Here is a 57671-nt window from a genome sequence, read left to right on the forward strand (position 1 = left end):
TGAATGATTTTCATTATTACTAGCGTAAGCAAGATTTTCATTATATACACCTTTTAAAAATTTATCAACCTCTTTTTTAATATGTACAACTGGTAGTTCTTTTACCATCATGTCAATAACCAATTCATGAGGCTTTGGATAATTTAATAAATTGTCAATTGACTCCAAATAATAGCTTAAATCATTTTTTATTTCCACTTGAGGCTGGGCAGACTCTTTGGTTACTTCAATAATAACGACAGAGTTTAGAGCTTTTTCTTCATTTTGAGTTGGTGTAGTTTCTTGAAAATTTTCCTTTTTTTCAATAACCGATTCTTCTACTTTTTTGTCTTTTGAATTGAGATTTCCAAATTCAGAAATAGTATAACTGTAAAGTTTTTTTATTGTTTTTGTGTTCTTTGTGCTTTTGGTTTTTAATTCCGTTTTTCTTAAATAACCATTATCTTCTAGATTATCTATAGCACTAAAAAAAGTGGGCTTAGTAATACCTAATCTATTGCAATAAAGAGTTTGTGATAAATTGAATTCAGTATCAGAATCAGACAGTATCATGGTCAATAGTCTAAAAGCGGTTGCTGATAGTCTTGTATCCAATAGTATTGAATGGTGTATGGTGGTAAATTTACCACCTTCATTATTTTTACGAATAACTGTTTTGTTTGTCATTATAATTTTATTTCCTCATTGTTATTTTCTCCTCTTGTGTTTGGTGAGGAAAGCTGATGAACATGACCCCATCAGCAACCAAAATAATCAATCGTTTAGATTTTAATATATGCTACAAACTAATATCTTTAATCTTACAATAATATTAAACAATTATAATCAATTTTAAAAAAAAGTCAATCTTATTTAAAACCATTCATATTATTTTTACATTTATTTCATTGAGAGTAGCTCACAAATCTTGATTTTAGTTGAAATATATTTTTATTCACAAAAGTTGGTATGATTTCTTTACCAATTGTTGGTAATATTTTTATACCATATACTATATTAGTAATATAACTCACTCCGTGAGGTGAGAGTGTGTATATTAAATTATTATGTGTTCTAGTGAGTATCTTCGTTTATACTCCGATACATCACTAACACATAAAGATAAAGGTTAAGAAAAAACATTTCAACTAAACTTATTTATAAACCTAATAACTTTAGTAGTTAAGAAAAACCTATCTCAACTCAAAAAAAAGTTTTTCGGAAACTAACATCTCAACTTCCAAAGGAAAAGGTGAGCGATTACAGCATCCAATCTCAACTTCAAGAAATATAGCCAGCCCATTGTACCTTTTGCTTCTTAATGGGGTAAAAAACACTCCTCTAGTTCCCCCGCATGCTCCTGTAAACGTTCTATCACAATATATTCCCAATCATTGATTTCAACCCTTCTAAAGCCCTTTTCAGTCAATAGTCAGTTCATAAATATGATAGAGTGTTTACACTTCCTAATTTTTTTGAATTTTAAATCATTGTAGCCAAAAATCACTCAGATAATTAGTTTATTCGAATCAAACTTCCCATCAATTCACCTCGTTTATAATAGACCCTATTACCGATGCCAAAGGCAATTATTTTACCTTTTTTAGTCCAATTCCATAAGGTAGTCATATTGATTTTTAACAAAGTGCAAGCCTCAGCTCTGGTAAGTAATTCATCTGGATTTTCAGTAGGTATATTTTTTACAAATTCTTGTAATTGTTCTTTTACCACTCTTGTGATTAACTCTTCTAAATCCCTCGGAGTTAAATTTTGTAATAGGATTGCGTTTTCCATTATATAGATTTATGAATTAATAACAAATTAAAAATTAGTTCAAATATCACCTAAACTGGGTATTGCATCCAGCGTAAAAGAATGGTTTCTTTGGCAAGCAAGAAACAAAGCATTAGATAAAAAACCTATGTAAATACATTACAAGATTTATAAATTGCTTATATTAGGCATTACATTATTGTCTATAAATATGATTGTTAATGCATTAAATAAGATGCCTCGTAATTGCCAAATTTAAATGCTGTCTACTAACTAAAAAAAATTAATTTTACATCAAGTACAGTTTTGCTTTATAGTAAATTGTACTAAAATCTAAAATACTATAATTTCATTATATCAAAATTATTTGATGGTGAAAAAAGAATACAAAATACACTATGGCAATTAAAAAATCAGAATTATACAGCTCTCTTTGGGCTAGTTGTGATGAATTACGTGGAGGAATGGATGCCTCTCAATACAAAGATTATGTACTTACAATGCTTTTTGTGAAGTATGTTTCAGATAAGTATGCTGGCAACCCGATGAGTTTAATTGAGATACCCAAAGGAGCTTCATTTGAAGACATGGTGGCCTTGAAAGGACAAACCGATATTGGTGACCGAATCAATAAAGAAATATTGAGACCTTTATTTGCGGCCAATGGACTTGAAGGTTCAATGGAACTAGTAGATTTCAACGATGATGACAAACTAGGAAGCGGAAAAGATAAAGTAGAAACGCTGTCTAAGCTTATTGCTATTTTTGAAAATCCTGGACTTAACTTTAAAAATAATAGAGCTGAAGATGATGATGTATTGGGTGATGCGTATGAATTTTTGATGCGTCACTTTGCTACAGAATCTGGAAAAAGCAAAGGACAATTTTACACACCAGCCGAGGTATCTAGAATCTTATCGAAGGTCATTGGTGTTGAGAAAGCAGACAAACCATCTTATACAGCTTACGACCCAACCTGTGGTTCGGGTTCGCTTTTATTGAAAGTGTCAGATGAATCACCAAATGGACTTACACTTTACGGTCAAGAAAAAGATATAGCCACAAAAGGATTAGCCATCATGAACATGTGGTTGCATGGCTATCCCGAAGCATCTATTGCGGGTGGAAACACCATATCAATACCTAGTTTTAAAGAAAATGATGGAAGTTTAAAGCGATTCGATTTTGTAGTTGCCAATCCTCCTTTTTCTGTTAAGAATTGGTTGACTGGAATCAACCCAATGGATGATGCCTTCAAGCGTTTTAGAGGGTATGGAGTGCCACCAGAGAAAAATGGCGATTATGCCTTTTTACTACACATTTTAGCTTCATTAAAAAGCACGGGAAAAGGAGCAGTTATTCTTCCTCATGGTGTTTTGTTTAGAGGAAATGCCGAAGCCGAAATTCGTAAAAACATCTTGGAACGCAAATGGATAAAAGGAATTATTGGGTTGCCAGCCAACTTGTTCTACGGTACAGGTATTCCCGCTTGTATTATTGTGATTGACAAAGAAAATGCTGAAGAGCGTGAAGGCGTTTTTATGATGGACGCCAGCAAAGGATTTACTAAAGATGGTAACAAGAACCGATTAAGAGAACAGGACATTCACAAAATTGTAGATGCCTTCAACCGCCAGTGGGAAATTGACAAATACTGTCGTTTAGTACCGTATAGCGAGATTGAAAAAAACGAATACAACTTAAACATTCCTCGTTATATTGACACTCAAGAGGATGAAGACATTCAAGATTTGAATGCACACTTAAATGGTGGAATTCCTCAAAAGGACATTGACGCCTTGAAGAAATACTGGGAGATATACCCTAATCTAAGAAAAGATTTGTTTACCCCTATTCGTGAAGGGTACGCCAAATTGAATGTGGAAAAAAACACCATCAAAAGCACCATTTTTGAGCATGACGATTTTACAAAATACAATACCAAGCTAGACAGTTTGTTTACGGAATACAAAGCAACCAATCATGCCCGAATGAATGCTATTGGCGCCGATACCAAGCCCAAAGATTTCATTAAAACCATTGCCGAAGACTTACTAGAGCGATATGCAAATAAACCTCTAATTGGCCAATATGATGTGTACCAACATTTGCTAGACTACTGGAACGAAACCATGAAAGATGATGTCTATCTATTGGTTGAAGACGGTTGGAAAGCTACTGTAAAACGTATTATTGAAAAAAACAAAAAAACAGGCAAAGAAACCGATAAGGGCTGGACTTGCGACCTTATCCCTAAAACATTAGTCATTAACCGATTTTTAGCCACTGAACAACAAGCCGTTTGGGATGTTGAAACCGCTTTAGAAAGCCTACAAGCCGAAATAATAACTATTGAAGAAGAACATGCTGGCGAAGAAGGCCTATTGAGTGAAGCTACCAACGATAAAGGTAGTTTGACTAAAGCTACCATAACCGCATTTGTAAAAGACAACAAGACCAACCCAACAGAAAAAGAAGCGGTGGCACTGGCCAATAGCTTATTGAAACTATTTAACCGTGATACGGAACTTAAAAAAGAACTAAAAGAGAAAACCACCACTTTAGATGATTTGACCCTTGCTAAGTTCAAAGCCTTAACCGAAGCTGAAGTAAGAACACTAGTAGTCGATGATAAATGGCTTACCAGCTTACAAACCGTGATACAAACCGAAATTGATGCTATCTCACAACGGTTAACCACTAGAGTAAAAGAATTATCAGACCGCTACGAAAATTCTTTAGGAGAATTGGATTGTGAAACAAAATCTTTAGAGGATAAAGTTAATATTCATCTTGAAAAAATGGGATTAAGATGGAATTAACACAACAGAAGTACAAAGAAACGGAAGCTGGATTAATTCCAGAAGATTGGACTCTGGAAAAGATTGAAGATTTTGCTTCAATTACTACTGGAGGAAGTGATACCCAAGACCGTGTTAAAGATGGAGAATATCCTTTTTATGTAAGGTCAAACACAATTGAAAGAATCAACAAATATTCTTTTGATGGCGAGGCAATATTAACCTCTGGTGATGGTGTAGGTGTTGGTAAAATATTTCATTATGTTACTGGTAAGTTTGACTATCATCAAAGAGTTTATAACTTATTCAACTATAGACAAGATGTATACGGTAAGTACCTCTTCTTTCAGTTTTCGACTAACTTTTATAAAAAGGTTATGTCAATGACTGCTAAATCATCCGTTGATTCTGTTAGAAGAGAAATGATAGCCGACATGAAAATCCCGCTCCCACCAACCCTAGAAGAACAAAAAGCCATAGCCGCCGCCTTGAGTGATGTAGATGAATTGATTAGTAATTTAAACCAACTCATCACCAAAAAGAAAGCGATTAAACAAGGTGCCATGCAACAGCTTTTAACGCCACCGAACAAAGGTGGTAAACGGTTGGCAGGGTTTACTGAGGATTGGGATTTTAGAACCATTGGTGAGCTCTGTAAAACATTTACTAAGCAAACAGGGTTCGACTATTCAAATCACATAAAACCAACACTAATTAATAAAAAACAAACGGATTATCTACCGTTTATCCAAAACAAAGATTTTAATGGTCATAAAGTAAACTTTGATACTGATTACTATATTCCTCAAGATGTAGCTGTACGCTTCCCAATGATTTTATTGAATGAAAGATGTTTGATGATTTCCATTTCAGGCAGTATAGGAAAAGTTGGAATTTTTAACAATAAAGAAATTGCTTTTATTGGTGGAGCGGTATCAGTAGGAAAGTTTATCAACCCACTCTATTTGGATTGGGTCATGAATTATCTACATTCAGAAGCTGGACAAAACATGATGTTGAAGGACGTTAAGGCAGGGTCGCATCAAAACCTAATTCTCGATGACATTAGAAAAATGAAAATTCCCATGCCAAAAATTGAAGAACAAAATGCTGTGTGTCAAATTCTATCAGATATAAATGAAGATATAGATAAATTAGAAACAAAAAAAGCAAAATACCAAGTTATAAAACAAGGCATGATGCAAGAATTATTAACGGGTAAAATTAGGTTGGTGTGAGTGAAGTAATAGAAGTTCAAATGGATATTGCGGAGCATAAAGTTTCGCCAAAGGATTTAAAACCCAGTATCATTACGGTTGCTGATTTGCTCGTAGAGTCTAGGATAACATTTCCTAATTATCAAAGGCCCTACAAGTGGGAAACTAAGCATGTAAACCAGCTTATCAATGATATTATTACTTTCAATCACAAACCAGCCTATCGCCTCGGTACAGTTGTTATTCATCATGATGAAAACGACCTATTAAATATTGTTGATGGGCAGCAACGCACCATTACTTTATTACTTATTACAAAAGCAATTTTAGCAAGGATTGATGCCAAACAAATAGAATTAAAAAATGAGGAACTAAAAAGGCTACTTAAGGACGTAAAGTCTAAAATGCCACAACCTCAATTTATTAATGAAATCACCATACAAAACATTCAAAGAAATTATGCTGAAATTGAACGTCATGTAGCTAATTTTGATGAAGAAATACTGTTTTTTCTTTTCAACAAATGTGAATTTGTTAAATGTATTCTAACCGATATTTCAGAAGCTTTTCAGTTTTTTGACGCACAAAATGCTAGAGGTAAAGACCTTGACCCACATGATTTACTCAAGGCATTCCACTTAAGAGAGTTTAGTCAAAAAGAAAAAGAAGTACTTACTAAAACAGTTGCAACATGGGAAGACTTGGAAACAAGGACTTTGGTTACTTTATTTGGTAAATACCTTTTCCGTATTAAAGGATGGGTGAAAGGACGTTCTTCTCGATATTTTACAAAAAATGAAGTAGATTTATTTAAAGGGATTACCTTAGATAAAATAGAAAATTACCCATTTACCAGAGGCATGCGTATTACGCACTTTTATGTAGATAAATACAACCAATCAGCCGATAGAGATATAGACCTTCAACACATGCATTTCCCTTTTCAGTTGGATGGACCCATCATAAATGGAAAGCGTTTTTTTGAAATGATACATTTCTATGAACAAATTATATCTAATTATACAGGGGATTTTCTAAAACAATTAGATTTAAGTGCAGAAGCAGACGAAATCATATATGCAATTAATCATTATGACAAAAGACACCGAGATGGCGACCAGTTTGTGAGAACTTTATTTGATTGTGCTTTAATTTATTATCACGATAAATTTGGCGAGGTAGAACTTTCTAGATTTATTGAGAAGGCTTTTATATGGGCTTATAAAGTCCGTTTACAGCAACAATCGGTTTACTTATCAACTGCCGACAACTATGTTTTAGAAAATAATATTTTTAAAGAAATTTATGAAGCTGTAAACCCTAGCCAAGTGCTCAATTATTACATACCAGCACTTCATGAAATTCGTATAAAAAACCCAAAAACCTTAAATTATTATAGAAAGGGGCCAAACCCAAATAATTTAATTGCTATTTTCAAAACTTTAAGATACTACAATGGGGACTACTAATACAGAACAAGTACAGGAGTTTTCGGTAAAAACACTCTTGAGTACAACGGGCGAATATACAATACCAGTTTACCAAAGAAATTATGCTTGGGAAGAAACTCAAATTCGTCAATTAATAAAAGACATAATAGATTCGCTTAAGAAGAGTAGTACCAAAAAATATTACATAGGGACGCTAATAGTTGATAAAACCGAAATAAACAACAAGAGCCTCTTTGAAACAATTGATGGGCAACAACGTTTAACGACATTAAATATTCTTTTAATTGCGATTAAAAACTATCCTCAATTTAAACATATAAATACGGAATGGTTTGAACGATTAAATTTAAGTTTTTCAAATCGTCAAAAATCAGAAGAAGCCTTACTTGACCTATTTGGTAATTCTAAAATTGAAAGTAAAAAATATAATCCGTCTATCCTAGATGCTTACGATTTGGTAATTTCCATTTTAAATGAAGAGATAAAAGAAAGTGGTGATGTTACTATCGAGACCTTTACCGATTATTTATTCCATTATGTAACTATTTTACGAGTTGAGGTTCCACCACAGACCGACTTGAATCATTATTTTGAAATAATGAATAACAGAGGTGAACAATTAGAAAAACATGAAGTTTTAAAAGCTCGTTTATTAGAATCCTTTGATTTTATTAAGGATTTAGACGTTAAAGAAAAAAACAGCCATGTTTTCCATACAATTTGGGAAGCTTGCGCTAATATGGAAAAATACGTGCAATATGGTTTTCCAGTAGATGTTCGACACAACTTATTCGATTCTAACAACTGGGATAATTTCAAAGCTGAAAATTTTGATGAAGTTTTAAATCAATTTGGTGAAATCAAGAATCAAAAGCACCAAGAAGCACAATCTATTGACCAAATAATTAAAAAGCCTGTAAATGATTCGAGTAGAGAAAATGCTAGTGATGAAAATCCAGAACGATTTTATTCAGTAATCAATTTTTCAAACTTTTTATTACATGTAATTAGAGTTACAACAAAACAAGACATCTTATTAGATGACAAAAAATTACTAGATAGTTTTGAAGAAATAGTAAATGAGAAAACAGACGAAGAGAAAATGATTTTTTCTCAAAATTTTGCTTTTAGTTTACTGAAGACAAAATATCTGTTTGATAAATTTATCATTAAACGAGATACATCGAAACAAAAAGAAGAATGGAGTTTATCCAAAATGAAGAATTCAAAACAACAAAGAGGAAATAGTATTGCCTATACAGCTAGCTATCCTAATAGTTTCGAAGATATTCATTTAAATAGACAGTTAGTTCAACTACTTTCTATGTTCCATGTTTCTATTCCAACACTATCTTATAAACATTGGTTAAATGCAGCATTACATTACGTGTATGAAAACCCTAAAACTTCAGCTGAGGACTATATTAATTTCTTGGAAAGAACTGCCGAAACTTTTATTTATAATCGAATAGTTGCTCACGAACCTCAAGAATATTATAAGATGATTTATCATCCACAATCAATGAAGTTGAATAACCCAATTGACATAACAAAATTTAGTTTTGGGTCAATCACCAATAATTTGCTATTCAATTATGTTGATTATTTACTTTGGAAAAGAGAAGTTAATAAAGAGAGTAAAGACTCAAAAATTATGGATTTTAAATTTACTTCTAGAAGTTCGGTTGAGCATTATTATCCTCAAAATCCAAAAGAAGGATTCCCCAAAATGAAAGATTTAAATGCGCTGAACTGCTTTGGAAATTTATGTTTGATTAGTCACAGTAAAAATTCATCGTTGAGCAACTTTTCACCATTAAGTAAAGCTGAGTTTTATCTTAAAGGAGATATTGACAGTATCAAACAGTATATTATGCTGAGAAATGCTGATAATTGGGATGTTGAAGCAATACAAGACCATCAAAAAGAAATTTTTCAACTTTTAAAAATTGAAAATGAATAACATAGGTAAATCAGAAAGGATTTCTCAAAATAGAATCGTTCAATTATTTCAAGATAAATTAAAGTACCAATATCTTGGTGATTGGCATGAAGAAACACGTATCCAGCCAATAGAAGAAGCTATTTTAAAAAAACATCTTCTATCAAAAGGATATTCAGCAGTTTTAGCTCAAAAAGCAGTTGATGAGTTAGTTAAAACATCCAAAAACTTATCCAATGGTTTGTATGATGCAAATAAAGAAGTCTATCGTTTATTGCGTTATGGTGTCACGGTTAGAGAAGAATTAGGCCAACCCAAAGAAACGGTTTGGTTAATTGACTGGAAAAATCCAGAACAAAATGACTTTGCAATTGCTGAAGAAGTGACCGTACAAGGCAAGCATGTAAAAAGACCCGACATAGTCATTTATGTGAATGGTATTGCACTTGGAGTCATTGAATTAAAGAAAAGTAAAATTGGTTTTGAAGAAGGTATTAGACAAAATCTTGACAATCAAAAACCAGAGTTTATTCAAAACTTTTTTACCACTATGCAATTAGTAGTTGCTGGTAATGATACACAAGGTTTGCGTTACGGAACCATTGAAACCACTGAAAAATATTATTTGAAATGGAAAGAAGATTCAGCAGAATCTTATGATTACATTCTAGACAAACATATTAGCCAGTTATTTGATAAATCAAGACTTTTAGAACTTATTTACGACTTCGTAATTTATGATAAGGGAATTAAAAAACTATGCAGACCCAATCAGTTTTTTGGTATCAAAGCGGCCCATGACCATGTGAGAACAAAAACTGGTGGAATCATTTGGCACACTCAAGGTAGTGGAAAGAGTTTGACCATGGTTTGGCTCACCAAATGGATTCGTGAAAATGTTAGAGACAGTCGAGTTTTAATCATCACTGACCGTGAAGAACTGGATGACCAAATTCAGAAGCTGTTCACAGGGGTTGACGAAACAATTTACAGGACCAAAAGCGGAAGAGACTTAATCCGAGTGCTAAACGAAAAAACTGAAATGCTAGTTTGTAGTTTGGTTCATAAGTTTGGCAGAAAAACAGATGAAGGAGATTATGAATCTTACATTGAAGAGTTAAAATCTAGCTTAGGCTCTGATTTCGAGGCGAAAGGTGATATTTACGTTTTTGTTGATGAATGTCATCGCACCCAATCTGGAAAGCTACACGATGCGATGAAGTTAATTCTTCCAAATGCCTTATTCATTGGTTTTACTGGAACTCCGTTGTTAAAAAAGGACAAACAAAAGTCTATTGAAATATTCGGACCATACATTGGTAATCCCTACAAATTCGATGAAGCGGTTGAGGATGGGGTTGTTCTGGATTTATTATATGAAGCCAGAGATGTGGAGCAATTTGTAACCAACCAAGTTAAAATTGATGATTGGTTTGATGCCAAAACAAAAGGTTTAACTGATGTGGCCAAAGTGGAATTAAAAAGACGTTGGGGAACCATGCAAAAAGTATTGGGCTCCAAATCAAGATTGGAAGAAATTGTGGCTGATATCATTTTTGACTTTGAAACCAAACCAAGGTTAAAAACTGGTGAAGGAAATGCCATGTTAGTGTCTAGTTCCGTTCATCAAGCATGTAGATATTACGAGCTATTTCAAAATGTAGGATTTAAAGAATGTGCTATTATTACCTCTTATCAACCACATCACTCTGATATTAAGGGAGAGGAAACAGGTGAAGGACTTACAGATAAACTGCTGAAATATGAAGTTTATACTAAAATGCTGAATGGAAAATCTACGGAGGACTTTGAATCTGAAGCTAAAGCAAAGTTTATCAAAGAACCGAGTAAAATGAAATTGTTAATAGTTGTAGATAAGCTTTTAACGGGTTTTGACGCACCTTCAGCAACCTATCTGTATATTGACAAGAACATGCAAGACCATGGCTTATTTCAAGCTATTTGCCGTGTTAACCGAGTAGACACAGATGATAAGGAATATGGATATATTGTAGACTATAAAGATTTATTTAAATCACTTCAAAAATCTATTACAGATTACACATCGGAAGTTTTTGATGACTATGATGCAAATGATGTCGATGGTTTATTGAAAAACAGATTAACAGAGAGTAAAGAACGACTAGAAACGGCTTTAGAAACGGTGAGAGCCATGTGTGAACCTGTTCATCCAAAAGATGAGCCAAATTACATTCGTTTTTTCTGTGGAAATCCAGAATTTAAGGATGATTTAAAGAAAACAGAAGAAAAACGAGTGGCTTTGTACAAAGCTGTAGTCACGCTGATTCGAGCATACGCAAATGTGGCTAATGAAATGCCAAAATTAGGGTTTTCTGACAAGGAATCATTGGATATCAAAGTTGAAGTACAGCACTTTTCAGACCTTAGAGATACCATCAAACAAGCAAGCGGGGAATATTTAGATTTTAAACCTTTTGAGCCAGGAATGCGTCAATTAATGGATATGTATCTGAATGCTAATTCCAGTAAAAAGATATCCGATTTTGAGAATAAAACGCTTGTTGAATTAATTGTCCACCTAAGTGAGCCAGCACCAGAGTATAACAAAAGTAAATCGCATCAGTCGGTAGCTGAAACCATTGAAAACAATGTTAGAAAGGTAATTAACGAGGAGTCACAGACCAATCCAAAATACTTTGAAAAGATGTCAAAGCTTTTGGATGAGTTAATTAAACAAAGAACGGAAGAAGCTATCGAATATGAAGCATACTTAGCTAAAATCAAAGAATTATCAGAGAAAATCACAACTCCTTCTGGAGGTGTAAATTATCCCGATTCAATTAATTCAAGAGCTAAGCAAGCACTTTATGATAACTTAGAGAATAATGAAGCTGTCGCAAATCTATTGCATAAAACAATTTTAGATAATAAGCTTGACGGATGGCGTGACGGTGGTATCAAAGAAAAAAAATTGATGTTGGCCGTTAACCAAATCATTCAAGATGCCGATACTACGCTTTCAATTATGGACATCATAAAAGCACAAAATGAGTATTAGTCCAACGTTATTGCATATTGCTAATATCGAAATTGATGTGATTAGAAAAGACATCAAGAATATGCATTTAGCGGTGTATCCACCACATGGTAGGATAAGGCTGGCAGTACCTCAAAACACAGATGAAGATGTTGTACGCCTATTTGCTATTAGTAAATTGGGGTGGATAAAAAAACATGTCAAAAATTTTCAAGAACAAGCTAGAGAAACCAAACGAGATTATGTGTCTGGTGAAAGTTTATTTTTTCAAGGGATTCGTTACCTATTAGAAGTTGAAGAACATAACGGCTATAGCTCCGTAAAGATTGAAGGAACTAAAAAAATAAAACTAAAAGTAAAACAAGGTGCAACAACTGAAGATAAGTCTTTAGTCATGCGTGAATGGTACCGCAAGCAATTAAAAATCCAATTAGAACCTTTGGTTGAAAAGTGGGAAAAAGTTATTGGAGTAACTGCAAATGATTGGGGTGTAAAACACATGAAAACCAAATGGGGTGCTTGCAATACCGATTCAAAAAGAATTTGGTTAAATTTAGAACTGGCAAAGAAACCACCTATTTGTTTGGAATATATTCTAGTTCATGAACTGGTCCATCTTCATGAAAGAAATCATAGTGAACGCTTTATTCAACTCATGGATAAATTTATGCCTAAATGGCGCTTGCATCGTGAAGAATTAAATAATCTACCAATCGTGCATAATGATTGGGGGTATTAAGAATAGGTGTGGCAAAAAAAATATAATTAAAAATTGAGTAGAGCGTTAATTAGAAGTCAGACTTTTTGATTACACTATAATGTAAAGAAAAAATAATCAAGTAAAATTTAAAATTATGAACGAAATTATTTGCCCAAATTGTAAAAAAGCTTTTAAAGTTGATGAAGCTGGCTTTGCAGATATTTTGAAACAAGTTCGTGACCACCAGTTTGAGGAAGAATTAGAAAAGCGGCTTATTTTAGCTGAAAAAGATAAAGAAAGTGCTGTAAATCTGGCATTAGCGACTCTTAAAAATACACTCCAAGAAGATTTATCAAAAAAAGATAGAGAAATCATGGAATTAAAAGCCAAAAGCGATAGAGAACTTTCAGAAAAGTTAGCTAATAAAGAAACTGAGATTAATCAAATCAAAGCAAAATTAGATAATGCTGAATTGGAGAAAAAATTATCCGTTACTGAAGCTGTCCAAAAGATAGAAAAAGAGCGTGATGATTTAGCAAATAATTTAAAACATAAAGAAACAGAAACGCAATTACTTGAAAAATCTTTAAACGAAAAATTCATTGCCGAACTCAGAACCAAAGACGAAATCATTAAGTTGAAGGATGAAGAAATTGCTTTGAGAAAAGATATGAAGTTAAAACTTTCAACCAAAATGGTGGGTGAAACACTAGAGCAACATTGTGAAACCGAATTCAATAAATTAAGAGCCACAGCATTTCAAAATGCTTATTTTGAAAAAGACAATAATTCAAGTTCGGGTAGCAAAGGAGATTTTATATACAGAGAAAATGATGAACAAGGAAATGAAATCATTTCCATAATGTTTGAAATGAAAAATGAATCAGACCAAACAGCAACAAAAAAAAGAAATGAAGATTTTTTTAAAGAACTCGACAAAGACCGAACGGAGAAAAAATGTGAATTTGCAGTTCTAGTAACATTATTAGAATCTGAAAGTGAATATTACAATACAGGTATTGTTGATGTATCTCATAAATACAGCAAAATGTATGTCGTTCGTCCACAGTTTTTTATTCCAATTATTACGCTTCTTCGAAACGCATCTATGAACTCCATGCAATACAAAGCAGAACTTAGTTTGATTCGAAATCAAAATATTGACATCACAAATTTCGAGGATAATATCAATAAGTTTAAAGAAGGTTTTGCCAAAAATTATGATTTAGCAAGTCGTAAATTTAAAACAGCTATAGATGAAATTGACAAAACAATTGACCATCTGTATAAAACGAAAGAGGCATTACTGTCCTCTGAAAACAATCTTCGTTTAGCCAATAACAAAGCTGAAGATTTGACAATTAAAAAATTGACTAATGGTAATCCTACCATGAGAGCAAAGTTTGATGAGTTGTAAGACAACTCAAGACAAATTCTTATTTTAAATCAGATAAAACTATTAAAAACAGTAATCTTGGTACTGTTGATGATATTTAAAGCAATGGAATTTTCCAAGATAATAACAAACTATTACAAATTTTAAATCAATGATTTGTTAAAGATGAGTAATTAATTAAAAACTAAAAAAATGGCAGAAAAAGTAATTGTATTAAGAAATGGGGAATATTTATTAGATGAAAAAACCGACGATTATTCCCCTAAAGATATTATGTTAAGATTTCCAGGTTTTAATTCAAGTACAGGATTGATTTTAAACAATGAAGTCGAGATTGAATATATAATATTTGGGAAATTGGCAAGTCGTAAACCTCTTGTTATCGTTACTTATAGAAAAATTGAAATTTATAGAATAAGCGGGAGAATGGAACAGGTTCTTTCTTGTATTTTAGCGTTTAAAGATTGTTCACAAAGTCTTCTTGAAGATAAAATAAACAAAATCATAGAGGAAGAAAACAATCAGTCAATTTCAACTCTTGAAATGAGGATTCAAGAATTAGAAACAGAAAAATGCCATCTTGAAAACGAAGTGAAAAATTTAATAGAAATTAAAGATTCAGCAATTAAAATAATCGAATATGCGGAAAAATTTAAAAATGCTATAGAAACAACAAACAAAGTTGAATCTTAATTCTATCAATTAATTACCCTAAAATCAGTTTTACAATACATCTCTTAAAATCTTCCGTCAAACTGATGTTAGTCAGTATTGAAAAAAAAAAATGAAAACTATTGAAAAAACTAAAAGAAGGATAATGAAAATCAGAAAATTTGAATTTAATATTGGCAGTTATTTTGGGCCAACTTACTCATTGCTATATAAAAGTGGATTGTTTTTATATAGAGCTCAAACAGGGGATGAAAGTTCTATATCTAGTATAAACCCAATATTTAAAAACGATTATCAATTTGAACATATTGCCATTTTTCAATCCGATTCTTTTGATGCAGATTTAGTAATTTCAGAGGAAAGAAAACTTAATTTTTTCAAGTATATTATCCGCTACTGCAAATCTTGGGAAAAAGAATATTCGAACAATATAGTTTGTGATGGAACATCATGGGAATGTGATATCTGGATAGATGATTTTAGATTAAAATCAAATGGCCTAGAAGAATACCCATCTAATTTCAAATCATTCCTTAATAAACTTTCAGTATTAACCAGTGGTAAAATTTTTGAATAGAAAACATTGTTATCACAGACACAACTGTGTACTTTAATTTATTTAAAAGTTAAAATTTTCTGCGAGTTTGTCATATTTGAAACCTGCTAATCCTTCAGTGATAATTGCTGAAATTGACTTCTCAATTTGTTCATCACCAAACCAACTTACAACTAGTCTGCTACCATCATATTGATTTTCGATATCATCAATTGAGTCCGATTCTAAAAATGCAGAATAAATGACTGGTTTTAGTGTGTCATTTGAAAGATAGTCATTACTAGTAAGATGAAAAATAGATTTACGATGTCCTTTTGTTAATGAATTTATGTAATCAGACAAGATTTTGGTGTTAATAGCTTCATTTGGCGACCCTATTATTAGGCCACTATAGGTATATTCAAATTGAAATTTTTCTATTGTTATTTCTCTTTTACCAATTTTAATATTTTCCATAAAGTGCTTTAATTATAAATATCTGATAATTTTCAATAATTAAATATTTCCACTTAAAATACCAAGTCCTTTTGTAATTAATGCTTTGGCTTCATCTACTTCCAACTGAGTTATAGACGTTCCTCTGGTTGGAATAAATAATTCTCTTACATCAACTTCAAGAACTTCTGCTATTTTTAGTAAGAGCTGAATTGTGGGTAAATTCTTTTCACTAGAGATGTTTGATATAGTAGTAGTTGACACATCAACTCTTGAAGCTAGTTCATCTCTTGACATTCCCTTTAATGCCATTATTTCTTTTAATCTGAGTATAGCCATTTAATTATATTTTTTACAAATATAACAAATTAATCAAGTGTAGGTTAATTTTTTTTTATAAAATATAAAACAATACTTGCTTTTTAAGCAAGTTTTACTTAACTTTGTAAGGCATTAATCAAGTATCACTTTATAACTCTATTATTATGGAAATAGCTAAAACAATCATTGAACAAATTAAATATGCCGACAAATGGGCTTTAATGGCTTACGGTTCTAAAAACTTTTTGGCATTACCTGAATCAAAAGATTTTCAGGGTGGGTTGCAATTCCAAGTAAATGGATTGAAACATAAAGGAACTGTTAGAATACAATTAAAATGGATTGACACTTACACGATTTTGTTCATTAGTAAAAAAGGTGATACAATAAAAGAAGTTAAAGATGTGTATTGTGATATGTTAGTTGATATTCTAGATTGGATTGAAGGTAAATAACCTTCAATCCTGCGCAAAATTAGGTTATAGTCATACGCTTCACATTTTAAAATTTTATTACTCACCTACATCAACTAAATAAATTGTGCAAAATACACTACCCTAAAAATGCACACTTTTTGGAAATTTCACCTAAATTAATCTAGTTATGAAAAAAGCGAGATACATTCGTCAAAGTACGGCTCAACAATCTAACCTGCGCCAACTGGCAAAATCCCATCCAGATGAAATATTATTTATTGATACAATCAGCGGTTCAATTCCTTTTGCCGAAAGACTAGCTGGAAAAAAGCTTGTTGAAGCCGTTGAAGCTGGAGAAGTGAATTTCGTTTCATTTCATGCAATCGATAGGGCTGGAAGGTCTACTATCGATGTATTGCAGACCCTTAAATTTTTCTTTGATAAAGGAGTGATTGTTAAGATTGATAATTTAGGACTTGAGTCAATGATAAATGGAAAAGCCAATCCAGTATTTAATCTCATAACAACGATACTAAGTGAGCTGAGTTCACTCGAAAAAGCCTCTTTGCTAGAAAGACAAGCTGAAGGCATAATTCAAGCTCGCTTACGTGGAGCTTACAAAGGTCGAATGAAAGAAACAAAAGACACTCCTGAAGAAACACTGGCAAAACACAATAGAGCTGTTAAGGTGATAAAATCAAATCCTACAATGTCACTCAGAGACATGGCAAAACTAGCAAGTGATAAAAGCAAAGGGTATGATGTTTCCCCAAATACCGTAAAAAAGGTCAAAGATTTGATGTTGACCCTTTCTATGATTTGAATTTAATCCCCCCCTCCCTCCAGTTACCTGCCCCCAGGGAGGGCTGGGTGTATTGGATATAGTGGGGTTCGATGCTGTTCTCAAAATTTTTTTTTAGAATTTTTCTGGGTAATATTTTTGAAATGTGATTCTTAAAAAAAAATGTGTTTTTTCTTTTATCTAAAATCTTTCTAACTTGTCTAAGACAGATAGTAACTAGGAGATTGTTCTAAATTACTTGATGTTTTGCTAGGACTAGTTACAAAGGTTTAGAAGATAAGTTATTTAAAAAAAATGCTCCGATTATAAAATCGGAGCATTAACTTTTTAATTTACACAATTTTCGGGATATTGTTTTTATTAGTTATTTTTAATTATTGAAAGTTTGATTTTAGAATTAACATTACCTTCGCTTTCATCGTTCAATTTATCTCTTTCTTTTTCCTGTTTAATTAAATTAGAAATATCAATATTAGCTTGAATATTGCAATTATTGCAAATTTGTTCACTTTTGTCATTTTCTCTAAACAATTTTCCTTCTATATATAATACTTCAGGCTTTATTTGAATTACTTTGTCTATAGTTCCAAAGTTTCCTATACAAAAAAGAGCATATCTTCTTGGCATTTCATAACCGTTATCAAAAACTAAATATGTTTTGCGATAAGCACCAAAATCTGTTGCACCACCTGAGCCTAATACAATAATTTTAACTTTGTATTCTTTAACTTTAAAATCATAAACTTTATCAATGTCAACAGAGTTAATAAGTAAATTGTTTTCATTTTGTATATTTAATACCATATCACTGTATTCCGAATCGACTATTAAACCGTCGTCTTGTTTCACCATATTATAATCTGGTGAAGCTAAACAATATTGCTGCATACCCTCATCTTTAAAATAAGAAAAATGATACTCAGAACCATCTTGATATGTTAAAATCACTGTTTCCTCTTTAAGTTTATATTTCCCTCTATATGTTATTTTATTATCTTTATTGTCAACAGTATTAAAGGTAAATTGACCATTTTTATCAAATGTAATATTCATATTTTCTGCATTATGGCGTTCAATCCATTTACCAATAATGTCATTTACATTTAACTGTTTTCCTTTGTCTGAAATTTTTTCAACATCTGTATTGACAGTTTTTTTCTGTTTTTCAATTTCATTTTTACAGCCAATTAATACGGTTAGACTTGCAACTAAAATAAAGATTTTGTTTTTCATATTTTTTACAAATTAATGTTTTAATTCGATTCTAGTTATCTTAAATAATTAATAATAATTGATTTTGCCTTTCTAAATACTTTTAAAATTCTCTTTTATGAAATTTTCTTTCAATTTTACAATAGTAGCTTCAGTAGCATTACCCTCTTCTTTTTTACCTGTTTTAATATCTTCAAGATAATATTCCAAGCTAGCTTTCCAATCCATTCCGCCATACTCGAATATGAAACAAGGAACTAATGAATTATTTACATTTTTCCAATAATATTCTTGTCGAGTTCCAGCCCCTTCATAATGAGTAACCCAAAAAACATTTTTTTCAATTTTTTTAAATTCAATTTCATGCGTTCCCGATGTATTTGGGTCTTCATATTTTTTAAGATAAATAATATGTTTACTATCTATATTCTTGTCCTCAGAACTATTAGAAATCGAATTATCCTCTTTTTTTGCGTTTAAATTTTTGCTACTTTTTTGAATAATACTTTTCTTTAATTCTTGCAATCCTAAATCTGAAATAATTTCATCAATATCTTTGTAATATTTTAAATTAGGAAGTTCATATTTTTCATTGGAAGTTATTTTCCCATTCTCATCTTTAGTCTCGAAGCTTTCAGAAATTTTATTAAAGTTATTATCAGACAATACTATGTAAGTTGTTTTGAAATGTGATGGGTCGGACAAGTTGTTTTCAAAATTTTCTATAGCAAACCTTTTGTCCTTTTTGAAGTAATATTTTTTTGAATTACTTATATCACTACCACTATAAAAAACCTGAATACATTTGATGTTTTTATCTTTACAATAAATAAAATATTCTTGTTCAATAGAACCATCAGACTCCATGTCATAATCATACTGGAATGTACTATTAAATACTTGTAATTCTTTTTCATTAATTAACTTTACGTAATGAAAAACTTGTAGCTTTTCATTATCTATTAATTTGTCAATTATTATTTTTTCTTTTTTTGCATCAAAATTTTCAATTTTAACTTTAGACACGTCTTTACAACTTATCATAATCAATGCGAATAAGACAAAGTATATTGGTAATTTTAGAATATTTTTTTTCATGTTTTTATTTTTTATAGTTATATTTTTACTGAAATTTTTCATATTTTTTTTCGCATATATATCAAAAGCACAATAGTTTGCATCTTGATGTTTTTCGCATAAATCATAAATTATACTCCAGTTTAAATGGGGTAGTAACCATTACATTTTTTTGTTTTACTTAAATGATGATACCTTTCCGTTTTTGTCAACAATGAAACCAATTAAACATTCTTAAAGACTGACTACGAATAGAAATATAAATTAGGCCTTCAAATATTAATGGAATTGCAACATGAATAAAAATTATTTTTTTCATAATAGCGTTCGCCAAATTTTTTTTCCAGGTTTTTTTCAAATCGAAAAGAATTAATAGGTGAGCTTTCCAGAACCTTTACAAACTGTACACAATCGTTTTCCATTATAAAGACTAACAAATCCAGTTCCTCTGCAGGCTTCACAATTTGGTCGTTTCGATTGTACTTCATTTAATCTTTCTCTACTTACTGCTCTACATTGACTACATGCGCCTTTAACATAACGACCTATCTTACAATTTAAGCATTTTGAACCATCCGAGAAATAAGATTTATCATTATTAGGAGAAGAAACTTTGATTTTATAATAGTCTTTATTTTTATTCAATGCCTCTTCCTTTGTAACTCCATTTTTAAATGAATGTGAAATATTATTATATTTAGTTTTAATGTCTAAAGCAACGACTAAACCAGAATAATTATAGGTATATTTATGGGTTGTTTCTCCAGAATTTTCTTTTTCAATACGAAGATATAACAATCCTTTAGTATCGAAAATATAGACATTTTCATTTCCTTCTATTCTATATCCAATACGCAGATTCTGGTATAATACTTCCTCTACTTCATATCCATTAGATTTGCATATTGAATTTAGCTTAGTCTTAATATCATGAGCTTTTGTCATAAATGCATCTGCCGTTACTTTGGAAGGTTTTGTATCGGACTGATTCAATTCAAAACAATCTAATTTAAATTCTTTATTTTTGGATTCAATTTCATTAACACCAGTATTGTTTTTATAAATTGAATTTCTTTTAGAATCTTTAGATGTTGTAATTACATCTAATTTTGAAGTGATTTGATTTTGCGAATTTGAAGAATCGTTATGTAAATAGGTACTTATTTTACCATTTTGTAATAAGTAATCAACTTTTATATTCTTTCCATTTTTCCAAACCCCTTTTCTTACATCTCCATTAGAGTAATAATATGCTCCATTTCCATCCATTTGGCTATTAGCCCAGCTTCCTTTATATGTATCACCAGTTGCAAAATAATATGCACCTTCACCATCGTTACAATTTCCAGAAATACATCCAATATTTGAAAAATTAAAGTCTTTAATATTAGATGAATTAGTCATACTTATTCTTCCATCTAATACAATATAATTTGAGTTAATATAAAAGTTTTCTATTCCACAAAATGAACGCGAAGGAGAAGTCGTTTCACATAATTTAGAGATATCAATATTAGAATTTCCTAGTGAATCTTTATAACATAATATTTTACCATTTTCTAATATTTTTCGGCTACTCTCATCCACTTTGTAATTAGTAAGAACAAATAAATAATTGTCTTTAATAAAAACGCTTTTTACGTTTTCAAGTTTTGTTTCGGTTTTACGTATTAAATCATAAACGTAAGTATCATAATTAGCATAATAATCAATGTAAAGTTTATTGTCGAATGCTTTAATTTTATTGATGCCTCCCAAACTCCTCATCGTTTCAACATCTCGTTTAAAAACTATACTATCAATTTTAGACCATGAAATTCCATTATCTACAGATTTATAAATATTCTTTAAAGTAGCTATATACATTTCATTGTTGGAAGATGTAAATTTAGTCACTTGAACACCTTTCGGGGTATTTATTTTTTTCCAACTATTGCAATCTTTTGATATATAGAGTCCTTCATGTGAAAGCCCTATATAGTTATCATTGAACATGTAACCCTTATAGAAACTCGTTTTTTCTTCAGAATCTTTATTTTTACTAATTCTTTTAAAACTTCTTCCAAAATCCTTTGAAATCAAAAATCCTGAATTAAAAATAATCAAATCATTTCCTCTAATAAATAAGCTTTCATCAATGTCTTCATGAAAGATATTGTTATAAGGTAATATTGTTTGATTATATTCAAAAGATTGCCAGTCGTTTCCTTGATTTAAAGAAATCGAATAATAATCACTATTAAATCCAATTATTGAATCCCCTTTACAAATCAATTTCTCAAACTTTAAATTTTCATTATAATCAATTTTAGGTTTTTTTCCTATGAATCCAACAACCTGGGCATGTAGGGTAAAGCACGAAAACAGTAATAAAAAGACATTAAATAATTTTTCTTTCATTTTATTTTTTAAAATTATTGCAGTAAAATACAATTGACTAACCACCAGATGAAACAGGAAAAACCCCATTATTCATTCTTTTTATAGTTTCTCCATATTTATTAATCAAAACGTATTCCCAACTTTGGATTTCATCATCGGGTTTACTTGTTAATTTTCTAAATTCAATTAATCCATTTTCAAATTTTACCGATGACCCCCAAATTGGTTCATAACTTTTGTCTAATTCCTTAACAATTTCAAATTTATCATTGATTATAGAATAACCGTCATTGACCATTTTATAACCAGCCATTACTTTTTTGCTAATTATTGCAAATCCATTATCAAATTCACTTGCAAACGAATATACTTTTTCAGTAAGAATTTCTCCTTTACTATTTTTATAACCGTAGCCATCTCTTCCATCAGTACCAAAACTAACTATATTAGGCAATGGTTTGGTAGCTATATCGCAGTATGCTATATAATAAGTTTGATAATTACGTAGATAATCTTGGTTTTCAGCAATAGACATAACGCCATCCTTATTTATTTTATAATAATCATGTTTACCTTCATTATGGTAGCCACCATCTTTGTCAAAAATCTTTTTTTCATCTATGCCGTAAGTGATACCATTTACAATCTTAACATTATCGAACCATTTATTAGAAATATACTTTCCTTGAATATTTATAAAACAATATTTCTCATTCAATTCAACCCAAGCTATCCCATTACAAAATTGTTCTGTGGAATCAAATTTATGTGGAATAATAAGTACCCCTTTTTCTGAATAATAACCAAATTTTCCATTCACATTAACAGAAATAAGTCCTTCATTAAATCCAAGATTAGAAAAAGCAAACTCATTCTCAAACTTAGGTTGAAAAACAATCATTCCTTTTTCATTTATCAATCCCCATTTACCATTTTGTCTAAATCTACTTAATCCATATTCAAACTTAGTCATTTCATTAAATGATGGTTTCAAAATATTTTTACCAGTATTATCAATAATTCCATAAAGTCTAGTGCTATTGTCATAATAAACAGTTTGTGCTGTTAATAGATGAAGACTCAATATTTGAATTAATATTGATATTATGGAATGTTTAGATTTCATGTTTTTATTGAGCTTTAGTTATATTGAAAATTTAAAATTTTGAGTACGTGTGGTTATATCTCCCCTTTGATTTTTTCCACAAGTAAGGTATATTAGGAGTTCTTAATTGACTTTCATTACAAAACCTATTGAAAATTAATTATAAATTTGTTCTAACTTTTAGGTTCAGTATATTTTGTTTTTTTTATCAGTACAAAAAAAGCTACGGAACAGCCGTAAATGTGCCATTTGTAATATTAAATATTTTCTCTACTATTTTAGTGCCGTTACAGTAGCCCAATGGATATCCACCGTTATTGGTTAGATTACTGATGCTGAATTCGCCTTTTAATATCGTTCCATCAAAACTTGTTATCTTTACTTTACCTGATGTTTTGCTATTACCCCATAAGGTAACCTCCTTATAACAAACGCCTGCTTCATTTATAGGTATAAAGGCAAAGTAACCATCTGTATATAAATCGTAAGTTTTATTTACAACTAATACATTATCAGTTGTTCTAATTTCCAAATTCATTATTTCCAAAAAATCATTGGGAACCCCTTTTATTTTGGGTGATGTGACTATCACAAATTCGTTAATACTCGAAGTTGTAGTAGTACTTTTTTCCCAGTACATTTCAGAAATGGCTGAGTTATTTTCGTATTGTACGTTATTTAAACTAAAGCTTAGTAATGATTTTTTAGAAATATCTGAACTATCATCTGAATTTTCATTGCTACAATTAGTGAAGGATGCGATTAATAAAATCAAAAGAAAAAAGCTCCTAAATAATCTAAAGTTTTTCATTTATTAGTATTTTTAATTATTGTTAATCAAAAATATGGTAAATAAATTCTTTAAAAATAATGAATTAGTTTCCGTAAAGATTTAATAATTAATCGTGGAGAATTAATTAATTGGAAGCTTGACAACCACAGTGGTTCCCTCATTTGGATTTGAAGAAATAGTAATTGGATTGGCATTATCTCCTTGAAATAATGCGATTCGTTCTTTGGCTAAATCGATTCCTTTTGAGGCATGAAGCTTATTTAGGTTTTGGGAATGCATCCCTTTACCATTATCAATAATTTTAATTATAAGATAATTGTCTTTGTGTTCAATGAATAGAGTTAATTTAGGTTTTATGAAATGAGAATCAAACGCATGAACGAATACATTTTCAATAAAAGGCTGAATAAGCATTGGAGGAATTTCAGTTTCAAACAAATCAAGTTCTTCCACAATAATTAACTCAAATTCAACTTGATTTTTAAAACGCATATTTTCTAACGTAATGTATGATTTTAAATATTCAATTTCTTCTGATAATGCAATTCGTTGGACGGATGAGTTATTAAGTGTTTTACGAATTATTTTTGAAAACTCTCCCATATACATCAAGGCGTCATCTGTATTATTATCGATTATATAATTCTGAATAGAATTCATAGCGTTGAAGATAAAGTGAGGATTCATTTGACTTTGAAGCGCTTCCATTTTAGTTTCAGCTAAACGTTTTTGAATCAAAGATTTTGTTTGTTCTTGTTTTTTAATAAATTGAATTCTTTTTTTATAAATTACAAAACCAGTAATTGAAAATAAAAGGAAGATTGCTAAAATGAACCACCAAGTTTCCCAAAAAGGTGGAGTTATTACAATATTCAGAACATCACTAGAAGACACTATACCCGAATGCAAATCTTTGGTAACTAATCTAATTTTATAATTTCCATTTGGTAAATACGTAAGATTTATATTTTTGTCTTTTGTCCACTTGCTCCAATTGGAATTCCTCAGACCTATTACTTTATAGCGATATTCTAACTTGTTTGGATATTGACAATTTTGAGGTTCAAATTCAATTGAAATTGTATTTTTATTGTAATGCAACTCAATTTCATTAAAATTATAATTTAACCATTTAAAATTAGTGTTATTTATGGGTTCGAAATTAACCTCGATAGCCGCAATTTTTATTTCTTGAGGACTATTTTTTGTTGAAAGATATTTTTGCAAATCAAATTCAAAATAACCATCTTGTGTTCCAAGTGTCAAAACAGTTCCTTTGATATTTGATGAAGTAAAAGCTTTCGCACTTAATCCTTGTTCTTTATCAAGTAAGCGAACGACACCATTTCTATAAATATTCAATCCTTTTTCTGTCCCGATAATAAGATAGTCATTATAGCACTCTAAAAATGAAATAGAATTACCATTTAATCTTTTTCGGTCAATTTTTTCGATAATTTTAAAACCATTCGTAACATCAATAAAAAATATATCCCCAAAAGAGTTTGCTACAATTAGTTGTTTTTTGTGATTAATTTTTGCTTGAACTAATTCTTTTTCCTTCCAAATATTATTAAAATATAATGAATACAGTCGTCCGTTTTCATAAGTATAAAGCCCATTTGAAGATGAAGCTATGTAACGCTTATCTTTTATGGTAAGTATCGAAATAGCATCCTTGGGTATATTTAAATCATTTATGTCATACTTTTTAAATCCTCTATTGAATCTAAAATCCTCAACTTCACAAAATTTACCATAAGCAACTTGAAATATTAATTTGTTCCTATCAATAACTTCAAAAGCACTTGCAGAATAGGGATAGTATTCAGCAATTTCGCCTTTTTCATTTAGAGCAAATAATCCAATGGTAGAATTAACCCATATTTTAGAATTATATACTTTAATGCCTCTTAACTCAAATCTGTCTAAATTTGTTTGCGAGAACGAAACAAAATACTCGTACTTTGATAATTCAGGTTTTGTTTTAAAGTTATAACTCGCAAAATCAAAAAATATATCGTTTGATATTTCAGTTTCGATTTTATTTTTCTTCAAAAAAATTAAACCTCCTTTGTGTAAAATTAAATTTTGATTTTGGAAGTTCGTAATTGCAACAACATCTAGTTTGGCCATATCATAAAAAGATGCAGGATAATATTTAATCTCTTGCTTTAAATCAATTTTAAAAAAACCCTTGTTTATTGTACCAACGTAAAGTGTATCTGTCTGTGAATCGTAGTACAAAGTCCAAACTTCGGTACTGTCCACTCCAAATTCATCATTAAGCTTTATAATTTTGTTGTTGATTATCTTACTTATTCCACCTGTAGCAAAGTTAACTCCGTTACTTGCTACGTAGATGTCACCTTTATTATCTGAAATAAAATTCCAATAAGTACTACTTCCAAATTTTATAATGGAACCCTTATTTAGCAGGTAATCTTTTATGCTAATTTTACTAATTGATTTATTCAAATAATCACGATGGCAGATGTAAAGACTATCCTTAACTTTATGAATTGAAAATATATCAGGTTCAAAATGATTTATCAACTTTATTTCTTTTATTGCTAAATCTATTCTCCAAAAACCATCATTAAATGTCCCAAAATAGATTTTAGAATCTATCTCAACAAAATCCATAACTTGAAACAGGCTCCTAAAACCCGTAATTTTCTTATTCAAGATAATTTTGTGTGTTCTAATATCCAGAACGGAAATTCCGAACTCAGTTCCTATGTAGAGTAGGTTTTTGTAGATAAATAATTTTCGTATTTTATCATTAATTAAGCCATTTTTAGTGCTGATAATTGTGAATTTTTTCCCATCATAAAATGTTAATCCACCCCCATGACTACCAAACCACAAATTATGATTAGCGTCTTCTATAATAGCCCAACAGCTATTGTGTGCTAATCCATCTGAAGTAAAGTAATTTTTTGCAACTCCGTTTCGGATTGCTGATAATCCATTAGCTGTGCCCACCCAAAGAATACCTCGACTGTCTTTGTAAATAGAATAAACACTATTATTTGGTAATCCATCAATTGTAGAGAAATTGGTTGATGGAAAATTTTGTGAAAATACTATTTCAATAAAAAATAGTAGTATCAACAAAAACTTATTTCTTGTGAATGATAGCATTGATAAAGTTTTCTTTTTGTCTTACTGATACAGGAAGTGTTTCTCCATTTGCCAATTCTACCAATAATTCATTGGCCTTACTAAAACGATTCACATAGTTTAAATTTACTAAATAAGACTTATGTATCCGCTGAAAAAGTGAACTTGGAAGTAGTTCTTCAACATGTTTTAGAGTTTTTGATAGAATAATATTTCTACCGTCTAAACAAACTATTTTACAGTAGTTACTATCTGCTTCACAATAAAGAATTGAGTTGGTTTTAAGCAATTCAAATCCGTTTTCAGTAGGTAGTGCAATTCGGTTAAATTCAGAGCCACCAGTATCAAGATTTTCTAAAAGTAACTTTAATTTTTCTTCTTGTGAGGCTTTATTTTGTTTGTCATCATACTTTTTGATAGTGTCCAACAAATCAATATAATTAATCGGTTTAAGTAAATAATCTAATGCACTACATTTGATAGCATCGATTGCAAATTCTGAATGGGCTGTAGTAAAAATGACTTCAAAATGAACTTTATTCAGTTCTTTAAAAAGTTGAAAACCATTTTTATTAGGCATCTGAATATCAAGAAAAACTAATTCTGGATTAAATTTTTCTATAGATACAATTGCTTCATCAACACTTTCACATTTGTCAAGTATTAAAAATTTATCTGGAAAATAACGAGTCAAAAGTTTTTCTAAAAACTCTCTCGCGTTGTATTCATCATCAACTATAATGGTTTTAATCATACCATAAAGATATAATTTTTTAGGAGAATTTTATTAAGTAAATTAGTATTCGTAGTGTTTTTTCAATTTATCGATTTTATTCCTAAAAACCTTCAAATATACCCAGTCCAAATAATGCAAAATCATATTTTACAGGGTCATTTGGGTCGAGAAGTCTTAAGTTAGTGTCTAATTCTAGTAATGCTTTTCCATCATTTTGTTTTCTATCTAAAAGTCCTAATTTCCGTGCTACATTACCAGAATGTACATCGAGAGGGCAAGAAAGTTTTGATGGTGAAATGTTTTTCCAAATACCTAAATCTACGCCTGCATTATCATTTCGAACAAACCACCTCAAACACATATTAATTCTCTTTGCTACTGAACCTTTATTTGGGTCTGCTACATGTTTTCTTGTTCGGGTCAGATGTGGAATTTCAAAAAAGGCTTCATTAAGGGCATGTATAGCTGGTTGAAGTGAAGTCTCTGTTTGGTTATCAGTAAATATTTTTTCAAGACCACCTCTATTAGTGTAAATATGTTTTAAAGCTGTTATGAAATGTTTAAAATCATCTGCATTAAAAGTTCTATGAACAAATCCTTCCAACTGCTCCAATTGAAACTCATCATGGCTCATAACAAAATCAAACGGTGAATCACCCACAATGTCCATCATACGATGTCCGTTCTTAGTAATCATTGTTCTATTTCCCCAAGCTATAGTTGAAGCCAAGAAACCCGCAATTTCAATGTCTTCTTTTAATGTATAACGATGGGGAACACTAATAGGGTCTGGTTCAATAAAGTCAATTGTGTTATACTGAAGAACTTTGGTATCTAGGAAGTCTTTTAATTCATTTTTAGGGATAACCATTTTTGTTGATTTTAAAGCTTTAATTTCTGGCAAATGTACTTATTTATCAATTTAAAAACATACTGCCTTAATTATCCTTATATACATGTTGATTCTTTTTGCTGCCGAATTGTTCAAAGGATCTGAAACGTGTTTTTGAGTTCGAGCGAGATGAGGGATAGAAAAAAATATTTTTTTGAATTCGGAAATGCTATTTTGCATCGAATGAGGTTCTTGATTTTTGGCAAAAACCGTTTCTAGTCCACCGTGATGGGAATAGATGTTTTGTAAAGATTGGATGAATCCAATAAAATCTTGACCATTAAAAGTACGGTGAACAAATGTATTTAACCGTTCTAAATCAGCGGGAGTGTGTGACATCACAAAATCATAAGGTGCATTGCCCATTAAGTCCAGCATGCGATGCGAATTTTGTATGATCATTTTACGATTCCCCCACGCAATGGTAGCACTTAGAAAACCAGCAATTTCAACATCTTCTTTTTCTGAATAAAGATGCGGAATTTGAACAGGATCACTTTCTATGAAATCTAAGGTGTTGTATTGTAAAACTTTGTTGTCTAGAAAATCTTTTAATTCTGTTGTAGTCATTATAAAGGAGGAAATGTATAAAAAGAAAGAGTGTGTTTGTAACGGCTGTTTGTAGCCCAGATAGGAACGGCATCTCCCGATTTTAAAAAACAAGGCTTTTTCTGCCGTAGTTTTTATAATCGGGAATACAGTGGATAGCTGGAAAAAGCTCCTAATTACTAATCAAGCCATCCACCATGACTAGTTTTCTATCGGCCATATTAGCGAGTTCTTCATTATGAGTTACGATCACAAATGTTTGTCCGAATTCATCTCTTAGTTTAAAGAAAAGCTGATGTAAATTCTCTGCCGATGTGGTGTCAAGGTTTCCTGAAGGCTCATCTGCAAAAATAACGGCTGGTTTATTGATTAATGCTCGTGCCACGGCTACGCGTTGCTGCTCTCCACCCGAAAGTTCATTTGGTTTATGATTTATGCGGTGTGAAAGGCCCAAATAGTCTAATAATTTTTTTGCCTCTTGTTCTGTTTCGCCTTTTGGTTTGTTGGCAATAAATGCTGGAATGCAAACGTTTTCAAGTGCGGTAAATTCAGGTAGTAGCTGGTGAAATTGGAAAATGAATCCTAAATTTAAATTCCTGAAAGTAGATAAAACTTTGTCATTCATAGTCAAAATGTCTTGACCATTGATAAACAAGGAAGTTGTTGTTTTTTGAATATCTGTGTTGGGTATAGTATTGGGTTTGTCTAAGGTGCCTAAAATTTGCAAGAGTGTTGTTTTTCCTGCGCCTGATGATCCTACAATAGATACAATTTCTCCTTTTTTAATATGCAAATCAACTCCTTTGAGTACATGTAGTTTATCGTAGTATTTATGTATATTTTTGACTTCAATCATTTTATTCTGTTTTTACAAAGAAACAAAGATTTTAAGGATTATGAATTGGAAGTCATTAATTTTTCAGTTTGACAAACTATAAACTTTAGTTAAGAATAGGTCTAGGGTGTTTGATAATAAATAACTTTGATTAAAATTTGAAATATGAAAAAAATAATTGGATTGATGATCGCCTTTTTGCCCTTTTCATTTTGTGCCAAAGAAAGAAACGTAATTGTACCTAAAAGTTTAGAAACAAAAAATATGGAAAAACAAGGAGATTTAGAGATTGCAACTTTTGCAGGAGGTTGTTTTTGGTGTACCGAGGCAGTATTTTTGCAGCTTGACGGAGTGAGTAAAGTAGTTTCAGGTTACATCGGTGGAAACACTGTAAATCCTACTTATAATGACATTTCTTCCGGAGAAACGGGACATGCAGAGGCTATTGAAATAACTTTTGATCCCAAGAAAATAAGTTTTGGAGAGTTACTGGAGATATTTTTTGCCACGCATGATCCTACAACGCTTAACCGTCAAGGTGCTGATGTAGGGACACAATACCGTAGTGAAATTTTTTATCACAATGAGACTCAAAAACAGTTGTCACAGGATTACATTGCCTTGATGACTCAAGAAAATACTTTTGTTAAACCAATTGTGACTAAAATATCAGCTGCCACAAAATTTTATGTTGCTGAAGAATACCATCAAAATTACTACAACCAAAACAAAACGAAAGGGTATTGTAGTTATGTAATTACTCCAAAAATTGATAAGTTGAAGAAAATGTATCAAGGAAAGCTTAAGAAATAATTGGCATTAGATTTGTATATTGTTCAATAAATATAAATTGAATACTTATGATACAATCTGCTGCTAATGTTGAAGCAAATAACAAAACAAGAAATCTTGTATTGGGAATATTGTTTGATGCTATTGGGATGCTTTCTTTTACAATTCCTCTTCTTGGCGAATTTTCAGATGTAGTTTGGGCGCCATTAGCAGGTTTTTTAATGACTTGGATGTATAAAGGTAAAATAGGTAAAGTAGGAGGAGTGGTAACTTTTCTTGAAGAAATTATTCCGTTTACTGATTTTATACCCACATTTACCTTAACGTGGATATACACGTATTTAATAAAAAATAAAAATGCCTCGTAACGAGGCATTTTTTATGTTTTAAAAAGAAATCCGAGTCCTAATCTTTTCAGCATTTTTTTCTCAAATGCCCAGAAGAATTTGAATTGCCCAAATATAAAACCAATACAAACCAGTAATACTTGGTAAATAGGGAATATTAATATCAAACGTACAGGAATTATCCAATATCCCAAAGAATCCTTTGTTATACCTAGCCACGTACAAAACGGTTTAGACAACCAAGCTGATGCTGATCCCGTGATAGCAAAAACAATTAGAATTATTATGAACTGAAAATTTGTTTCAATTCCCCAACGTTGTTTGAGTTTATTCATTTTTATTTATAATGAATACAAATATAGTGAGATTATCTCATGGGTACAAAACCAAAAAGTCTTTGATTGTATGTATTTTGAAAAAATATCATGTAGTTGTATATCAAATAATTTACTTCATACCCGTAATTTATATTAGGATCATAATTAATTGTCATTTCGTATAAATTAGGATTAAAACGCTGTGGTTGCAAAACACGGTTATTCCATTCGGTTACATAAAAACGGTTTTTATTTTCTAGAAAAGCCTGTGTGTGATAATTTCTAGGCAAAGCTGTGGCATTTAGCCAATAATTAAAGCCTGGTTCAATAATGATTACCTCGTATTCGAGTTCTTCATTTGCTATTCTTACGGTATCATTAGTAGAATTATTTGACGGATTTTTTACAGCTGTAAATGGAGTAGTTGTAGCACAACTGTACATGATGAGCGCTACTATTCCTAATATATATAAACTACGTTTCATAATTGAAATTTTACTTTAAATTTACGACTATATTCTCTTTTTTTAAAACCATTTAACAAAAAAAAATCACCTAAGTAGGTGATTTTTAATGTTTTTTATTTTCCAAATAGTTTGCCAAGAATTCCGCCTAGTCCACCACCTTTAACAGATACGGCTGCCATTGCATCGCTAATGTCTACTTTTCCATCAGCATTTTGATCTAAACCAAATTGTCCTCCATATTTTGAAATAGCATCCATAATGCCTGATCCTTGAGCTCCGCCTCCAGATATAGCTGCAATGATATCAGAGATTTGAAAACTACTATCATTAGGATCTTTTGCTTTATTTACCAATGATCCTAGAATTTGAGGAATTAAACTTCCTGCAACACCTGATGCTGCATCTGCATTGATACCAAATTTTTCTCCAAGACTTCCAGTAAGTTGTTCAGTAAGCTTTTGAACTACAGGATTTGAAGCGTTTTGAGCATTATCTCCTTGAAACAAAGAAGCCAATTGTTCTACACCGCCTTCTGAAGCAATTTTTTGTAAGCCAGAAAAGATGGAGCTTCCTGCTTCTTCAATAACTGCCTCGTTTTGTTCGTTTGGAATGGCATCGTTTTTGACAACTGACTCGAATCCAAACTGTTGCGCTAATTGTGTTAATTGTTCTAACATAGGTTTTGGTTTTGTTTAGATATCAAATCTAATAAAAAAAAAGGATTTATTACTTAAAATAAATCCTTTTAAAACATTTCATATCGTTAAAAATTTAGCCCAAAATACTAATAATTTGTTGGGCTAGTTCAGTTCCTATTCTATCTTGAGCCTCACCTGTAGCAGCACCTATGTGTGGTGTTAGTGAGATTTTGTGGTGCATTAATATTGTCATCTCTGGCGTTGGTTCGCTCTCAAAAACGTCCAATCCTGCAAACAATATTTTCCCGCTATCCAGTCCTTTAAGTAAAGCCACCTCGTCAATTACACCGCCACGGGCACAATTTACAATTCCCACGCCATCTTTCATGCTAGCAATTTCTTTATCACTAATAATGTAACCGTTTTGTGCAGGTACATGCAAGGTAATAAAATCAGCCTCTTTAAAAACTGATTCTAAAGATTGCGAAACAATTGTAGTGGTGATTGATTGTCCGTCAAAAAAAGATACCGTGACATCTACTTGAGGAATAAAACTATCTGCAGCAATAACTTTCATTCCAAGTCCAAGCGCCATTTTTGCAGTAGCCTGACCAATACGGCCAATGCCCACAATTCCAAGCGTTTTTCCTCTCAATTCAATTCCATTACCGTATGCTTTCTTTAAACCATCAAAGTTGGTATCGCCTTCAAGTGGCATATTTCTATTCGAGTCGTGTAAAAATCGAACTCCCGAAAATAAATGTGCAAAAACCAACTCTGCCACAGATTCTGAAGATGAAGCAGGCGTATTAATCACTGCAATCCCTTTGCTTTTAGCATAATCCACATCAATATTATCCATTCCTACGCCTCCACGACCTATAATTTTCAAGCCTGGACAAGCATCAATAATGTCTTTACGAACCTTAGTCGCGCTTCTTACTAAAACGACACTTACATTGTTTTCATTAACAAAATTAGCCACTTGTTCCTGCGCTACTTTTGTTGTTATAACTTCAAAACCACCTTTTTCTAAAGCTTGAATTCCACTTTTTGAAATTCCATCGTTGGCTAATACTTTCATTTTTTTATCATTTTAAGGAACCTAATCGATCCTCTAATTAATTATTTTTTTTAGGAGCTATTTCCCGCTTTTCATTATAATCTTTTATGTTTTTAAAGAAAAAACATAAAAGGATTTTCATTACAATCGGGGCTAGGGGTTTAGAATTCAACTGTTATTTTGTGAAACTAAAGACTAATACGGATTTATACTTTGGTTTCTAATTCTTTCATTACATCCACCAGTACTTGAACACTCTCTAACGGTAACGCATTGTACATAGAAGCTCTGTAACCACCTACTGAACGATGCCCTGGTAATCCTGAAATTCCTGCAGCTTTCCACAAAGCGTCAAAGGTTGCGGCATGTGCTTCATCATTCAACAAGAACGTAGCATTCATATTAGAACGATCTTCAACCGCAGCAGCTCCTTTAAATAATGGATTTCTATCAATTTCGGCATACAGCAATGCTGCTTTGGCATTGTTTATTTTTTCAATGGCTGCAATTCCACCTAAGTTTTTCAACCATTGTAAAGTCAATAAAGAAGCGTAAACAGGGAAAACAGGAGGTGTGTTGTACATGCTCTCTGCTTTAATATGTTTGGTATAATCCAGCATGCTAGGAATAGTTCTACCAGTTTTACCTAGAATTTCTTCTTTTACAACAATCAATGTGGTTCCTGCAGGCCCCATATTTTTTTGAGCTCCAGCATAGATCAGGTCAAATTTTGAAAAATCCAATACTCTTGAAAAAATATCCGAACTCATGTCGCATACAAGAGGTATGCTAGTTTCTGGAAACTCCTTCATTTGGGTCCCAAATATGGTATTGTTGCTCGTACAGTGAAAATAATCAGCATCTTCTGGAATACTGTATCCTTTTGGAATATGATTGTAATTTTGTTCTTTAGAGGAACCTATGATGCTAGTTTCTCCAAAAAGTTGTGCTTCTTTAATAGCAGCAGCAGCCCATGTTCCTGTGTCCAAGTAAGCGGCTTTTCCATTTTCTTTCATCAAGTTGTAAGGAACCATCAAAAATTCTAGACTAGCACCACCTGCAAGAAATAATGCTTGGTAGCCTTTGCCTTCAAGACCTAATAATTCTAGAACAAGTGATCGAGCTTCATCCATAACGGCCACAAAATCTTTGCTTCTGTGAGACATTTCTAGTAGAGATAATCCCGAATCATTGAAATTTAATATCGCTTGTGCTGATTTTTCAAAAACTTCTTGAGGCAAAATGCAAGGTCCAGCGCTGTAGTTGTGTTTTTTCATGTGTGTAGTTATATCCAAAAAAATTAAAATGCAAATTTCGACAATAGGAGCTAAAAAATAGCTAATTAATCAAGAATAATTGACCTATAAATTAGGGTATATTTAGTAAAAATGAAATTGTATCAATGTTATCTGCGTAATTCCATAATTGCGGATTTTGAGTTTGTCCAAATGAAACACTGTTTTCTATACAACCACCAGAAACGATACATTGAAGTAACTCATTTTCAGAATCTAACTTAGTTTGTAGTGCGGGTAAGTCGTCGTAATATTCATAAAAAACACTAGAAATAGGTGAGGCATGGCTTTGGTCTTCTTTTATAGTTAAAAATCCATTGTCAAGCAGCTTGAAATTACTCATTAAGAAAACCGCTTTGTTGTAATCGTAATTATTAGCGTATTTTTCATAATGAATGACATCTTGGTATTCAAAAATGGCTTCAAAAAATGTCTTGAAATTATATCCCTTTGGTACAAAAAGTTTAGATACATTGCGACATCCTAAACCAAAATACCTAAAAATATCTGCTCCTAAAGCAGTTAGTTCCTCATTATTTTCAGCACCAGTCAAAACGGCTACTGAATTTCTACTTTTTCTAATAATAGACGGCTTATCTTTAAAATAATACTCAAAATATCTCGCTGTATTGTTGCTACCCGTGGCGATAACAGCATCAAAATTTTCTAATTTACCTTCAACAAAACGAATAGCATCCGCTAATGGAGGAGCCACTGCAATCAGATATTTGGCTAAAAATGGTAGTAAATGTTGGTCGTTTGATGATGTTTTTACAATCACGTTATTCCCAGTTATTAAAACCGATAAAAAATCATGAAATCCAACTAGAGGAATGTTCCCTGCTAATACCAATGCAATATTTTTTGGGTTTTTAATTTCTAAAGTATAGGCAGAAAGCCATTGATCAAGATTTTCTACTGTTAATGCTTTTGACCATGATTGTATTGAAAAATATACATTTTCAGGAGTGTACCATCCATTGTGTGATTGAGACAGGATAATAAGTTCTTGAAAAGCATCAAAAAATGTTTCGTTGTGCAAAACATTTGGGCTTTTTGTGGTATTGTTTTCAGAAAATTGACTTAAAAATTTTCCTAATTCAACAAAAACATTTTTTTTTGTTTCTAATGTCATAATGTTTGCTTATGAATAGTTTTGATTGTAATTTTGCACAAAAATAAGCTATAAAAAGTATAGTAAAAAGATTAAAAGACGAAAGATAATAGATTCTTATACTTGAAAATCTTATTTGCTTAATTCCTAAATTAAAAAGATGGCAATTATTATAACAGACGAATGTATCAATTGTGGAGCTTGTGAACCTGAGTGCCCAAATACTGCAATATATGAAGGAGCTGATGATTGGAGATACAAGGACGGAACAAAACTAAAAGGTAAAGTAATTTTGCCAGACGGTACTGAAATTGATTCTGACGAAGCACAAACCCCAATCTCTGACGAAGTGTATTATATCGTTCCTGGTAAATGTACGGAGTGTAAAGGATTTCATGACGAGCCTCAATGTGCTGCAGTATGTCCAGTAGATTGTTGTATTCCAGATGATGCGCATGTAGAAAGTGACGAAACATTGCTTAATCGACAAGCCTTTTTGCACAACGAATAAATTTTAAAGCATAAAAAAACCTGAGAAGTCTCAGGTTTTTTTATGCAATTCTATTTTTGTTATTCCTTAATCATTTCAAATATTTCAGATGTAATTTTATCGGTTGTTGGATCGTAAGATTCTAAAACCAAGTTTCCATCAGCATTAAAGTAGCCAAAAGAGGTTTTGATTTTAGTGCTGTAGATGTAATTATTATTGGAAGTTTTTCTTAAAACAGCGGCCTTTTCTTTATTAGGTAAGTACATGTTGTACCCTGTTTCAGCCAAACTAACTTGGTATTTTTGTCCGTTGTAGTTGTAATAAGCAGATCTGTCTACGTCTACAATATTTGTTATTCCATTTGCGGTTACTGCAGTAATGGCGGTAACTTGAACTGGAGTTTGCTTAATTTCTTTATTCAAAGCATTTGAATCTGCATCTTTCAATTCAATATTTTGAGTTTCTTTTATTTCTTGGGTTTTAACCAATTGTTTTTCTCCTTTTGAGTCTTTTATCGTAGTTACTGTTGTTTTAACCTCAGATTTTACATTTTTGATTTGCGCTTGACTATTAACTGAAAGTAATAGTGCAATAGCACCGATAAGTATCGTTTTCATAATTATTTATTTATAATATTAATATGAAGTAAAATTACAATGACAAAAGAGATAAGTTGTTATGGAATTTCGAGCATAAATTGTATAATTTACAGTAGCTATTATTTGACTTTGTGAAAGTTGATTAATCGTCAATCTTAAGATTTAAAAATTTCGAAATAGCCCGATTTTTTAAAACTATTTGGATGTATTTTATCCTGAAAAGAGTTTTTGTTCCAAAAAAAAAGGACCATCTTTCGATAGTCCTTTAAAACAATATTTTTAAAATTTAGAATTTGTAGTTCAAAGATAAATTGAACATAGTTCCTAATTGACTAAAATGAGATCCATCATAACTAGTTATTGGGTAACGACCATTGAACGTTATGTTATTATATTCGTTCTTTAATAATGCTGGATTGTTAACTATCGCATTTGCTGATGCAGAACCATCAGATTTAATACTGAACTTAGGAACTACATTGAAAATGTTATTCATGTTAAAAGAGATAGTTACTTCTTTAGTAGCTGAAAAAGTAACACCTAAATCAGTAACTTGAGCTGTTTTAAATTGTGAATACAAACCTGCATTGCTAAAATCCGCTTGTTTGAATTTAGTGGTTCCAAAAGTTGTATTGTTTAATGAAAGACTCCATTTACCTATTTCATAGTTTGCTCCAAAAATTGTTTTGAATTTTGGTCTTGATGTGAACATTAATGCATCCTGTGTTGCATTGAATACCGTTTGTCCTGCTAGAACTGGATTTTGCCCAGATGTTAATAATGTTTGTCCTGGATAAATTGCAGTAGCAGAAGTTCCAAGGTTTTGCACACTTGTAGGGTTTTTTACTGCGCCATCAATTTGATTTTTGATTGTGTAGTTTCCTGATAAATTAAATCCTAATTTACCTTCTCCTAAAACAATGTTTCTGTACTCTACTACATAATCAATACCTGAAGTGATAGAGTTAATTCCGTTTACGAAAAATGCTTTTGAATTCTTTCCTTCGTATTGATTGTATTTGGGGCTTGACGGATCTTGGCTTTTTCTTCCTGCTTCGAATGCTACTAAATTACCTAGAACAATACGGTCTGTAACGCCAATTCTATAGTAATCTACTGTTAAATTTAAGTTTTTGATTGGTTTAGCTCCGAATCCAACAGAGATGTTTGTTGATTTTTCTGGAGTTAATTTTGGAACTCCGTAACCTCTAGCTGTTGTTGAAACGTTATTTACAATTCCAGTTACAGCAATAGTTCCACCTTGAAATGTAGATTGTGATTTTTCAGTATAAATTTGGTGTAATGATGGTGCTCTAAATCCTGTAGAAACAGATCCTCTAAATGTTAGTTTATCATCTCCGATTGCTTTAACACTTGTACTTATTTTCCAAACATTAGCTGATCCAAAATCACTGTAGTTTTCATGTCGTGCAGTACCGTTTACCAACCATTCTTTGACAATGTTAGCACTAATGTCTGCATAGAACCCAATGTTGTATCTGTTAAATTTTCCAGAATTTTCAGGGGTATTACCTTGAAATGAATCTGCTCCTACGCCAGCATAAGATTGAAAATCTCCTTCAAGAATTTCAAAGTTTTCGGTTCTAATTTCTGATCCAAAACCAATTGACACGTTATCTGTCACCTCTTTTGTGATGTCTAAGTTTCCAACAATATGATTAAAAGCAGTCCCTCCTGGTTTAAAAGTATTTTGGCCAGTGTATCTCGTTTGGCTTGCGTCAGTATAAACAAAGTCTGTTAAAGCATTACTACCTAAGCCTCCAACAGCTGCTAATTGTTGAGGGTTGAGATCACCATATGTTGATCTATTGTTTGAGTTTGTAACAGAATAAGTTTGTGAATTCCCCCCAATAGTTACCGATGCATCTGTAGTCCATCCGTTTCTATTTGTTTTAAATCCTAAAGTTGCATTGTAATCATTTAGGTCTCCAATAAATGTAGGTGAATACCCTTGGTATGATGCAGCTGTTCCATCTCCAAATAATGAAGGTAAATAAGGAAAATCTGCTGCTTTTCTCCAATATGGTGCTCTGTAGTTAGCAAATGAATTTACTTTCTTGAAGATATAGGCAGCATTATAATACATTTCAGTATTGTCACTTAATTGTGTTCCTCCGTTGATTTCGAACTTAGCTGCAGCAGTTTCTGGTGCGCCATTAACGTTTCCACCATCTGGTTTTAATTTCAAGAATGCTTGCGTAGTTGCTAAAGGTACGCCCCAGTAACTAGCTTCGTCTTCAGCACTCAAAATACCTGGTCTGTTGGCTAATGCTGTTTTAGAGAAATCTACTGTGTAGTTCAAAAATCCTTTTTCACCAACTTTTGTTCCATTGTTTACACTCACTCCATACATTTCACCGTCTCCTTCTCCAGTAATTCCAGTTCTTACTGTTACAGAGCCACCGTTAGTATTCTTTTTTAAGATGATATTCATTACACCTGCAATTGCATCTGATCCGTATTGTGCCGATGCACCGTCACGAAGGATTTCGACTCTTTCAATAGCGTCAGTAGGAATTGCTGAGATGTCTGCACCTGTTTCACCACGTCCAGGAGAGGTTTGCGTGTACACTAGTGAACTCATGTTTTTACGTTTCCCATTAATAAGAATCAATGTTCTACTAGGTCCCATGTTTCTAATTTCGTACGGATCAAGTAGAGAAGTCGCATCATTTACGGGTGTTTGTACCGTATTAAATGATGGGATTTTGTATTGCAAAGCCTTGTCAAAAGTAGCTTGACCTGTAGCAGCTAAGTCTTTTGATGATAATACATCGATAGGTAGCGCTGAAGTCGTATTACTTCTAGGCGCAGTTCTAGACCCTACAATTACAACTTCATCTAGTGCTTGTCCATCATCTTCTGATAAAACTACATTAATTATAGCTTCTGTTGTTGCTTTTTCTACTTTGTTGAAGCCTATGTAACTAAAAACTAATGTCGCTCCTTCATTTACTTTGATTTTATATGAACCTCCTGAATCAGTAGAAACTCCATTTTTTGTTCCTTTTTCTACGATGTTTACTCCTGGTAACGAATTTCCAGAATTGTCCTTGACTACACCTGATATTTGCTTTTGAGCAAATACAAACGAGACGTTTAATAGGATTAATAATAATGCGATTTTTTTCATAATAAGCTGTGTTTTATTTTTGGTTTACTTTTAAATAGACCGCAATATAATTTTTTTTTAACAAAATATTAGTACTATTTATATTTTTTTTGAAAAAATATCAGGTTGTTAGTAATGCTATCTTTTAATTATTGAAAACAGTATTAAAATGGTATATTTGCAAACTTTTAAAGCTAAAAAGCTTGATCTAATAAGATTTAATGCTTGATAGCTCAAAATTTAAAACTCATAAGAATCTTGTTTGCCATAAAATGTCTCACAGGTTTCTGTTAAAAAAATAAAATAGTATTTACAGATGAAAGCAGGAATTGTAGGGTTACCTAATGTTGGAAAATCAACTTTGTTCAATTGTTTGTCAAACGCAAAAGCGCAAAGTGCTAACTTTCCTTTTTGTACCATAGAGCCAAATATTGGCGTTGTTAATGTACCAGATCCAAGAATCAATAAACTAGAGGAATTGGTAAAGCCAGAGCGCGTACAAATGGCTACGGTTGATATTGTTGATATTGCAGGTTTAGTAAAAGGAGCTAGTAAAGGAGAAGGTTTAGGGAATCAATTTCTAGGAAACATTAGAGAGTGTAACGCTATTATTCACGTTTTGCGTTGTTTTGATAATGATAATATTGTTCACGTTGACGGTAATGTAAATCCCATTCGCGACAAAGAAACTATTGATATTGAGTTGCAGTTAAAAGATTTAGAAACGGTTGAAAAACGTTTAGAGAAAGTAAATCGCGCTGCAAAAACGGGTAACAAAGAGGCTCAGACTGAAAAAGCGCTTTTGGATCGAATCAAAGATACTTTATTGCAAGCTAAATCCGCTCGAACTATTACTCCTCAAGGAAATGACGAGGAAGTTTTGATGGAATCGTTTCAATTGATTACTGCAAAACCAGTTTTGTATGTGTGTAATGTGGACGAAAACTCTGCTGTAAATGGAAACAAATATGTTGACCAAGTTCGCGAGTTAGTAAAAGATGAAGATGCAGAAGTAATTATTTTATCTGTAGGTGCCGAAGCTGACATTACAGAGCTTGAAAGCTACGAAGAGCGCCAAGTTTTCCTTGAAGATATGGGATTGTCAGAGCCAGGAGCATCCGTTTTAATTCGTGCAGCTTATAAATTATTAAAACAACAAACCTATTTCACGGCAGGTGTAAAAGAAGTTCGTGCTTGGACCATCAATATCGGTTCAACTGCGCCACAAGCTGCGGGAGTAATTCATACTGATTTTGAAAAAGGGTTTATCCGTGCCGAAGTTATTGCTTACGAAGACTACGTGCAATACGGTTCTGAAGCTAAATGTAAGGAAGCTGGAAAATTTAAAGTAGAAGGTAAAGAATATGTTGTAAAAGACGGTGATGTAATGCACTTTAGATTCAACGTCTAATTTTTAAAATTGAAAAGTGAAAAGTCGAAAGTTAGTAATAGCTTTCGACTTTTTTTATGGACCTAATCCAGCTTTCCGCTTCAAGATTTTTCTATAAAGCCACTTTTTCTAAGACCTCAAAGGAGCTTCCTGCGGTTGCTCTTTCAGGTCAAGAAAAAAACAGTGGCTTTACATAAAAATGCTTTCCGCTACAATCTGGGGTATTTGTATAGGTGTTTAAAGTTTAATTAAAATTATCAGAAGGCGCATTGATAATTAACTTTGTCATAAAATCTATTTGTTGTACATTTAGAAAAACAATCTTATGAAAATAGTAACCTTTGGCGCAAGCAACAGTAAAAATTCTATCAATAAAAAACTGGCAATTTATGCGAGGGCACTGAAAAAGTCCCTATTTTCAAAAATCATTAAAAAAAGTGATTAAATAAGGCTTTGATTTTATTTAATCGTCTTTTTTTAGTCAAATTTAATCTTCTTAGATTACAAGGGGTTTGTAATAACTAAAAGGAGCGAAACCATTGTGTTTTCGCTCCTTTTTAGTTATTTTCATTTTCCTTATTCGAGGGACTTTTTCAGTGCCCTCATTTATGCAGCGCATCTTTTTGAAAATGCAAACGTAGAAGTTCTGGATTTAAACGATTTTCAAATGCCTTTGTTTTCTGTTGATTTGGAGATTGAAATCGGTCAGCATGAGGTAGCGAAAGCATTTTTAGCTGCAATTGCAACGGCTGATGTATTAGTGATTTCTATGGCGGAGCACAACGGCAATTATAGTGCTGCTTTCAAGAATTTTTTTGATTGGAGTTCTAGAATCAACGGTAAAGTTTTTCAGGATAAACCTATGTTACTTTTGGCTACTTCGCCAGGAGCTAGAGGTGGCGCTAGTGTTTTAGAAATTGCAAAAATTGCTTTCCCGCGTTATGGTGCCACTGTAAAAGCAACTTTTTCGTTACCTAGTTTTGATGCTAATTTTGATACTCAAAAAGGAATTATAACTAACGGCGAATATGATATTAAGCTAAAGTCATTGATTGGCAGTTTTAGAGCGTAAAGTAAAAACAGCTTGTCAATATTATTCTTGATAACTTTGAGGCTTTGAATTTTTAAAATTTATCATATTACACTACATTAGCACATTCTAGTGCTTTGCGTAAAGTAAAGCCCGAAATGAACGAAGTTAAAATCCACAAATTTTAAAATGTCCAATCAAAATCAATATACCGAAGATAATATTCGGTCCTTAGACTGGAAAGAGCATATTCGCATGCGCCCCGGAATGTACATCGGGAAACTGGGTGATGGCTCCTCGCCAGATGATGGTATTTATATCCTGTTAAAAGAGGTTTTAGACAACTGTATCGATGAATTCGTTATGGGTTCTGGTAAAACCATTGAAGTGAGCATCAAAGACAAAACGGTTTCGGTGCGTGATTACGGGCGAGGTATTCCGTTGGGTAAAGTAGTTGATGTGGTTTCGAAAATGAATACGGGTGGTAAATACGATTCCAAAGCGTTCCAGAAATCAGTAGGATTGAACGGTGTGGGTACCAAAGCTGTGAATGCACTTTCAAATTATTTCCGTGTAGAATCGGTGAGAGAGGAAAAACAAAAAGCCGCTGAGTTTTCAGCTGGAAATTTGGTCCTTGAAGAAGATATTATTGATACTACGAAACGCAAAGGAACAAAAGTAACGTTTACGCCAGACGAAACCATTTTCAAAAATTACAAATTCCGAATGGAATATGTGATTAAAATGGTGAAGAATTATTGTTACTTAAACAATGGTTTGACGATTATTTTTAATGGTGAAAAGTACATTTCAGAAAACGGACTTCGTGATTTACTAGAAGAAACAATAAGTGCCGATGATCTGGAATATCCAATTATTCACTTGAAAGAACATGATATAGAAATTGCACTTACCCACAGTAAAACCCAGTACAGTGAGGAGTATCACTCTTTTGTAAACGGACAAAATACCACACAAGGAGGGACACACTTAGCAGCTTACCGCGAAGCTATTGTAAAAACCATTCGTGAGTTTTACAATAAAAACTTCGAAGCTTCAGATGTTCGAAAATCTATTGTGAGTGCCATTAGTATCAAGGTGATGGAACCTGTTTTTGAGTCGCAGACTAAAACTAAATTAGGTTCGACAGATATGGGTTCGGATGATGGAAGTACACCAGTCTCGGTGCGTACTTTTGTTAATGATTTTATCAAAAATAAGTTAGATAACTATCTACATAAAAATCCACCCACGGCAGAAGCGTTATTGCGCAAAATTTTGCAGGCAGAGCGGGAGCGTAAAGAGTTATCTGGAATTAGAAAACTAGCTACAGATCGTGCTAAAAAAGCCAACCTACATAACAAAAAATTAAGAGATTGCCGTGCGCACTTGCCAGATACTAAAAATCCTAGAAACTTAGAAAGTACACTTTTTATTACCGAGGGAGATTCGGCTTCTGGATCCATTACCAAGTCGCGTGATGTGAATACGCAAGCCGTGTTTAGTTTGCGTGGAAAGCCGCTGAACTCATACGGAATGAGTAAAAAAATTGTGTACGAAAACGAAGAATTCAACTTGCTGCAAGCCGCTTTGGATATTGAGGACGGTCTCGAAAAGTTACGTTACAACAACATTGTAATCGCTACAGATGCCGATGTCGATGGAATGCACATTCGATTGTTGTTGATTACCTTCTTCTTGCAATTTTTCCCTGAACTAATCAAAGAAGGACATTTGTATATTTTGCAAACGCCACTTTTTAGGGTGCGAAACAAGAAAGAAACCATTTATTGTTACTCTGAAGAAGAAAGAAGAGAGGCAATCGAAAAACTAAAACCAAAACCAGAAATAACCCGATTTAAAGGATTAGGAGAGATTTCACCAGATGAGTTCAAGAATTTTATTGGAGAAACCATTCGCTTAGATCCTATTATGATGGATAAAAATACGTCGATTGAGCAGTTACTTTCTTTTTATATGGGCAAAAATACGCCAGACCGACAAGAGTTCATTATCAAGAATTTGAAAGTGGAGTTGGATGCTTTGGTTGAGGAATGATTTTAGTTTAAAGTGGAGGTTTAAAATACTCCTTTTTAAAATTAGTTAAGTTGAGAAAACTTTCAGTTAAGAATTGGAGAATTGTTAAGTGATTATATTTCTAAAAAAATAGTGAGATATGGATAAGCAGGATGTTCGTTGGAAACAAAGGTTTGAGCATTTTGTCAATGCTTTTAAACAATTAAAAAATGCAAAGCAATTGCGTGCAGAAAGAGATTTTACCGAATTAGAGTTACAAGGAGTTATTCAAGCTTTTGAAGTTTCTCAGGAATTGTCTTGGAAAGTCATGAAAGATTTTCTGGAAGAACAAGGTAAAACAGATTTGTTTGGAAGTAAAAATGCAGTTAAAGAAGCATTTAATGTCGGACTAATTGAGAGTGGTGATGTTTGGTTTGATATGATAAAAAGCAGAAACTTGACTTCTCATATTTATGATCATGCTGAGATAATTGCAATTTTGGATACTATTTTGAATGTGTATGTAGCTGCTTTTATAAGTTTTGAAACGAAAATGAAAAACTATTTGTAATGTTTGGTATTTATCCCAAAAGTTTTCAAGAGATACAAAGTATTATCAAAGATTGTCCTTCAATTGAGGAAGTACTTATTTATGGGTCACGTGCTAAAGGAAATTACAGAGAGGGTTCGGACATTGATTTAACCATATTAGGAACGCCAACTACAGCAGATTTTAATAAGTTATGGCATGATTTAGATGAAAGTTATGTACCCTATAAATTTGATATTTCGATTTATAATGATTTAAAATCAGATAGTTTAAAGGAGCACATCAATAGAGTTGGAAAAGTATTTTTTAAAAGAGAATAGAAGTGTTTCTTATTCAAGCAAATGTATCAATTCAGTTGCACTAACAAGATTGAACAAAATTTATACAAAGTCAAAATCATGATCAGAAATACTTTAATCATAGGCTCAATTTTTACTTTAACAGTATCAGTTTTATTTTTTATTCATGTATCAAATGATCATAAAGAATGTGATGCAATTGTTAAAAAACACTTAGATGCAAACGGAAAGAAAGTTGAAGTTGTGGAACATACTTGCAAAGAAAACAATTCTATTTAGCAACATAATTGAAAATATACAGAACGACTATTCAATAGAATATATTTAATGAAAGACGAAGAAGACGAAAATACAATTCCTGAGGGACAAGAAAATGAAGATGTAAGTAACAACGCTGGTTTTGATGATATAAAAACTTCCAGTGCAATGCAGCATTTTTACGAAAACAATAACGAAGAAGGTGATACCATAACCAAGGTTACGGGCATGTACAAAGACTGGTTTCTGGATTATGCTTCGTATGTAATTTTGGAACGTGCCGTACCTGCTATTGAGGATGGTTTTAAACCCGTTCAACGCAGAATCATGCACTCGCTTAAAGAGTTGGATGACGGTCGTTATAATAAGGTAGCCAATGTAGTGGGGCACACTATGCAGTATCACCCACACGGAGATCAAAGTATTGGTGACGCCATGGTGCAAATTGGTCAAAAAGAATTATTGATAGATTGCCAAGGAAACTGGGGAAATATCCTAACAGGTGATGGTGCTGCGGCTTCGCGTTACATTGAGGCGCGTTTGTCTAAATTTGCTTTGGAGGTTTTGTATTCTCCAAAAATTACCGATTGGGGTGTTTCGTACGATGGTCGTCGTGCTGAACCAAACAATCTACCAGTTAAGTTTCCGTTGCTTTTGGCGCAAGGAGCAGAAGGAATTGCAGTAGGACTTTCCACGAAAGTGTTGCCGCACAATTTTAATGAGCTCATTGACGCTTCGATTAAAATATTAAAAGGAAAAGCGTTTACGTTATATCCTGATTTCATGACACAAGGTATTGCCGATGTGTCAAATTACAATGACGGATTGCGTGGTGGTCGTGTACGCGTACGTGCCAAAATTGCCCAGTTGGACAAAAACACGTTGGTCATTACTCAAATTCCGTTTTCGACTAATACAACCACTTTGATTGATAGTATTTTGAAGGCCAATGAAAAAGGCAAGATCAAAATCAAAAAAATTGAAGACAATACTGCTGCTGAAGTTGAAATTTTAATTCATCTTTTTCCAGGAGTTTCTCCAGATAAAACCATTGATGCTTTGTTTGCTTTTACAGCTTGCGAAACATCAGTTGCGCCTTTGGGCTGTGTGATTGAAGATAACAAACCTTTGTTTATTGGGGTTTCTGAAATGTTGCGCATTTCAACCGCAAGAACGGTTGATTTACTAAAGCAAGAACTCGAAATTCAACTCGAAGAATTAAAAAACAAGTGGCACTTTTCAACGCTAGAGAAAATTTTCATTCGCGAAGAAATGTACATTGATTTTAAATTGTATGGCGATAGAGAAGCGCTGTATACCTATTTGTACAACCGATTTGAGCCTTTTACGAAATCTTTTGTTAGAGCCATTAATGATGACGATTTGCAGAAACTAACGCAAATTCAAATGATTCGTATTACCCGTTTTGACTCGGATAAGGCTGATGACATGATTGCCAAGTTAGAGGACGAGATGAAGGAAGTAGAACATCATTTAGCTCATTTAACAGACTTTGCAATAGCGTATTTTACGAAATTGAAAGAGAAATACGGTAAAGGTCGCGAACGCCAAACCGAATTGCGCATTTTTGATGATATTGAAGCAACAAAAGTAGTGTTGCGTAACACTAAATTATATGTAAATAGAGAAGAAGGTTTTGTAGGTACAAGTCTTAAAAAAGATGAGTATGTCACAGACTGTTCTGATATTGATGATGTCATTGTTTTTCTAAGAGATGGAAAAATGATGATTACAAAAGTGGATGCAAAAACCTTTGTGGGTAAAGATATTATTCACGTAGCTATTTTTGACAAAAGCGACAAGCGTACGATTTACAACTTGATTTATCGCGATGGAAAATCAGGGCCTTCTTATATAAAACGCTTTAACGTATCGGGTGTTACGCGTGATAAAGCGTATGATTTAACCAATGAAACTGCGGGATCTCAAATCGTGTATTTTTCATGTAATCCAAACGGTGAGGCTGAGGTAATTACCATTTTGTTGCGCCAAGTGGGAACTATCAAAAAATTGAAATTTGATATTGATTTTTCAAATCTTGCCATAAAAGGAAGAAGTTCTAAGGGGAATTTAGCTACTAAATATCCAATCAAGAAAATAGAATTAAAAGAGAAAGGGATTTCTACACTATTGCCTCGTAAAGTGTGGTTTGATGATACGGTACAACGATTGAACGTAGATGGACGTGGTGAATTGCTTGGTGAATTTAGACCAAGTGATAAAATTTTAATCATTGCACAATCCGGTAAGCTCAAAGTGATAACGCCGGAGTTGACAACACATTTCGACCAAGACATGGTTGTTTTGGAGAAATGGAATCCTAAAAAACCTATTTCGGCCATTTATTTCGATGGAGAAAAAGAGCGCTACTACATCAAACGCTTTTTGGTAGAAACCGAAAACAAAGAGGAAGCCTTTATCTCAGAGCATGCTAATTCGCATCTAGAAATTGTTTCAACAGATTATAGACCTGTTGCCGAACTAGTTTTTGCAAAAGTAAAAGGAGTACAAAAAGAAAATCAAGTGGTAGATATTGAGGCTTTTATAGCTGTAAAAGGTTTTAAAGCCCTAGGAAATCAATTGACTACAGATAAGTTGAAACAAGTCAATTTGCTAGAATCACTCCCGTACGAGGAGCCTGTAGAGGAAATTCCAGAACCGATTGTTTTAAATGATGAAGATGCAGGACCAGTACAACTTGATGAAGATGGCCAAGTCACCATGAGTTTAGATTAATACAATATTCTCAAAAAAATAAATGCCCCCAAAACAGTTTGGGGGCATTCTTATTTATAAAAGATTCAATTTCAACATTCAAATCTCACAACTCACATCTCACCATTCACTTTTTACTATTTACTCTTGCTCTTATTCATTTTCATATTCAGTACTTCTACTAATAATGAGAACGAAATAGCAAAGTACAAATAGCCTTTTGGTACAGGTGTTACGTGACTTCCAAAGATTAAAGCGTTAGATAAATGAGCACTTTCAGTAAGTAACATCATTCCAATTAAAATCAAAAATGAAAGCCCAAGGATTTGAATAGAAGGATGTTTGTTGACAAAATTCCCAACAGGAACCGCAAATTGCATCATGATAAGTACCGAAATTATTACTGCTGTAATCATAATGTATAAGGCACCTTCAACACCATTTGTCATTCCTACCGCTGTCAAAATACTATCAAAAGAAAAAACCAAATCAATTAAGATAATTTGAAAAATAACGTTTTGAAATGATTTTGTTGCCGCTTTACCAAGTTCTTTTTCCTCATGTCCTTTCTCATCCACTTTTTCCCGAATTTCATTGGTACTCTTGTAAATCAAAAATAACCCACCACCCAGTAAAATTAGGCTTTGACCAGTAATTCCAGCCGAAAACCAACTCAACTCAATATGAAACCATGGTTCTTTCATTTGAATTAATAAATTAATACCAAACAAAAGTGCTATTCTCATGAACATCGCCAAGAACATTCCTATTTTAGTGGCTCTTTTGCGTTGTTCGATCGGTAATTTTCCAGTAGCAATAGAGATGAAAATGATATTGTCAATTCCTAAAACAATTTCAAGAAAAGTCAAGGTCAACAGGGCAATCCACGCATCAGGGTTTAAAAATACTTCCATTATATTTAGTTAGGGTTGATATCTATTAATTGGTAAGCTTCGTCACGGTTCCGCGCTGTTTAGCATCAGACCCTACCATTCCAAACTCAAAGGTATAGGAATTTTTTGATGTCGTCAAGATTTTCATGCCAATGGCTTTTTCTTCGGCCATGTTTTTTGGATGTAATTTCTGCAAAATATATTCACAGTCATTTACCCAACGAATACTTGCGGTATCTGTTTTTCCTTCAAAAGTCTCAATTTCTATGCTAGCATTGCGTTCAAAGAAGGTGGTTTTTTTAACTCCATTTACTTCATATTCAAACTTAAATTTACCCGTTTTAAAATCCTTACAATTTCTATCTGCATCATAGCAGGACACGAGGAGTAGTAAGGTCATGAGTAGTATTATTTTTTTCATTTGTTGTTTTTTATAGTTTTTTTTTAACCTAATCCAGCTGTTTGTTGCAACTCATAAGACTGTAAATCTTTTTTTCTAGTGCCATAAAAGGAGCTTCCGTTGGTCGCTCTTTTAAGTCAAGAAAAAAATAGGTTTCCAGTCTTATGGGTTTTCACTTCCATCTGGGGTAAAATTAGTGTATTTTAATGTCATATTTGTCTAATAAACCGCTAATTCCTTGTGTTGAAAACTTTGCTTTTTTCATCGGATTGAACTCTGGATCTATGCTGTAATCTGTGGCTTTAGTAAATTCACAACCAGCTAATTGCGTGTTGTTAAACAGCGCTCCTTGTAGCGTACTGCCATTAAAATTGGAACCCGTTAAATTGGTTTCAGAAAAATTAACTTCTTTCAACGAACAGGAAATAAACTTGGTTTTAGGCATCTTTTTATTGGTAAAAGAGGCATAATCCAAAACGCATTCTTCAAACTCTACTTGGAATAAAAAATCATCACATTCATCAAACAAAATCCCTAATAGTTTACAGTTTTTAAAGTGTACTCCCTTTAAACTAGCACTAGCTAATCTCGTCATAGAAAGATTACAGTCTTTAAATACACAATCCATAAAGGTAGCATTGGACAAAACCGCATTTGATATATCACAATTTAAAAAAACACATTCTTCAAATTCTTGATTGCTTATCGAGTTGTCAAACGGATTTGTTTTTTCAAATGTTTTTTGAAGTTGAATATTGTTTTTCATTAGTCGTTAAATAAGCTTTTCATAATGGTTTTTAACCCTACATACATTAGGTACATGGCAATAAAACAAACAATTACGCCAACGCTTAATACTAGATAATGCCAAATGTTTTGCTTATTCATAAAAGCATTATGAATTATTACTGGGCCTAAAAATAATAATGGCAAGGCACCTGCTAAATACCTTATCCCTTTTGATAATAATTCTCTATTTGTAGCCATTGTTTCTTTTAAAATTTAAGGTTTGAAGCTTTTGAAAATGCAAAAAAGGTACAAGTACTATCTTAATTGAGCTAGATAAAAATCTACAGCTTTTCTAACGCTTCCGTATTTTTTTAATAATTCTGCACCTTCTTCGTAAGTAACCGGAATTTCGTCCATGATCATCTTTACGCCGCGGTCAACCAGTTTGCTATTGCTGAGTTGCATGTCAACCATTTTGTTGCCTTTTACTTTTCCTAACTGAATCATGGTAGCAGTCGATATCATGTTGAGCACTAGTTTTTGCGCTGTGCCGGCTTTCATGCGTGAACTTCCTGTAACAAATTCAGGTCCTACAATTACTTCAATTGGGAATTTCGCCGTTTGTGACAACGGACTTCCAGCATTACAAGAAATACTTCCTGTTGTTATGTTCTTCTCATTGCACGCCTCTAAACCAGCAATTACATAAGGTGTGGTTCCCGAAGCTGCAATTCCTATAACAACATCTTTTTCATTTATTGCAAAAGCTTGTAAGTCAATCCAGGCTTGCGTAGTATGGTCTTCGGCATTTTCAACAGCTTTACGAATGGCTGCGTCACCACCAGCAATAATCCCTACAACTAAATCAAATGGAACGCCAAAAGTAGGTGGACATTCAGAGGCATCAAGAATTCCTAATCTTCCTGAGGTTCCCGCTCCTATGTAAAATAAACGACCGCCTAATTTCATTTTAGTTACAATTGCAGTGACTAAATTTTCAATTTGTGGCAATGCTTTTTCAACAGCAAGAGGAACTGTTTTGTCTTCTTGATTGATATTTGACAACAATTTCTGAATTGACATTTTTTCTAAATGTTCGTACTTTGAGGATTGTTCGGTGGTTTTAGTGAAAGTCATTTTTAGTATAATTGGACAAGTCCAAAATTAACCTTTTTTATCACATTCTCGAAATTTCAATAGTAAAGTAGTAAAGATTTAATTTTTTTTATCAGGACATATACAAAGATATTGTGTGCATAAAGAATTAAAAAAAAAGAACCACTAAATACTTGGAATGTTCAAAATATGTTGGTTTGTCTGTTTGTATTTTTCACAAATATTCCTTTCTATAAGGAGTAAGCAATGTCATTTTTTATTTCCTCCATAACAAAGGAACTTTGCACGTTAGAGATCCCTTTTATTACTGATAGTTTGTCAATGATAAACTTCTGGTATTCGTTCATGTCATTTACGACAATTTTTAATAAAAAATCATAATTCCCTGAAACATGAAAACATCCCATTATTTCCGGTAATGTATTGATTTGTGTTTTGAAATCATCGATCAATTCTCTCGAGTGAATGGCCAAGGTGACTTGACAGTATACACTGATTGATTTTCCAATTTTTATGCCGTCTAATAGAGCAACATATTTTTTAATGTATTGCTTTTGTTCTAATTTCTTTATCCGTTCAAAAGTAGGAGAGACTGATAAGTTCACTTTTTCGGCAATTTCTTTGGTGTTTAACTTTGCATTTTGTTGCAAAAGCATTAATATTTTTTTGTCTGTTTCATCCATACCAGAAAAATTATCTTGTTTGAAAAATTTAATTGAAGTGTTTCAATATTAAAATTCTTTAATTAGGTCTAAATTTAGAATTTTATTTCAAAGATCATTCAATATGCAGTATTTTGTTTCAATAGATGTAGTTTTGTGCTAATAAAATACTTAAAAAGATGAAAACAATTTCAGGTTCATTATCAGAGCAAGATAACCAACGGTTAGCGATATTGGAGCAGTTTATTGAAAACGCAAGAGATAATTTCTTGGGTTATCCTGTTTCAAAAGATTTTGATTATTCGGAAATCAATCATTTCTTAAAATATCCGATTAATAATTTGGGGGATCCATTCGAAGACTGTACTTATAAAGTTCAGACCCATGAATTAGAAAGAGAAGTTGTTGGTTTTTTTGCAAAAATGTTTCGAGCGAATCCAAAAGATTATTGGGGTTATGTAACTAATGGAGGATCAGAAAGTAATTTGTATGGTTTGTATTTGGCTAGGGAGTTATATCCAAAAGCAATGGTTTATTACTCTGAGTCGACCCATTATAGTGTTCGTAAAAACATTCATTTACTTAACATTCCAAGCATTGTCATCCGATCGCAAGAAAATGGCGAAATCGATTATACCGATTTTGAGAATACGCTAAAGATGAATCGGCACAAGCCTGCAATAGTATTGACCACTTTTGGTACGACCATGAAAGAAGGAAAAGACGATGTTTCTAAGATTAGAAATATTCTAAAAGGATTAGCAATACAAGACAGCTACATTCATTGCGATGCTGCTTTGTGCGGCAGTTACGGCGCTTTCATGGAGCCTCGTTTTCCGTTTGATTTTAAGGATGGTGCGGATAGTATTTCTATTAGTGGTCATAAATTTATTGGTTCACCCATACCAACGGGCGTAATTATTACAAAACGCTCCAATAGAGACCGAATCTCAAAGGGAATTTCATATATCGGTTCGCTGGACACTACCATTACGGGATCTCGAAACGGGCATTGTCCCTTGTTTTTATGGTATGCTCTTAAAAAAATAGGCGTTAACGGATTGAAAAATCGTTACCTAAATAGTTTAGAAATTGCCGAATATTGTGAGCAAAGACTAAAAGAAGTTGGGATTAATGCTTGGAGAAATCCAAACGCCATTACGGTGGTATTTCCTAAAGTGTCGGAAAAAATAAAATCAAAATGGCAATTAGCTACCGAAGGAGATATCTCGCACATCATTTGTATGCCAAATGTTACTAAAGAACAAATTGATAATTTCGTCTACGACGTCGAAAACTGTGTAGAAAAACCGGAAGAAGTATTTGAATTTGGTTTTAGCGATTCATAGATCGTCATTACTTAGTGATGGTATTTTAGATATATCCTATATGAAAGATTTAGTCTCTGTTGTTTATTCAGAACGTTAGTTCTTGTATTTTTTTTTTTTTAGAGTAAAGCGGAACAAAAAATGCATTGAGAAATGTTTTTAAGTCCAAATTGTCTTGTTCTCAATACGATTTTCTTCTCGAGGCTTCGGGGTAAAATCACTCTAATTGACGAAAATTATAATTAAAGACTATTTACGTCCAATAAGTAATGAATTAATATCTATGTTTTTGATTTATAAATAACTACATCTAAAATTTAGTAAAAAAAGCAGAGAAACAAATTGAGAAATGATATTATTTTTCTGCTTTTTTGGTTACAAATTTATATAAAATACGCCAAGGCAATTCCTATTACAATCATTGAGACTTTAGCAATATTGAACTTGTGCCCTTCGCTGCTTTCAAAAATAATGGTAGATGAAATATGGAATAAGATTCCAATCACTATTGCTGTGATTTGGGTGGTATATTGTTTAATAAATGGCAAATAATCAGATGCGAGTGTACCTAGTGGCGTCATGATGGCAAAAGTAATCATGAAGGCAAAAATGGCTTTTGGATTGAGATGGGAATTAATAAAAAACGTGGTCAAGATGATCGCAATAGGCAAATGGTGTATTGCAATACCAATGGCTAAATTATCATGTTGTTGACCCACAGGAAAACCTTCTAAAAAAGCATGAATGCATAAGCTGATGAACAATAACCATGGAATGTGATGCATGTTTTCATGTCCATGTACATGCCCGTGCTCTGCACCTTTGGAGAAAAACTCTAATATGATTTGGAATAGAATTCCTAACATGATAAAGATTCCAATATTGCTTTGATTGCTTTCGTATACCTCAGGAAGCAGGTGCATTACCGTTAACGACAATAAAAACGAACCACTAAAAGCTAAGAGTAACTTTAAGTTGGTTTTGTTTTTTGGTTTTAATATGGAGGCAATGATATACCCTAAAAGTACAGAAAGTAAAGGTAAAAGGTAATTCATTGTTATTTAAAAATCATTATCAGTCGTTCACTATCTGTTTTATGGAATTTTTTCAGTTTATAATCCCCAAAGATGTCCAAAAGATAAATTCCGGCTTGGTCCATTAATACTTCAAAATCTGGGAGTGTCAGTGCTTTTACTTTTTCGGTGAAATGAAATTTTTGACCTTTGTCCTCGAAGTTAATTTCTTTACAAATATGACCGTCTTTCAAATAGCGTTTGATATGAAAATCGATTCCTTCAACTGTTTTAGTTTCTTCTGGTACCAATGTTTCTAGTACATGATTTACATTCATAAAATCAATCACTGCAAAACCATATTCTGACAAGCTTTCTTTGATGGCTATAAGCGTTGTCAGGTTGTCTTCGTCGTTTTCAAAATAGCCAAAACTGGTGAATAAATTAAATATGGCATCAAATTTTTCTTCAAAAGGTTCACGCATGTCATGAACTTTGAATTGTAATTTTTCATTAGTATTTTTACTCGCTTCGGCGATGCTATTTTCAGATAAATCGGCTCCTAGAACGGTAAAACCCAATTGATTTAAATATATTGAATGACGGCCTTTGCCACAGGCTAAATCAAGGACTTTAGCATTTTCTGGTAAATTTAGATAATGGGTAAGATTGTCCATGAAAACTTGAGCCTCCCTGCAGTTTCTATCCTTGTATAAAATGTGATAATAAGGGGTGTCAAACCAAGAGGTGTACCAGTTTTCAGTTGATTTGGGTTGATTTTCAAGGGATGTATTTTGAGATGCAGACATTTATTCTTTTTCAATTAATTCGATTGATGCAAATTTAGTGTATTTTTGCAACGAATACTTGATTTTACAATGGAAAATAATTATAAAATGATTGCCAAAACCTTTTTTGGTTTTGAAGAAATACTAGCAAAAGAATTACAAAACCTAGGCGCACAAAATGTAGAGCAAGGGGTAAGAATGGTTAGTTTTAAAGGTGATAAAGGATTTATGTACAAGGCTAATTTATCCTTGCGTACCGCTTTAAAAATATTAAAACCCATTTATTTTTTTAAGGCCAATAATGAACAAGGATTATACAAAGGTATTGCGGGAATAAACTGGTCTAAATTATTGAATGCTAACCAGACTTTTGTTATTGACACCACAGTACATTCAGAATATTTTAATCATTCTGAATTTGTTTCTCAAAAATGTAAAGATGCCATTGTAGATCAGTTTAGAGAAAGAACAGGTCAACGACCAAGTATTGATAAGATTCACCCTGATTTAAGAATTAATATTCATATAGATAAAGACCAAGTATCTGTAGCTTTAGATACATCTGGGAATGCACTAAACCAGCGTGGATATAGAACTGCAACTAACATTGCACCTATAAACGAAGTTTTGGCAGCAGGGATTTTATTACTTTCTGGTTGGGATGGTCAAACAGATTTTTTAGATCCAATGTGTGGATCAGGTACTTTCTTAGCCGAAGCAGCTATGATTGCGTGTAATATTCCAGCTAATATCAACCGTAAACAATTTGCATTCGAAAAATGGAACGATTGGGATAATGATTTGTTTGACGCCATTACGGATAGTTTATTGAAACGTGTACGTGAGTTTCATTATACCATAAAAGGTTATGACAAAGCTCCAAGTGCAGTTCAAAAAGCGAAAGACAACATCAAAAATGCCAATCTAGACGAATACATTTCAATAGAAGATCAAAACTTCTTTGATACTGAGAAAACTTCTGAAGGTAAATTGCATATCGTATTTAATCCACCTTATGATGAGCGTTTGGATATTCATATGGAGGAATTTTATAAGAATGTTGGCGATACTTTAAAGAAAAATTATCCAGGTACAAATGCTTGGATGATTACTGCAAACCTAGAAGCATTGAAACATGTAGGTTTAAAACCATCTAGAAAAATTAAGCTTTTTAATGCAGGTCTTGAGGCTCGACTAGTGAAATATGAGATGTATGAAGGTAGTAAAAGAACAAAGTTTGCTTCGCATGTTCGCTCAGAGGATTCAGATCAGACTACAAAAGATAGTGCTGAATAAGTAATGTTAAATTTTTTACTTTTTCAATAAAACTTTAAGACGTATAAAAATGACAAAAAAACAAATACAAGCATTTGTATATCAACTAGCAAGCTTTGCAGTTTTATTTATCGCTGGACGATACGCCATTGATATGTATACTAATTTAACTGGTTTTTGGATTCCAATAACGGCATTTGTAATAGGGACATTAGTAGCTCCAAAGTTTCAAGCCGTAAAAACCAAAGACGGTGAGAAATTGTATATGAAATGGATTTTTATTAAAGGATTCAAAGAAATAGGGTAGTATAGGAATTTTATTTTAACCATAAACCGCACATTTACTAATTACTTTTTTTAAGTTCTGTTAGTGAATGTGCGTTTTTTTTATGCTACTTTTTTGGTACTACAACTGGTTTTATTCTCTTTTTATAGATTGGAACAAAGTACGTTACCGTATAATTGAATCCTACTCCAAAGCTACCATCATACGTCCTGTTAAATCCCGGAATGTATAAGTTAGAGAAATTCTCTGGTTCTTTATTAGTTACCAATCGATTCAAACGGAGGCTAAATCCCATAAAAACATTGTTAAATACTTTTGCTTTTATACCTGCAACAACTTCAATCCAACTGGCTGACAAACCATTAAATTTTTGTCCTGAGTTTATAATTGGTGTTTCTTGAAAGTATGGATTTGAATTATATATGCGGTAATTGTTTAACTGCTGATTAAAAGTGCTAAA

General features: G+C 32.4%; 54 protein-coding genes and 1 pseudogene (2 of these 55 cut by a window edge). 24 read left to right on the forward strand and 31 right to left on the reverse strand.

Annotated features, from left to right (window positions below):
- On the reverse strand, positions 1 to 666 hold the 5' portion of the coding sequence (locus FJV36_RS00500; protein WP_158729043.1) for a hypothetical protein. Its footprint begins 174 nt before the window's first position; the window shows 666 of its 840 coding nt (coding positions 1–666); it begins with the start codon at positions 664 to 666; its stop codon lies beyond the left edge, outside the window.
- An 828-nt stretch (positions 667 to 1494) separates the two neighbouring features.
- A complete protein-coding gene (locus FJV36_RS00505; protein WP_233264567.1) occupies positions 1495 to 1773 on the reverse strand; it encodes a helix-turn-helix domain-containing protein in 279 nt (92 codons plus the stop codon).
- A 377-nt stretch (positions 1774 to 2150) separates the two neighbouring features.
- Here FJV36_RS00505 and FJV36_RS00510 point away from each other — a divergent pair, with 377 nt between their 5' ends.
- The 9 genes from FJV36_RS00510 to FJV36_RS00550 all read left to right on the forward strand — a co-directional run bounded on the left by FJV36_RS00510 (position 2151) and on the right by FJV36_RS00550 (position 15527).
- Positions 2151 to 4574 carry a type I restriction-modification system subunit M gene (locus tag FJV36_RS00510; protein WP_158729044.1) on the forward strand — a complete coding sequence of 808 codons (2424 nt, stop codon included), beginning with the start codon at positions 2151 to 2153 and terminating at the stop codon, positions 4572 to 4574.
- The gene (locus FJV36_RS00515) at positions 4565 to 5791 is read left to right on the forward strand and encodes a restriction endonuclease subunit S (RefSeq protein ID WP_158729045.1); all 1227 of its coding nucleotides are present in this window, start codon (positions 4565 to 4567) and stop codon (positions 5789 to 5791) included. The genes FJV36_RS00510 and FJV36_RS00515 overlap by 10 nt, the downstream gene beginning before the upstream one ends.
- Positions 5788 to 7239: a DUF262 domain-containing protein gene (locus FJV36_RS00520; RefSeq protein ID WP_199250900.1), complete on the forward strand. Its 1452-nt coding sequence runs from the start codon at positions 5788 to 5790 to the stop codon at positions 7237 to 7239. Before FJV36_RS00515 ends, FJV36_RS00520 begins: the two co-directional genes overlap by 4 nt.
- A complete protein-coding gene (locus tag FJV36_RS00525) occupies positions 7226 to 9184 on the forward strand; it encodes a DUF262 domain-containing protein (protein WP_158729046.1) in 1959 nt (652 codons plus the stop codon). Before FJV36_RS00520 ends, FJV36_RS00525 begins: the two co-directional genes overlap by 14 nt.
- Positions 9177 to 12203, forward strand: a complete 3027-nt coding sequence (locus FJV36_RS00530) for a type I restriction endonuclease subunit R (protein WP_158729047.1) — start codon at positions 9177 to 9179, stop codon at positions 12201 to 12203. The genes FJV36_RS00525 and FJV36_RS00530 overlap by 8 nt, the downstream gene beginning before the upstream one ends.
- On the forward strand, positions 12193 to 12921 hold the full coding sequence (locus FJV36_RS00535; protein ID WP_158729048.1) for a M48 family metallopeptidase: 729 nt from the start codon (positions 12193 to 12195) through the stop codon (positions 12919 to 12921). Before FJV36_RS00530 ends, FJV36_RS00535 begins: the two co-directional genes overlap by 11 nt.
- 115 nt (positions 12922 to 13036) lie before the next feature.
- Entirely contained in the window at positions 13037 to 14299 is a 1263-nt protein-coding gene (locus FJV36_RS00540; protein ID WP_158729049.1) for a DUF2130 domain-containing protein, read from the forward strand.
- Between the two features lie 171 nt (positions 14300 to 14470).
- A complete protein-coding gene (locus FJV36_RS00545) occupies positions 14471 to 14971 on the forward strand; it encodes a hypothetical protein (RefSeq protein ID WP_158729050.1) in 501 nt (166 codons plus the stop codon).
- Between the two features lie 124 nt (positions 14972 to 15095).
- Positions 15096 to 15527 carry a hypothetical protein gene (locus tag FJV36_RS00550; RefSeq protein ID WP_158980760.1) on the forward strand — a complete coding sequence of 144 codons (432 nt, stop codon included), beginning with the start codon at positions 15096 to 15098 and terminating at the stop codon, positions 15525 to 15527.
- A gap of 42 nt (positions 15528 to 15569) precedes the next feature.
- Here the strand turns inward: FJV36_RS00550 and FJV36_RS00555 are convergent, their stop codons facing one another.
- Positions 15570 to 15962 (reverse strand): hypothetical protein, encoded by a 393-nt coding sequence (locus FJV36_RS00555; protein ID WP_158729052.1) that lies wholly within the window; start codon positions 15960 to 15962, stop codon positions 15570 to 15572.
- A gap of 39 nt (positions 15963 to 16001) precedes the next feature.
- Positions 16002 to 16280, reverse strand: coding sequence for a helix-turn-helix transcriptional regulator (locus FJV36_RS00560; protein WP_158729053.1), 279 nt, complete (start codon positions 16278 to 16280; stop codon positions 16002 to 16004).
- A 146-nt stretch (positions 16281 to 16426) separates the two neighbouring features.
- Here FJV36_RS00560 and FJV36_RS00565 point away from each other — a divergent pair, with 146 nt between their 5' ends.
- On the forward strand, positions 16427 to 16717 hold the full coding sequence (locus tag FJV36_RS00565) for a hypothetical protein (RefSeq protein WP_158729054.1): 291 nt from the start codon (positions 16427 to 16429) through the stop codon (positions 16715 to 16717).
- Positions 16718 to 16865: 148 nt separating this feature from the next.
- Positions 16866 to 17501, forward strand: a complete 636-nt coding sequence (locus FJV36_RS00570; protein ID WP_158729055.1) for a recombinase family protein — start codon at positions 16866 to 16868, stop codon at positions 17499 to 17501.
- A gap of 339 nt (positions 17502 to 17840) precedes the next feature.
- Here the strand turns inward: FJV36_RS00570 and FJV36_RS00575 are convergent, their stop codons facing one another.
- From FJV36_RS00575 to FJV36_RS00620, 10 genes and pseudogenes are all read right to left on the reverse strand, one after another.
- Positions 17841 to 18713, reverse strand: a complete 873-nt coding sequence (locus tag FJV36_RS00575) for a hypothetical protein (protein WP_158729056.1) — start codon at positions 18711 to 18713, stop codon at positions 17841 to 17843.
- A gap of 72 nt (positions 18714 to 18785) precedes the next feature.
- Complete coding sequence (locus FJV36_RS00580) at positions 18786 to 19790, reverse strand: hypothetical protein (protein ID WP_158729057.1); 1005 nt, start codon at positions 19788 to 19790, stop codon at positions 18786 to 18788.
- Between the two features lie 348 nt (positions 19791 to 20138).
- Positions 20139 to 22169 (reverse strand): hypothetical protein, encoded by a 2031-nt coding sequence (locus tag FJV36_RS00585; protein WP_158729058.1) that lies wholly within the window; start codon positions 22167 to 22169, stop codon positions 20139 to 20141.
- Positions 22170 to 22206: 37 nt separating this feature from the next.
- Complete coding sequence (locus FJV36_RS00590) at positions 22207 to 23235, reverse strand: WG repeat-containing protein (RefSeq protein WP_158729059.1); 1029 nt, start codon at positions 23233 to 23235, stop codon at positions 22207 to 22209.
- A 244-nt stretch (positions 23236 to 23479) separates the two neighbouring features.
- A complete protein-coding gene (locus FJV36_RS00595; RefSeq protein WP_158729060.1) occupies positions 23480 to 24067 on the reverse strand; it encodes a hypothetical protein in 588 nt (195 codons plus the stop codon).
- Positions 24068 to 24169: 102 nt separating this feature from the next.
- Complete coding sequence (locus FJV36_RS00600) at positions 24170 to 27196, reverse strand: histidine kinase (protein WP_158729061.1); 3027 nt, start codon at positions 27194 to 27196, stop codon at positions 24170 to 24172.
- The gene (locus FJV36_RS00605) at positions 27174 to 27929 is read right to left on the reverse strand and encodes a LytTR family DNA-binding domain-containing protein (RefSeq protein ID WP_158729062.1); all 756 of its coding nucleotides are present in this window, start codon (positions 27927 to 27929) and stop codon (positions 27174 to 27176) included. The genes FJV36_RS00600 and FJV36_RS00605 overlap by 23 nt, the downstream gene beginning before the upstream one ends.
- Positions 27930 to 28011: 82 nt before the next feature.
- Positions 28012 to 28776: a TIGR02757 family protein gene (locus tag FJV36_RS00610; protein WP_158729137.1), complete on the reverse strand. Its 765-nt coding sequence runs from the start codon at positions 28774 to 28776 to the stop codon at positions 28012 to 28014.
- Positions 28777 to 28857: 81 nt separating this feature from the next.
- Positions 28858 to 29373: pseudogene (locus tag FJV36_RS00615) on the reverse strand (DUF2400 domain-containing protein); the annotation flags it as partial.
- A gap of 151 nt (positions 29374 to 29524) precedes the next feature.
- Complete coding sequence (locus FJV36_RS00620; protein ID WP_144892433.1) at positions 29525 to 30208, reverse strand: ABC transporter ATP-binding protein; 684 nt, start codon at positions 30206 to 30208, stop codon at positions 29525 to 29527.
- A 243-nt stretch (positions 30209 to 30451) separates the two neighbouring features.
- Between FJV36_RS00620 and msrA the strand changes: the two genes are divergently transcribed.
- Entirely contained in the window at positions 30452 to 31000 is a 549-nt protein-coding gene (gene msrA / locus FJV36_RS00625) for a peptide-methionine (S)-S-oxide reductase MsrA (protein ID WP_158729138.1), read from the forward strand.
- 47 nt (positions 31001 to 31047) lie between these two features.
- Positions 31048 to 31347: a hypothetical protein gene (locus FJV36_RS00630; RefSeq protein WP_158729064.1), complete on the forward strand. Its 300-nt coding sequence runs from the start codon at positions 31048 to 31050 to the stop codon at positions 31345 to 31347.
- Between the two features lie 11 nt (positions 31348 to 31358).
- Here the strand turns inward: FJV36_RS00630 and FJV36_RS00635 are convergent, their stop codons facing one another.
- From FJV36_RS00635 to FJV36_RS00660, 6 genes are all read right to left on the reverse strand, one after another.
- A complete protein-coding gene (locus tag FJV36_RS00635) occupies positions 31359 to 31661 on the reverse strand; it encodes a DUF6787 family protein (RefSeq protein ID WP_158729065.1) in 303 nt (100 codons plus the stop codon).
- A 32-nt stretch (positions 31662 to 31693) separates the two neighbouring features.
- Positions 31694 to 32128 carry a DUF6146 family protein gene (locus FJV36_RS00640; RefSeq protein WP_158729066.1) on the reverse strand — a complete coding sequence of 145 codons (435 nt, stop codon included), beginning with the start codon at positions 32126 to 32128 and terminating at the stop codon, positions 31694 to 31696.
- Positions 32129 to 32223: 95 nt separating this feature from the next.
- Positions 32224 to 32787, reverse strand: coding sequence for a DUF937 domain-containing protein (locus FJV36_RS00645; RefSeq protein WP_158729067.1), 564 nt, complete (start codon positions 32785 to 32787; stop codon positions 32224 to 32226).
- 94 nt (positions 32788 to 32881) lie between these two features.
- Complete coding sequence (locus FJV36_RS00650; protein ID WP_158729068.1) at positions 32882 to 33832, reverse strand: D-2-hydroxyacid dehydrogenase; 951 nt, start codon at positions 33830 to 33832, stop codon at positions 32882 to 32884.
- Positions 33833 to 34017: 185 nt separating this feature from the next.
- Complete coding sequence (serC, locus tag FJV36_RS00655; RefSeq protein ID WP_158729069.1) at positions 34018 to 35088, reverse strand: 3-phosphoserine/phosphohydroxythreonine transaminase; 1071 nt, start codon at positions 35086 to 35088, stop codon at positions 34018 to 34020.
- 91 nt (positions 35089 to 35179) lie between these two features.
- The gene (locus FJV36_RS00660; protein ID WP_158729070.1) at positions 35180 to 36241 is read right to left on the reverse strand and encodes an acyl-CoA reductase; all 1062 of its coding nucleotides are present in this window, start codon (positions 36239 to 36241) and stop codon (positions 35180 to 35182) included.
- A gap of 139 nt (positions 36242 to 36380) precedes the next feature.
- Here FJV36_RS00660 and FJV36_RS00665 point away from each other — a divergent pair, with 139 nt between their 5' ends.
- The gene (locus tag FJV36_RS00665; protein WP_086453198.1) at positions 36381 to 36731 is read left to right on the forward strand and encodes a 4Fe-4S dicluster domain-containing protein; all 351 of its coding nucleotides are present in this window, start codon (positions 36381 to 36383) and stop codon (positions 36729 to 36731) included.
- A gap of 59 nt (positions 36732 to 36790) precedes the next feature.
- Here FJV36_RS00665 and FJV36_RS00670 read toward each other — a convergent pair whose 3' ends face one another.
- Positions 36791 to 37327, reverse strand: coding sequence for a hypothetical protein (locus FJV36_RS00670; RefSeq protein WP_158729071.1), 537 nt, complete (start codon positions 37325 to 37327; stop codon positions 36791 to 36793).
- Between the two features lie 268 nt (positions 37328 to 37595).
- Positions 37596 to 40463 carry a TonB-dependent receptor gene (locus tag FJV36_RS00675; protein WP_158729072.1) on the reverse strand — a complete coding sequence of 956 codons (2868 nt, stop codon included), beginning with the start codon at positions 40461 to 40463 and terminating at the stop codon, positions 37596 to 37598.
- Positions 40464 to 40758: 295 nt separating this feature from the next.
- Between FJV36_RS00675 and ychF the strand changes: the two genes are divergently transcribed.
- The 7 genes from ychF to FJV36_RS00710 all read left to right on the forward strand — a co-directional run bounded on the left by ychF (position 40759) and on the right by FJV36_RS00710 (position 48742).
- The gene (gene ychF / locus FJV36_RS00680) at positions 40759 to 41853 is read left to right on the forward strand and encodes a redox-regulated ATPase YchF (protein WP_144892409.1); all 1095 of its coding nucleotides are present in this window, start codon (positions 40759 to 40761) and stop codon (positions 41851 to 41853) included.
- Between the two features lie 520 nt (positions 41854 to 42373).
- On the forward strand, positions 42374 to 42904 hold the full coding sequence (locus tag FJV36_RS00685) for an NADPH-dependent FMN reductase (protein WP_158729073.1): 531 nt from the start codon (positions 42374 to 42376) through the stop codon (positions 42902 to 42904).
- 147 nt (positions 42905 to 43051) lie between these two features.
- Positions 43052 to 44920 carry a DNA topoisomerase IV subunit B gene (locus FJV36_RS00690; protein ID WP_158729074.1) on the forward strand — a complete coding sequence of 623 codons (1869 nt, stop codon included), beginning with the start codon at positions 43052 to 43054 and terminating at the stop codon, positions 44918 to 44920.
- 118 nt (positions 44921 to 45038) lie between these two features.
- Positions 45039 to 45449, forward strand: coding sequence for a nucleotidyltransferase substrate binding protein (locus tag FJV36_RS00695; RefSeq protein WP_158729075.1), 411 nt, complete (start codon positions 45039 to 45041; stop codon positions 45447 to 45449).
- The gene (locus tag FJV36_RS00700; protein ID WP_158729076.1) at positions 45449 to 45748 is read left to right on the forward strand and encodes a nucleotidyltransferase family protein; all 300 of its coding nucleotides are present in this window, start codon (positions 45449 to 45451) and stop codon (positions 45746 to 45748) included. Before FJV36_RS00695 ends, FJV36_RS00700 begins: the two co-directional genes overlap by 1 nt.
- Before the next feature lie 78 nt (positions 45749 to 45826).
- A complete protein-coding gene (locus FJV36_RS00705; RefSeq protein ID WP_158729077.1) occupies positions 45827 to 46006 on the forward strand; it encodes a hypothetical protein in 180 nt (59 codons plus the stop codon).
- Positions 46007 to 46054: 48 nt separating this feature from the next.
- Positions 46055 to 48742: a DNA gyrase/topoisomerase IV subunit A gene (locus FJV36_RS00710; protein ID WP_158729078.1), complete on the forward strand. Its 2688-nt coding sequence runs from the start codon at positions 46055 to 46057 to the stop codon at positions 48740 to 48742.
- Between the two features lie 116 nt (positions 48743 to 48858).
- Here the strand turns inward: FJV36_RS00710 and FJV36_RS00715 are convergent, their stop codons facing one another.
- The 6 genes from FJV36_RS00715 to FJV36_RS00740 form a co-directional block, all read right to left on the reverse strand.
- Positions 48859 to 49635, reverse strand: coding sequence for a TerC family protein (locus FJV36_RS00715; protein WP_158729079.1), 777 nt, complete (start codon positions 49633 to 49635; stop codon positions 48859 to 48861).
- Between the two features lie 25 nt (positions 49636 to 49660).
- Positions 49661 to 50035 carry a DNA topoisomerase IV gene (locus FJV36_RS00720; protein ID WP_158729080.1) on the reverse strand — a complete coding sequence of 125 codons (375 nt, stop codon included), beginning with the start codon at positions 50033 to 50035 and terminating at the stop codon, positions 49661 to 49663.
- 172 nt (positions 50036 to 50207) lie between these two features.
- Positions 50208 to 50780: a pentapeptide repeat-containing protein gene (locus FJV36_RS00725; RefSeq protein WP_158729081.1), complete on the reverse strand. Its 573-nt coding sequence runs from the start codon at positions 50778 to 50780 to the stop codon at positions 50208 to 50210.
- Positions 50780 to 51001: a DUF6095 family protein gene (locus FJV36_RS00730; RefSeq protein WP_158729082.1), complete on the reverse strand. Its 222-nt coding sequence runs from the start codon at positions 50999 to 51001 to the stop codon at positions 50780 to 50782. The genes FJV36_RS00725 and FJV36_RS00730 overlap by 1 nt, the downstream gene beginning before the upstream one ends.
- Positions 51002 to 51058: 57 nt before the next feature.
- Positions 51059 to 51880, reverse strand: coding sequence for an N-acetylmuramic acid 6-phosphate etherase (murQ, locus tag FJV36_RS00735; RefSeq protein ID WP_158729083.1), 822 nt, complete (start codon positions 51878 to 51880; stop codon positions 51059 to 51061).
- 209 nt (positions 51881 to 52089) lie between these two features.
- Positions 52090 to 52542 (reverse strand): Lrp/AsnC family transcriptional regulator, encoded by a 453-nt coding sequence (locus FJV36_RS00740; protein WP_158729084.1) that lies wholly within the window; start codon positions 52540 to 52542, stop codon positions 52090 to 52092.
- Between the two features lie 158 nt (positions 52543 to 52700).
- Between FJV36_RS00740 and FJV36_RS00745 the strand changes: the two genes are divergently transcribed.
- Complete coding sequence (locus tag FJV36_RS00745; protein WP_158729085.1) at positions 52701 to 53870, forward strand: histidine decarboxylase; 1170 nt, start codon at positions 52701 to 52703, stop codon at positions 53868 to 53870.
- A 362-nt stretch (positions 53871 to 54232) separates the two neighbouring features.
- On the opposite strand, the gene FJV36_RS00750 is transcribed toward FJV36_RS00745, so the two are convergent.
- Both FJV36_RS00750 and FJV36_RS00755 read right to left on the reverse strand, forming a co-directional pair.
- Complete coding sequence (locus FJV36_RS00750; protein WP_158729086.1) at positions 54233 to 54904, reverse strand: ZIP family metal transporter; 672 nt, start codon at positions 54902 to 54904, stop codon at positions 54233 to 54235.
- Between the two features lie 2 nt (positions 54905 to 54906).
- Positions 54907 to 55671, reverse strand: coding sequence for a bifunctional 2-polyprenyl-6-hydroxyphenol methylase/3-demethylubiquinol 3-O-methyltransferase UbiG (locus FJV36_RS00755; protein WP_158729087.1), 765 nt, complete (start codon positions 55669 to 55671; stop codon positions 54907 to 54909).
- Positions 55672 to 55740: 69 nt separating this feature from the next.
- Here FJV36_RS00755 and FJV36_RS00760 point away from each other — a divergent pair, with 69 nt between their 5' ends.
- Both FJV36_RS00760 and FJV36_RS00765 read left to right on the forward strand, forming a co-directional pair.
- The gene (locus FJV36_RS00760; protein WP_158729088.1) at positions 55741 to 56946 is read left to right on the forward strand and encodes a class I SAM-dependent RNA methyltransferase; all 1206 of its coding nucleotides are present in this window, start codon (positions 55741 to 55743) and stop codon (positions 56944 to 56946) included.
- A gap of 49 nt (positions 56947 to 56995) precedes the next feature.
- A complete protein-coding gene (locus tag FJV36_RS00765) occupies positions 56996 to 57232 on the forward strand; it encodes a hypothetical protein (protein WP_158729089.1) in 237 nt (78 codons plus the stop codon).
- Positions 57233 to 57317: 85 nt separating this feature from the next.
- On the opposite strand, the gene FJV36_RS00770 is transcribed toward FJV36_RS00765, so the two are convergent.
- A protein-coding gene (locus FJV36_RS00770; RefSeq protein WP_158729090.1) for a DUF6048 family protein crosses the window boundary here: on the reverse strand, positions 57318 to 57671 show its end. Its footprint extends 504 nt past the window's final position; 354 of the gene's 858 nt are visible here — the last part of the coding sequence; its start codon lies beyond the right edge, outside the window — the gene reads right to left on this strand; it ends in the stop codon at positions 57318 to 57320.

It is taken from the genome of Flavobacterium sp. I-STPP5a (assembly GCF_009764685.1).
Taxonomy (GTDB): Bacteria; Bacteroidota; Bacteroidia; order Flavobacteriales; family Flavobacteriaceae; genus Flavobacterium.

Excerpts from the sequence above, each read along its gene's own strand:
- FJV36_RS00695 (WP_158729075.1), top strand. The coding sequence starts at position 45,039 with ATGGATAAGCAGGATGTTCGTTGGAAACAAAGGTTTGAGCATTTTGTC.
- serC (WP_158729069.1), bottom strand. The coding sequence starts at position 35,088 with ATGAAAAAACACAACTACAGCGCTGGACCTTGCATTTTGCCTCAAGAA.
- FJV36_RS00600 (WP_158729061.1), bottom strand. The coding sequence starts at position 27,196 with ATGCTATCATTCACAAGAAATAAGTTTTTGTTGATACTACTATTTTTT.
- FJV36_RS00515 (WP_158729045.1), top strand. The coding sequence starts at position 4,565 with ATGGAATTAACACAACAGAAGTACAAAGAAACGGAAGCTGGATTAATT.
- FJV36_RS00715 (WP_158729079.1), bottom strand. The coding sequence starts at position 49,635 with ATGGAAGTATTTTTAAACCCTGATGCGTGGATTGCCCTGTTGACCTTG.
- FJV36_RS00585 (WP_158729058.1), bottom strand. The coding sequence starts at position 22,169 with ATGAAAGAAAAATTATTTAATGTCTTTTTATTACTGTTTTCGTGCTTT.
- FJV36_RS00525 (WP_158729046.1), top strand. The coding sequence starts at position 7,226 with ATGGGGACTACTAATACAGAACAAGTACAGGAGTTTTCGGTAAAAACA.
- FJV36_RS00705 (WP_158729077.1), top strand. The coding sequence starts at position 45,827 with ATGATCAGAAATACTTTAATCATAGGCTCAATTTTTACTTTAACAGTA.
- FJV36_RS00640 (WP_158729066.1), bottom strand. The coding sequence starts at position 32,128 with ATGAAACGTAGTTTATATATATTAGGAATAGTAGCGCTCATCATGTAC.
- FJV36_RS00720 (WP_158729080.1), bottom strand. The coding sequence starts at position 50,035 with ATGAAAAAAATAATACTACTCATGACCTTACTACTCCTCGTGTCCTGC.
- FJV36_RS00750 (WP_158729086.1), bottom strand. The coding sequence starts at position 54,904 with ATGAATTACCTTTTACCTTTACTTTCTGTACTTTTAGGGTATATCATT.
- FJV36_RS00550 (WP_158980760.1), top strand. The coding sequence starts at position 15,096 with ATGAAAATCAGAAAATTTGAATTTAATATTGGCAGTTATTTTGGGCCA.
- msrA (WP_158729138.1), top strand. The coding sequence starts at position 30,452 with ATGGAAAAACAAGGAGATTTAGAGATTGCAACTTTTGCAGGAGGTTGT.
- FJV36_RS00545 (WP_158729050.1), top strand. The coding sequence starts at position 14,471 with ATGGCAGAAAAAGTAATTGTATTAAGAAATGGGGAATATTTATTAGAT.
- FJV36_RS00670 (WP_158729071.1), bottom strand. The coding sequence starts at position 37,327 with ATGAAAACGATACTTATCGGTGCTATTGCACTATTACTTTCAGTTAAT.
- FJV36_RS00740 (WP_158729084.1), bottom strand. The coding sequence starts at position 52,542 with ATGGATGAAACAGACAAAAAAATATTAATGCTTTTGCAACAAAATGCA.
- FJV36_RS00505 (WP_233264567.1), bottom strand. The coding sequence starts at position 1,773 with ATGGAAAACGCAATCCTATTACAAAATTTAACTCCGAGGGATTTAGAA.
- FJV36_RS00710 (WP_158729078.1), top strand. The coding sequence starts at position 46,055 with ATGAAAGACGAAGAAGACGAAAATACAATTCCTGAGGGACAAGAAAAT.
- FJV36_RS00575 (WP_158729056.1), bottom strand. The coding sequence starts at position 18,713 with ATGAAAAACAAAATCTTTATTTTAGTTGCAAGTCTAACCGTATTAATT.
- FJV36_RS00645 (WP_158729067.1), bottom strand. The coding sequence starts at position 32,787 with ATGTTAGAACAATTAACACAATTAGCGCAACAGTTTGGATTCGAGTCA.
- FJV36_RS00760 (WP_158729088.1), top strand. The coding sequence starts at position 55,741 with ATGGAAAATAATTATAAAATGATTGCCAAAACCTTTTTTGGTTTTGAA.
- FJV36_RS00570 (WP_158729055.1), top strand. The coding sequence starts at position 16,866 with ATGAAAAAAGCGAGATACATTCGTCAAAGTACGGCTCAACAATCTAAC.
- FJV36_RS00690 (WP_158729074.1), top strand. The coding sequence starts at position 43,052 with ATGTCCAATCAAAATCAATATACCGAAGATAATATTCGGTCCTTAGAC.
- FJV36_RS00510 (WP_158729044.1), top strand. The coding sequence starts at position 2,151 with ATGGCAATTAAAAAATCAGAATTATACAGCTCTCTTTGGGCTAGTTGT.
- FJV36_RS00650 (WP_158729068.1), bottom strand. The coding sequence starts at position 33,832 with ATGAAAGTATTAGCCAACGATGGAATTTCAAAAAGTGGAATTCAAGCT.
- FJV36_RS00630 (WP_158729064.1), top strand. The coding sequence starts at position 31,048 with ATGATACAATCTGCTGCTAATGTTGAAGCAAATAACAAAACAAGAAAT.
- FJV36_RS00660 (WP_158729070.1), bottom strand. The coding sequence starts at position 36,241 with ATGACATTAGAAACAAAAAAAAATGTTTTTGTTGAATTAGGAAAATTT.
- murQ (WP_158729083.1), bottom strand. The coding sequence starts at position 51,880 with ATGACTTTCACTAAAACCACCGAACAATCCTCAAAGTACGAACATTTA.
- FJV36_RS00530 (WP_158729047.1), top strand. The coding sequence starts at position 9,177 with ATGAATAACATAGGTAAATCAGAAAGGATTTCTCAAAATAGAATCGTT.
- FJV36_RS00745 (WP_158729085.1), top strand. The coding sequence starts at position 52,701 with ATGAAAACAATTTCAGGTTCATTATCAGAGCAAGATAACCAACGGTTA.
- FJV36_RS00605 (WP_158729062.1), bottom strand. The coding sequence starts at position 27,929 with ATGATTAAAACCATTATAGTTGATGATGAATACAACGCGAGAGAGTTT.
- FJV36_RS00535 (WP_158729048.1), top strand. The coding sequence starts at position 12,193 with ATGAGTATTAGTCCAACGTTATTGCATATTGCTAATATCGAAATTGAT.
- FJV36_RS00555 (WP_158729052.1), bottom strand. The coding sequence starts at position 15,962 with ATGGAAAATATTAAAATTGGTAAAAGAGAAATAACAATAGAAAAATTT.
- FJV36_RS00765 (WP_158729089.1), top strand. The coding sequence starts at position 56,996 with ATGACAAAAAAACAAATACAAGCATTTGTATATCAACTAGCAAGCTTT.
- FJV36_RS00675 (WP_158729072.1), bottom strand. The coding sequence starts at position 40,463 with ATGAAAAAAATCGCATTATTATTAATCCTATTAAACGTCTCGTTTGTA.
- FJV36_RS00540 (WP_158729049.1), top strand. The coding sequence starts at position 13,037 with ATGAACGAAATTATTTGCCCAAATTGTAAAAAAGCTTTTAAAGTTGAT.
- FJV36_RS00635 (WP_158729065.1), bottom strand. The coding sequence starts at position 31,661 with ATGAATAAACTCAAACAACGTTGGGGAATTGAAACAAATTTTCAGTTC.
- FJV36_RS00620 (WP_144892433.1), bottom strand. The coding sequence starts at position 30,208 with ATGATTGAAGTCAAAAATATACATAAATACTACGATAAACTACATGTA.
- ychF (WP_144892409.1), top strand. The coding sequence starts at position 40,759 with ATGAAAGCAGGAATTGTAGGGTTACCTAATGTTGGAAAATCAACTTTG.
- FJV36_RS00595 (WP_158729060.1), bottom strand. The coding sequence starts at position 24,067 with ATGAAAAACTTTAGATTATTTAGGAGCTTTTTTCTTTTGATTTTATTA.
- FJV36_RS00665 (WP_086453198.1), top strand. The coding sequence starts at position 36,381 with ATGGCAATTATTATAACAGACGAATGTATCAATTGTGGAGCTTGTGAA.
- FJV36_RS00565 (WP_158729054.1), top strand. The coding sequence starts at position 16,427 with ATGGAAATAGCTAAAACAATCATTGAACAAATTAAATATGCCGACAAA.
- FJV36_RS00700 (WP_158729076.1), top strand. The coding sequence starts at position 45,449 with ATGTTTGGTATTTATCCCAAAAGTTTTCAAGAGATACAAAGTATTATC.
- FJV36_RS00725 (WP_158729081.1), bottom strand. The coding sequence starts at position 50,780 with ATGAAAAACAATATTCAACTTCAAAAAACATTTGAAAAAACAAATCCG.
- FJV36_RS00755 (WP_158729087.1), bottom strand. The coding sequence starts at position 55,671 with ATGTCTGCATCTCAAAATACATCCCTTGAAAATCAACCCAAATCAACT.
- FJV36_RS00580 (WP_158729057.1), bottom strand. The coding sequence starts at position 19,790 with ATGAAAAAAAATATTCTAAAATTACCAATATACTTTGTCTTATTCGCA.
- FJV36_RS00730 (WP_158729082.1), bottom strand. The coding sequence starts at position 51,001 with ATGGCTACAAATAGAGAATTATTATCAAAAGGGATAAGGTATTTAGCA.
- FJV36_RS00560 (WP_158729053.1), bottom strand. The coding sequence starts at position 16,280 with ATGGCTATACTCAGATTAAAAGAAATAATGGCATTAAAGGGAATGTCA.